General features: G+C 45.1%; 54 protein-coding genes, 4 tRNA genes and 1 other RNA gene (1 of these 59 running past the window's edge). 13 read left to right on the forward strand and 46 right to left on the reverse strand.

From position 1 onward, the window contains the following. From R7035_RS10545 to pncC, 10 genes are all read right to left on the reverse strand, one after another. A tRNA-Arg gene (locus R7035_RS10545) sits at positions 1 to 74 on the reverse strand. An 85-nt stretch (positions 75 to 159) separates the two neighbouring features. Next, a tRNA-Ser gene (locus tag R7035_RS10550) sits at positions 160 to 251 on the reverse strand. Between the two features lie 29 nt (positions 252 to 280). After that, positions 281 to 357: transfer RNA gene (locus R7035_RS10555), tRNA-Arg, on the reverse strand. 31 nt (positions 358 to 388) lie between these two features. Beyond that, positions 389 to 480: transfer RNA gene (locus tag R7035_RS10560), tRNA-Ser, on the reverse strand. 334 nt (positions 481 to 814) lie between these two features. After that, entirely contained in the window at positions 815 to 1,012 is a 198-nt protein-coding gene (gene csrA / locus R7035_RS10565; protein WP_004415691.1) for a carbon storage regulator CsrA, read from the reverse strand. 92 nt (positions 1,013 to 1,104) lie between these two features. After that, on the reverse strand, positions 1,105 to 2,292 hold the full coding sequence (locus R7035_RS10570) for an aspartate kinase (RefSeq protein WP_318146122.1): 1,188 nt from the start codon (positions 2,290 to 2,292) through the stop codon (positions 1,105 to 1,107). A 212-nt stretch (positions 2,293 to 2,504) separates the two neighbouring features. Next, positions 2,505 to 5,087 (reverse strand): alanine--tRNA ligase, encoded by a 2,583-nt coding sequence (gene alaS / locus R7035_RS10575; protein WP_318146123.1) that lies wholly within the window; start codon positions 5,085 to 5,087, stop codon positions 2,505 to 2,507. 142 nt (positions 5,088 to 5,229) lie between these two features. Beyond that, positions 5,230 to 5,697: a recombination regulator RecX gene (gene recX / locus R7035_RS10580; RefSeq protein WP_318146124.1), complete on the reverse strand. Its 468-nt coding sequence runs from the start codon at positions 5,695 to 5,697 to the stop codon at positions 5,230 to 5,232. Between the two features lie 127 nt (positions 5,698 to 5,824). Beyond that, the gene (recA, locus tag R7035_RS10585) at positions 5,825 to 6,868 is read right to left on the reverse strand and encodes a recombinase RecA (RefSeq protein WP_005380874.1); all 1,044 of its coding nucleotides are present in this window, start codon (positions 6,866 to 6,868) and stop codon (positions 5,825 to 5,827) included. A 200-nt stretch (positions 6,869 to 7,068) separates the two neighbouring features. Continuing rightward, positions 7,069 to 7,551, reverse strand: a complete 483-nt coding sequence (gene pncC / locus R7035_RS10590) for a nicotinamide-nucleotide amidase (RefSeq protein WP_017633544.1) — start codon at positions 7,549 to 7,551, stop codon at positions 7,069 to 7,071. An 84-nt stretch (positions 7,552 to 7,635) separates the two neighbouring features. Between pncC and mutS the strand changes: the two genes are divergently transcribed. Next, positions 7,636 to 10,197, forward strand: coding sequence for a DNA mismatch repair protein MutS (gene mutS, locus R7035_RS10595; protein ID WP_017633545.1), 2,562 nt, complete (start codon positions 7,636 to 7,638; stop codon positions 10,195 to 10,197). 82 nt (positions 10,198 to 10,279) lie between these two features. On the opposite strand, the gene rpoS is transcribed toward mutS, so the two are convergent. The 13 genes from rpoS to rlmD form a co-directional block, all read right to left on the reverse strand. Then, complete coding sequence (rpoS, locus tag R7035_RS10600) at positions 10,280 to 11,266, reverse strand: RNA polymerase sigma factor RpoS (protein WP_005380887.1); 987 nt, start codon at positions 11,264 to 11,266, stop codon at positions 10,280 to 10,282. A gap of 80 nt (positions 11,267 to 11,346) precedes the next feature. Then, positions 11,347 to 12,270 (reverse strand): peptidoglycan DD-metalloendopeptidase family protein, encoded by a 924-nt coding sequence (locus R7035_RS10605; protein ID WP_017633546.1) that lies wholly within the window; start codon positions 12,268 to 12,270, stop codon positions 11,347 to 11,349. Between the two features lie 13 nt (positions 12,271 to 12,283). Beyond that, a complete protein-coding gene (locus tag R7035_RS10610; protein WP_005380892.1) occupies positions 12,284 to 12,910 on the reverse strand; it encodes a protein-L-isoaspartate(D-aspartate) O-methyltransferase in 627 nt (208 codons plus the stop codon). Continuing rightward, entirely contained in the window at positions 12,910 to 13,686 is a 777-nt protein-coding gene (gene surE, locus R7035_RS10615) for a 5'/3'-nucleotidase SurE (RefSeq protein ID WP_005380894.1), read from the reverse strand. Before surE ends, R7035_RS10610 begins: the two co-directional genes overlap by 1 nt. Further along, positions 13,686 to 14,729, reverse strand: coding sequence for a tRNA pseudouridine(13) synthase TruD (gene truD / locus R7035_RS10620; protein WP_017821624.1), 1,044 nt, complete (start codon positions 14,727 to 14,729; stop codon positions 13,686 to 13,688). The genes surE and truD overlap by 1 nt, the downstream gene beginning before the upstream one ends. Before the next feature lie 45 nt (positions 14,730 to 14,774). Then, on the reverse strand, positions 14,775 to 15,251 hold the full coding sequence (ispF, locus tag R7035_RS10625) for a 2-C-methyl-D-erythritol 2,4-cyclodiphosphate synthase (protein ID WP_005380896.1): 477 nt from the start codon (positions 15,249 to 15,251) through the stop codon (positions 14,775 to 14,777). 14 nt (positions 15,252 to 15,265) lie between these two features. Then, a complete protein-coding gene (ispD, locus tag R7035_RS10630) occupies positions 15,266 to 15,973 on the reverse strand; it encodes a 2-C-methyl-D-erythritol 4-phosphate cytidylyltransferase (protein WP_318146125.1) in 708 nt (235 codons plus the stop codon). A 1-nt stretch (position 15,974) separates the two neighbouring features. Continuing rightward, on the reverse strand, positions 15,975 to 16,256 hold the full coding sequence (gene ftsB / locus R7035_RS10635; protein ID WP_005380907.1) for a cell division protein FtsB: 282 nt from the start codon (positions 16,254 to 16,256) through the stop codon (positions 15,975 to 15,977). Positions 16,257 to 16,657: 401 nt separating this feature from the next. After that, on the reverse strand, positions 16,658 to 17,959 hold the full coding sequence (gene eno, locus R7035_RS10640; protein WP_005383785.1) for a phosphopyruvate hydratase: 1,302 nt from the start codon (positions 17,957 to 17,959) through the stop codon (positions 16,658 to 16,660). 78 nt (positions 17,960 to 18,037) lie between these two features. Then, a complete protein-coding gene (locus R7035_RS10645) occupies positions 18,038 to 19,678 on the reverse strand; it encodes a CTP synthase (protein ID WP_021034029.1) in 1,641 nt (546 codons plus the stop codon). Positions 19,679 to 19,883: 205 nt separating this feature from the next. Further along, the gene (gene mazG, locus R7035_RS10650; RefSeq protein ID WP_318146126.1) at positions 19,884 to 20,687 is read right to left on the reverse strand and encodes a nucleoside triphosphate pyrophosphohydrolase; all 804 of its coding nucleotides are present in this window, start codon (positions 20,685 to 20,687) and stop codon (positions 19,884 to 19,886) included. Positions 20,688 to 21,036: 349 nt separating this feature from the next. Next, entirely contained in the window at positions 21,037 to 23,256 is a 2,220-nt protein-coding gene (gene relA, locus R7035_RS10655) for a GTP diphosphokinase (RefSeq protein ID WP_262602803.1), read from the reverse strand. A gap of 123 nt (positions 23,257 to 23,379) precedes the next feature. Then, the gene (rlmD, locus tag R7035_RS10660) at positions 23,380 to 24,699 is read right to left on the reverse strand and encodes a 23S rRNA (uracil(1939)-C(5))-methyltransferase RlmD (protein WP_213961249.1); all 1,320 of its coding nucleotides are present in this window, start codon (positions 24,697 to 24,699) and stop codon (positions 23,380 to 23,382) included. Positions 24,700 to 24,891: 192 nt separating this feature from the next. Here rlmD and barA point away from each other — a divergent pair, with 192 nt between their 5' ends. Beyond that, positions 24,892 to 27,690, forward strand: a complete 2,799-nt coding sequence (barA, locus tag R7035_RS10665; protein ID WP_033907441.1) for a two-component sensor histidine kinase BarA — start codon at positions 24,892 to 24,894, stop codon at positions 27,688 to 27,690. Positions 27,691 to 27,759: 69 nt separating this feature from the next. On the opposite strand, the gene acpS is transcribed toward barA, so the two are convergent. The 11 genes from acpS to rpoE all read right to left on the reverse strand — a co-directional run bounded on the left by acpS (position 27,760) and on the right by rpoE (position 36,999). Continuing rightward, positions 27,760 to 28,140 (reverse strand): holo-ACP synthase, encoded by a 381-nt coding sequence (gene acpS / locus R7035_RS10670; protein ID WP_005380927.1) that lies wholly within the window; start codon positions 28,138 to 28,140, stop codon positions 27,760 to 27,762. Positions 28,141 to 28,150: 10 nt separating this feature from the next. After that, a complete protein-coding gene (gene pdxJ / locus R7035_RS10675; protein ID WP_005384579.1) occupies positions 28,151 to 28,885 on the reverse strand; it encodes a pyridoxine 5'-phosphate synthase in 735 nt (244 codons plus the stop codon). Beyond that, positions 28,882 to 29,613: a DNA repair protein RecO gene (gene recO / locus R7035_RS10680; protein ID WP_005384578.1), complete on the reverse strand. Its 732-nt coding sequence runs from the start codon at positions 29,611 to 29,613 to the stop codon at positions 28,882 to 28,884. Before recO ends, pdxJ begins: the two co-directional genes overlap by 4 nt. Positions 29,614 to 29,728: 115 nt before the next feature. After that, entirely contained in the window at positions 29,729 to 30,691 is a 963-nt protein-coding gene (gene era / locus R7035_RS10685; protein WP_005380931.1) for a GTPase Era, read from the reverse strand. Continuing rightward, on the reverse strand, positions 30,684 to 31,361 hold the full coding sequence (gene rnc / locus R7035_RS10690) for a ribonuclease III (RefSeq protein ID WP_005380932.1): 678 nt from the start codon (positions 31,359 to 31,361) through the stop codon (positions 30,684 to 30,686). The genes era and rnc overlap by 8 nt, the downstream gene beginning before the upstream one ends. Positions 31,362 to 31,382: 21 nt before the next feature. Next, positions 31,383 to 32,282 (reverse strand): signal peptidase I, encoded by a 900-nt coding sequence (gene lepB / locus R7035_RS10695; RefSeq protein WP_005380933.1) that lies wholly within the window; start codon positions 32,280 to 32,282, stop codon positions 31,383 to 31,385. A 104-nt stretch (positions 32,283 to 32,386) separates the two neighbouring features. Further along, the gene (gene lepA, locus R7035_RS10700; RefSeq protein ID WP_005380934.1) at positions 32,387 to 34,180 is read right to left on the reverse strand and encodes a translation elongation factor 4; all 1,794 of its coding nucleotides are present in this window, start codon (positions 34,178 to 34,180) and stop codon (positions 32,387 to 32,389) included. Positions 34,181 to 34,338: 158 nt separating this feature from the next. Continuing rightward, entirely contained in the window at positions 34,339 to 34,809 is a 471-nt protein-coding gene (locus R7035_RS10705; protein WP_005384575.1) for a SoxR reducing system RseC family protein, read from the reverse strand. 2 nt (positions 34,810 to 34,811) lie between these two features. Beyond that, complete coding sequence (rseB, locus tag R7035_RS10710) at positions 34,812 to 35,771, reverse strand: sigma-E factor regulatory protein RseB (protein ID WP_005380941.1); 960 nt, start codon at positions 35,769 to 35,771, stop codon at positions 34,812 to 34,814. Next, entirely contained in the window at positions 35,768 to 36,394 is a 627-nt protein-coding gene (locus R7035_RS10715) for a sigma-E factor negative regulatory protein (protein ID WP_256901312.1), read from the reverse strand. The genes rseB and R7035_RS10715 overlap by 4 nt, the downstream gene beginning before the upstream one ends. Before the next feature lie 26 nt (positions 36,395 to 36,420). Next, positions 36,421 to 36,999 carry an RNA polymerase sigma factor RpoE gene (gene rpoE, locus R7035_RS10720; RefSeq protein ID WP_005380946.1) on the reverse strand — a complete coding sequence of 193 codons (579 nt, stop codon included), beginning with the start codon at positions 36,997 to 36,999 and terminating at the stop codon, positions 36,421 to 36,423. A gap of 554 nt (positions 37,000 to 37,553) precedes the next feature. Between rpoE and nadB the strand changes: the two genes are divergently transcribed. Further along, positions 37,554 to 39,167, forward strand: a complete 1,614-nt coding sequence (gene nadB / locus R7035_RS10725; RefSeq protein WP_005380947.1) for an L-aspartate oxidase — start codon at positions 37,554 to 37,556, stop codon at positions 39,165 to 39,167. A gap of 22 nt (positions 39,168 to 39,189) precedes the next feature. On the opposite strand, the gene R7035_RS10730 is transcribed toward nadB, so the two are convergent. Next, the gene (locus tag R7035_RS10730) at positions 39,190 to 39,651 is read right to left on the reverse strand and encodes a protein YgfX (RefSeq protein WP_232284629.1); all 462 of its coding nucleotides are present in this window, start codon (positions 39,649 to 39,651) and stop codon (positions 39,190 to 39,192) included. Continuing rightward, a complete protein-coding gene (locus R7035_RS10735; RefSeq protein ID WP_005380951.1) occupies positions 39,620 to 39,880 on the reverse strand; it encodes a succinate dehydrogenase assembly factor 2 in 261 nt (86 codons plus the stop codon). Before R7035_RS10735 ends, R7035_RS10730 begins: the two co-directional genes overlap by 32 nt. A 189-nt stretch (positions 39,881 to 40,069) precedes the next feature. On the opposite strand from R7035_RS10735, the gene ygfZ reads away from it, so the two are divergent. The 3 genes from ygfZ (at position 40,070) to R7035_RS10750 (ending at position 42,348) form a co-directional block, all read left to right on the forward strand. Next, complete coding sequence (ygfZ, locus tag R7035_RS10740) at positions 40,070 to 41,038, forward strand: tRNA-modifying protein YgfZ (protein ID WP_005380959.1); 969 nt, start codon at positions 40,070 to 40,072, stop codon at positions 41,036 to 41,038. Then, complete coding sequence (locus R7035_RS10745) at positions 41,031 to 41,504, forward strand: aminoacyl-tRNA deacylase (protein WP_005384562.1); 474 nt, start codon at positions 41,031 to 41,033, stop codon at positions 41,502 to 41,504. Before ygfZ ends, R7035_RS10745 begins: the two co-directional genes overlap by 8 nt. 637 nt (positions 41,505 to 42,141) lie before the next feature. Continuing rightward, on the forward strand, positions 42,142 to 42,348 hold the full coding sequence (locus tag R7035_RS10750) for a DUF1107 domain-containing protein (protein ID WP_005380970.1): 207 nt from the start codon (positions 42,142 to 42,144) through the stop codon (positions 42,346 to 42,348). Positions 42,349 to 42,413: 65 nt separating this feature from the next. Here the strand turns inward: R7035_RS10750 and R7035_RS10755 are convergent, their stop codons facing one another. The 3 genes from R7035_RS10755 to R7035_RS10765 are packed head-to-tail and all read right to left on the reverse strand — an operon-like array spanning position 42,414 to position 45,434. Next, entirely contained in the window at positions 42,414 to 43,622 is a 1,209-nt protein-coding gene (locus tag R7035_RS10755; RefSeq protein ID WP_033907445.1) for an FAD-dependent 2-octaprenylphenol hydroxylase, read from the reverse strand. Positions 43,623 to 43,653: 31 nt separating this feature from the next. Then, positions 43,654 to 44,832 (reverse strand): 2-octaprenyl-6-methoxyphenyl hydroxylase, encoded by a 1,179-nt coding sequence (ubiH, locus tag R7035_RS10760; protein WP_005380974.1) that lies wholly within the window; start codon positions 44,830 to 44,832, stop codon positions 43,654 to 43,656. A gap of 23 nt (positions 44,833 to 44,855) precedes the next feature. Then, entirely contained in the window at positions 44,856 to 45,434 is a 579-nt protein-coding gene (locus R7035_RS10765) for a YecA family protein (protein WP_005380976.1), read from the reverse strand. Positions 45,435 to 45,683: 249 nt separating this feature from the next. On the opposite strand from R7035_RS10765, the gene R7035_RS10770 reads away from it, so the two are divergent. From R7035_RS10770 to serA, 5 genes are all read left to right on the forward strand, one after another. After that, complete coding sequence (locus R7035_RS10770; RefSeq protein WP_005384553.1) at positions 45,684 to 45,992, forward strand: cell division protein ZapA; 309 nt, start codon at positions 45,684 to 45,686, stop codon at positions 45,990 to 45,992. A gap of 8 nt (positions 45,993 to 46,000) precedes the next feature. Beyond that, positions 46,001 to 46,185, forward strand: a non-coding RNA gene (ssrS, locus tag R7035_RS10775) — 6S RNA. Positions 46,186 to 46,190: 5 nt separating this feature from the next. After that, positions 46,191 to 46,790, forward strand: a complete 600-nt coding sequence (locus tag R7035_RS10780; RefSeq protein ID WP_005384552.1) for a 5-formyltetrahydrofolate cyclo-ligase — start codon at positions 46,191 to 46,193, stop codon at positions 46,788 to 46,790. Between the two features lie 53 nt (positions 46,791 to 46,843). Beyond that, entirely contained in the window at positions 46,844 to 47,500 is a 657-nt protein-coding gene (gene rpiA / locus R7035_RS10785; protein ID WP_005380982.1) for a ribose-5-phosphate isomerase RpiA, read from the forward strand. Between the two features lie 274 nt (positions 47,501 to 47,774). Next, on the forward strand, positions 47,775 to 49,007 hold the full coding sequence (serA, locus tag R7035_RS10790; RefSeq protein ID WP_005384551.1) for a phosphoglycerate dehydrogenase: 1,233 nt from the start codon (positions 47,775 to 47,777) through the stop codon (positions 49,005 to 49,007). 71 nt (positions 49,008 to 49,078) lie between these two features. Here serA and R7035_RS10795 read toward each other — a convergent pair whose 3' ends face one another. Both R7035_RS10795 and R7035_RS10800 read right to left on the reverse strand, forming a co-directional pair. Continuing rightward, complete coding sequence (locus R7035_RS10795; protein WP_005384550.1) at positions 49,079 to 49,771, reverse strand: oxidative stress defense protein; 693 nt, start codon at positions 49,769 to 49,771, stop codon at positions 49,079 to 49,081. A 208-nt stretch (positions 49,772 to 49,979) separates the two neighbouring features. After that, positions 49,980 to 50,876: a LysR family transcriptional regulator ArgP gene (locus R7035_RS10800; protein WP_132936935.1), complete on the reverse strand. Its 897-nt coding sequence runs from the start codon at positions 50,874 to 50,876 to the stop codon at positions 49,980 to 49,982. 147 nt (positions 50,877 to 51,023) lie between these two features. Between R7035_RS10800 and R7035_RS10805 the strand changes: the two genes are divergently transcribed. Together R7035_RS10805 and R7035_RS10810 are read left to right on the forward strand one after the other, a co-directional pair. Then, a complete protein-coding gene (locus R7035_RS10805; RefSeq protein ID WP_213907433.1) occupies positions 51,024 to 51,653 on the forward strand; it encodes a LysE/ArgO family amino acid transporter in 630 nt (209 codons plus the stop codon). Between the two features lie 26 nt (positions 51,654 to 51,679). After that, positions 51,680 to 52,162: a YbaK/EbsC family protein gene (locus tag R7035_RS10810; RefSeq protein WP_005380994.1), complete on the forward strand. Its 483-nt coding sequence runs from the start codon at positions 51,680 to 51,682 to the stop codon at positions 52,160 to 52,162. Between the two features lie 47 nt (positions 52,163 to 52,209). Here the strand turns inward: R7035_RS10810 and mscS are convergent, their stop codons facing one another. From mscS to R7035_RS10835, 5 genes are all read right to left on the reverse strand, one after another. Continuing rightward, complete coding sequence (gene mscS, locus R7035_RS10815) at positions 52,210 to 53,076, reverse strand: small-conductance mechanosensitive channel MscS (RefSeq protein WP_005384548.1); 867 nt, start codon at positions 53,074 to 53,076, stop codon at positions 52,210 to 52,212. A 426-nt stretch (positions 53,077 to 53,502) separates the two neighbouring features. Beyond that, a complete protein-coding gene (gene fbaA, locus R7035_RS10820; protein WP_005380996.1) occupies positions 53,503 to 54,579 on the reverse strand; it encodes a class II fructose-bisphosphate aldolase in 1,077 nt (358 codons plus the stop codon). A 154-nt stretch (positions 54,580 to 54,733) separates the two neighbouring features. Continuing rightward, positions 54,734 to 55,894, reverse strand: coding sequence for a phosphoglycerate kinase (locus R7035_RS10825; RefSeq protein ID WP_005384547.1), 1,161 nt, complete (start codon positions 55,892 to 55,894; stop codon positions 54,734 to 54,736). Between the two features lie 151 nt (positions 55,895 to 56,045). Next, positions 56,046 to 57,083: an erythrose-4-phosphate dehydrogenase gene (epd, locus tag R7035_RS10830; protein WP_005384545.1), complete on the reverse strand. Its 1,038-nt coding sequence runs from the start codon at positions 57,081 to 57,083 to the stop codon at positions 56,046 to 56,048. Between the two features lie 135 nt (positions 57,084 to 57,218). Continuing rightward, positions 57,219 to 57,671: the 3' portion of a ligand-gated channel protein gene (locus R7035_RS10835; protein WP_054575406.1), read on the reverse strand. Its footprint extends 1,506 nt past the window's final position; 453 of the gene's 1,959 nt are visible here — the last part of the coding sequence; its start codon lies beyond the right edge, outside the window; its stop codon occupies positions 57,219 to 57,221.

Consider the following 57,671-nt stretch of genomic DNA (forward strand, 5'->3'; position numbering starts at 1 on the left):
CGCGTCCTGGAGGATTCGAACCTCCGACCGCCTGGTTCGTAGCCAGGTACTCTATCCAGCTGAGCTAAGGACGCGCAGATCTTCTTGCTAAGAAGTTGTGAAGTAAATCACATTCATTTCTTACGAAACAAAAAAAAGGCCATCGGGCCAGTCAATGAATGGCGGTGAAGGAGGGATTCGAACCCTCGATACGGGATAAACCGTATACTCCCTTAGCAGGGGAGCGCCTTCAGCCTCTCGGCCACCTCACCGTTTTCATTGTTATATCTCAAAAGAGATATGGCGCGTCCTGGAGGATTCGAACCTCCGACCGCCTGGTTCGTAGCCAGGTACTCTATCCAGCTGAGCTAAGGACGCACTTTTTGTTGATAAATCAACGTTGCAAGAATGGCGGTGAAGGAGGGATTCGAACCCTCGATACGGGATAAACCGTATACTCCCTTAGCAGGGGAGCGCCTTCAGCCTCTCGGCCACCTCACCGTCTTGCGGAGGCACATATTACGTTTTACCGAAAATATGTCAAACACTTTCTTTGAAAAAATCTACTAAACTGGCTTAACCGTTGCTGATTTAATCAAAGTGACTATTAAACGAACTTTATCACTCTATTATGATGAAAAAAAGAGAGTCTTCTCTGAAAAAAAGACATTTATTTTCAAATAACTTTCTGAAGTTCGATTCAACATTATTGATGAATTCACAGCCATACTCAACACAATAGTTTCTGCAAATTTTCAAAAACAGTAAAAACTAAAAAGGCCAACCCTTCGGTTAGCCTTTTTCATTCAAACTAAGCTCTGTAAACAGGAGCGACTTAGTAGTTACCTGAAGCAACGTTGCCATTGCCTTTTTCAGCTTGAATGCGCATGTAGATTTCTTCACGGTGAACTGAAACCTCTTTCGGAGCGTTAACGCCGATACGCACTTGGTTACCTTTAACACCTAGTACAGTTACAGTCACTTCATCACCAATCATCAGTGTTTCGCCTACGCGGCGAGTCAAAATTAGCATTCTTTGCTCCTTGAGTAATCTCTAAATTTTCTTGCTACAAAGCTATTATCCAACAAAAGTTATATTTTCGTAAACTACCTTGTTAGCGAAAATCAGCCTAAAAAGGCATGTTTTTGTTGAATGTTTAATGCTTCACTAGACGTAATGTAAGCATCATGCAGAATATTTGCTGCTGTATCCACACATTCGGGTGCTAAAACTAGCATCATAGTGAGTGCATTCGTTGCGCTGAAATTGATCTCAATATCTCGCTTTGCCAACAAATCGCATGCGTGCTCTACCATTCCATTGGCCTCAAGCCCCACTGCGGTCAACAGGCTTACCACTTCACTATTACGGATTTTGTCGCTGAACACCAGATCGAACTTGGCACATGCATCTTGTTTTATCATGATACCTGCCCGTTCTGTTTCCTCGATCACATTCCAAATGTCGATACCCAACATCTGACATTGTTTTGTAGCACTAGATAAATGTTCTTTATCGACTTCGATTATGGCAAGGTCACGTTGAATGGCTATACCAGCGACGGCTTGATTGCCTAACTCCCCCTTTACCAGACTGCCTTCATTAACATCAAATGTCGAAATCACGCGCAGTGGCACATTATTCTTCCATGCAAATTGCACTGAAGGTAAATGTAATACTTTCGCGCCTCGGCTTGCCATCGCTTCCATGGAAGGAAAATCGATAACCGCCAATTTTCGCGCGTTTTTCACTACACGTGGGTCACAAGTATAAATACCATCAACGTCGGTAAAGATTTGACACTCATCCGCGCGCAATGCGCCTGCCAGTGCCACTGCGCTCGTATCTGAGCCACCTCGACCTAATGTGGTGATATCCCCGTTCTCATTCACACCTTGAAAGCCTGCAACAATCACGATTTGGTCTTGCTCAAGCAATCCCAGAATTGTCTTAGTATCAATGTGTTTAATCGTTGCGTCATTGTGTTGATTATCCGTCACAATATTCGCCTGTGCTCCGGTAAGCGAGCGTGCAGCATGACCCAATTTATTGAGTGTCATTGCTAACAGTGCCATTGACACTTGCTCACCAGCAGAGAGCAAAACATCAAGTTCTCGAGCTGTAGGTACGCTATCTATCTGTTTAGCGAGGTCCATCAGTCTGTTTGTTTCGCCTGACATTGCAGACACGACAACAACAACTTGATTGCCATCATTTTTCGCCTTAATGATGTGTTCAGCAACTTGGTGGATTCTTTCAATTGAACCCACTGAGGTTCCGCCAAACTTTTGCACGATAAGGGGCTTTTTCACCAGTCTTCACCTTCCCAAGACCGAAGTCTCTTTAGAACTGCTTACATCGTCAGTATTTCCTTTTAGAAAAATTATATAAGCAGTAGTTACAACAAAAACCAAATAGCCTAAATGACTCGGTTAACTTTTGGTCAATTAAACCACTTGGCTGCTAAAAAAAATTACGCTCAATCAAAGAAACTTGATTGAGCGTAATTTTAGTAGTTAAAAGCTTATAAGCGCTCTTCTAACCAAGGCTGAACTGTTTTAATTGCCTCTGGTAGTGCGGCTACATCAGTACCACCAGCTTGAGCCATGTCAGGACGACCACCGCCCTTACCACCGACTTGCTCAGCAATCATCTTAACTAGATCACCAGCTTTTACTTTACCAGTTAGATCTTTAGTCACACCAGCAATCAGACCAACCTTGTCACCTGTTACGTTGGCAAGCAGTACGACACCAGACCCCATTTGGTTCTTGATGTCATCAACCATAGTACGTAGGTTCTTGCTGTCAGCGCCTTCAAGAGCTGCGACTAGAACTTTTGTACCATTGACTTCAACCGCTTTGCCCATGATGTTAGCGCTTTCTGCTGCCGCCATCTTATCTTTTAGCTTCTGCACTTCTTTCTCTAGCGCTTTTGCTTTCTGTGCAGATTCTGCCAGTTTCTCTTCATACTTCGCGTTTTGAGCTTCAATCGCGTCTAATGCAGCCTCGCCTGTTACCGCCTCAATACGTCGAATACCTGCAGCAATGCCGCTTTCTGAAGTGATTTTGAATAGGCCAATATCACCTGTGCTTGATGCGTGAATACCACCGCAAAGCTCTGTCGAGAAGTCACCCATAGACAGTACGCGTACTTCGTCATCGTACTTCTCGCCAAATAGTGCCATTGCGCCTTTCTTCTTAGCTGACTCAATGTCCATCACGTTGGTTTCAATCGTGTGGTTGTGACGAATTTGCGCGTTAACTAGACGCTCAACTTCTTTCAGTTCTGCTGCAGTTACGGCTTCTAGATGCGAGAAGTCGAAACGTAGGTTGTCTGCCTTCACCAATGAGCCTTTCTGCGTTACGTGCTCACCTAAAACTTGGCGTAGTGCTGCGTGTAGCAAGTGCGTTGCTGAGTGGTTTAGAGAGATAGCTGCGCGACGCTCTGCGTCAACGATAGTTGCTACTTCATCACCTTTCGCTAGAACGCCTTCTGCCATTACACCGTGGTGCGCGATTGCGTTACCTAGTTTTTGAGTGTCCTCAACGTGGAATACACCAGACTCAGTACGGATTTCACCAGCGTCACCACACTGACCGCCTGACTCTGCGTAGAATGGCGTTTCACCAAGTACGATGATTGCTTTGTCGCCCGCAGATAGTGAATCTACTTCGTTGCCTTCAACGAACATCGCAGCTACAGAGCTAGAGCCTTTAGTACCTGTGTAACCACAGAATTCTGTTTGCGTATCAACTTTGATTGCTGCGTTATAGTCAGTACCGAAGTTACCCGCTTCACGCGCACGTTGACGCTGCTCTTCCATCGCTTTCTCGAAACCTTCTTCGTCGATTGCGAATTCACGCTCACGTGCTACGTCGTTAGTTAAGTCAGCTGGGAAACCGTAAGTATCGTAAAGTTTAAATACGGTTTCGCCGTCCAGTACTTTACCGTCTAGGTTATCTAGTGCTTCGTTTAGAATAGCCATACCGCGCTCAAGTGTACGACCAAAGTTTTCTTCTTCGATACGCAGTACTTTTTCAACCACAGCTTGTTGACGCTTCAGCTCTTCACCAGCCGTACCCATGATGTCTGCCAGTACGCCAACCAACTTGTGGAAGAATGCACCTTGTGCGCCCAGCTTGTTACCGTGACGAACTGCGCGACGGATGATACGGCGTAATACGTAACCACGACCTTCGTTTGAAGGCATAACGCCATCCACGATCAGGAATGAACATGAACGGATGTGGTCAGCGATAACGCGTAGTGATTGGTTTGATAGGTCTTCGTAACCGATCACTTCTGCTGCTGCTTTGATAAGAGCTTGGAACACATCGATTTCGTAGTTTGAGTGAACGCCCTGCATTATTGCAGAGATACGCTCGATACCCATACCAGTATCTACCGATGGTTTTGGTAGCGGTTCCATAGTGCCGTCTGCGTGACGGTTGAACTGCATGAATACGTTGTTCCAGATCTCGATGAAACGGTCGCCATCTTCTTCAGGCGTGCCAGGACGGCCACCCCAGATGTGCTCACCGTGATCGTAGAAGATTTCAGTACATGGACCACAAGGGCCAGTGTCGCCCATTTGCCAGAAGTTATCAGACTCATACGGCTTGCCGCCTTCTTTATCACCAATGCGAACAATACGATCAGCGGGCACGCCAACTTTCTTGTTCCAGATGTCAAACGCTTCGTCATCGGTTTCGTAAACAGTTACCAATAAACGATCCGCTGGCAGTTTAAGAACTTCGGTTAGGAATTCCCAAGCAAAGGAGATCGCATCTTCTTTGAAGTAATCGCCAAAGCTGAAGTTGCCTAACATTTCAAAGAATGTGTGGTGACGAGCAGTGAAGCCAACATTTTCTAGGTCGTTATGTTTACCACCTGCACGTACGCAACGCTGAGCCGTAGTCGCTCGAGTGTAGGCTCGTTTTTCTAAGCCTAAGAAACAATCTTTAAATTGGTTCATACCTGCGTTTGTGAACAGCAGGGTTGGGTCGTTATGTGGAACTAACGATGAACTTTCTACGATTTGGTGTCCTTTGCTCTCAAAGAACTTGAGGAACGCGTTACGAACCTCATCAGTGCTCATGTACATGCAGCTCTTCCTGAAAATAGTCGAGTTAGAATTTTGCCGTATTGTAGATCATGCAAACAGCTGAGACTAGTTTTCTTGAGGAAAAGAGGGAGTAGGAGAAAAAATTTGAAGCAAAACAAAAATCAGTGCGAACGACTGACCGTTAATCTTCGTCCTCAAAGCTCAGCGCGTAGCTGATTTGGTCAAAACTGTAGCCACGATATTGCAGAAAACGAACTTGTTTTGCGTACTCTTTTTGGTCTTTGGCTTTAATACCTTTGAATTTCTTTTCTGCCGCCTGTTTAGCCAGTTCAAACCAATCTTGCGGCTCTTCAGCCATAGCTTGCTCAATCACCGATTCCGCAACACGCTTCTGGTTTAACTCTTGAAGAATTCGACGCTCTCCATGTCCTTTGTATACATGCTGTCTAATTTGACTCTTCGCGTAACGTAAATCATCTAAATAGTTATGGTCTAGGCAAAAATTAATTGCGATGTCGATGTCTGATTCTTCATAGCCCTTCATCGATAATTTTTGGTAAAGCTCATACTGACCATGATCGCGACGGCTAAGCAATTGGATAGCTGCCTCTTTGCTCGATAATGTTGGCGCCTGGCGTTTTTGGTACATGATGATCCTAAAAGTATTTTTGCTGTACAGGCTCTCAATGGCCTTTGTGATAATTCGATTTTTGATTTCAATAGATACAACAAAGCCCCGCATTGCAGGGCTTTGTCATTTATTAATCTATGAGAGATTAAAACTCTTCAGCTTGCTCTGGCGCTTCACCAGCTTCAGGCGCTTCCGCAAGTGCTGGCGCTAGCAACATTTCACGCAGTTTTGTATCGATAGTTTTAGCCACTTCAGGATGCTCACGCAGGTAGTTACACGCATTCGCTTTACCTTGACCAATCTTATCGCCATTGTAGCTATACCAAGCACCGGCTTTTTCAACTAACTTGTGCTTCACACCTAGATCGACAAGTTCACCTTCGCGGTTAAAGCCTTGGCCGTACATGATTTGTGTGTTTGCTTCTTTAAATGGTGCTGCAATCTTATTCTTAACAACTTTGATGCGCGTTTCGTTACCTACGACTTCGTCACCTTCTTTGATTGCGCCAGTACGACGGATATCTAGACGAACAGAAGCGTAGAACTTAAGTGCGTTACCACCTGTTGTTGTTTCTGGGTTACCAAACATCACACCAATCTTCATACGGATTTGGTTGATGAAGATACACATACAGTTAGACTGCTTTAGGTTACCCGTTAGCTTACGCATTGCTTGAGAAAGCATACGTGCTTGTAGACCCATGTGGCTATCGCCCATTTCGCCTTCGATTTCTGCTTTCGGTGTTAGCGCTGCAACAGAGTCGACAACCATAACATCGATAGCACCAGAACGTGCAAGTGCGTCACAGATCTCTAGCGCTTGCTCACCTGTGTCTGGCTGAGAAACTAGCAATGCATCGATATCTACGCCAAGTTTCTTCGCGTATACAGGATCTAGAGCGTGCTCTGCATCGATAAACGCACAAGTTTTGCCTTCACGTTGCGCAGCAGCAATAAGCTCAAGGGTTAATGTTGTTTTACCTGAAGATTCTGGGCCGTAGATTTCTACGATACGACCCATTGGTAGACCACCAGCACCCAAAGCGATATCAAGAGAAAGAGAACCCGTTGAGATGGTTTCTACGTCCATTGCGCGGTTATCACCAAGGCGCATGATAGAGCCTTTACCGAATTGCTTTTCAATTTGACCTAGCGCAGCGGCGAGCGCTTTCTGTTTGTTCTCGTCCATTACTTTCTCCGATTTATTCATCTTCTTTGGGCGACGAATAGTAATTCATTTTTCTTAAGCAGAAGAACTGCTCAGCAATGAAAGTTATTATACTGTTGATTCATACAGTGTCCATACCTGTATGAAAAAAATTTGGCTGACCTAAAGTCATGATTTGCTCTAGCCCTTATCAATGCTGGGCTAAAACAAGTTAAGAAATTCTAGAGCAGATGTTGATACAATTGAGTCAACGCGTGCTCGACCGCTTTTTTGCGAACTTCTGCACGGTCACCAGTAAAATGCATGGTTTCTACTTGCTGCCAACTTTGGTTATCAGCAAAAGCAAAGCAGACCATACCGACTGGTTTCTCTTCACTGCCACCACCCGGCCCTGCAATACCACTGATGGACACACCGATGGTCGCATTGGAGTTTTTAATTGCACCCTGTACCATTTCAATCACAACTGGCTCACTCACTGCACCATGCGCTTCTAACGTTGAAGCTTGCACACCAAGCATCTCCATTTTCGCTTCATTACTGTAGGTGACAAACGCACGGTCAAGCCACGCTGAACTACCAGCAATGTCAGTAATGGCGGTTGCAACACCACCACCTGTGCATGATTCTGCGGTCGTTAAAAGATGCCCGTGTTTAGCCAATAATGCGCCTAAATCGGCACTCAATTTTGTTGTTTTTTCCATAGCCAAAATGCCCTTTGTCTCTTTTTACTTGATAGGGATTCACGTATCCTAAGCCGCTACGGAAATAAACAAAAGAACTTACCTGTGAAAGCTGAACAAAAACACACTCCGATGATGCAGCAATACCTCAAGCTAAAAGCTGAGAACCCAGAGATTTTGCTGTTCTACCGCATGGGCGATTTCTACGAACTCTTTTACGATGATGCCAAGCGAGCTTCTCAGCTTCTTGATATTTCATTGACCAAACGTGGTGCGTCTGCAGGTGAACCTATCCCAATGGCGGGTGTGCCATTTCACGCCGTAGAGGGCTACCTGGCAAAACTTGTTCAGCTTGGTGAGTCTGTGGCGATCTGTGAACAGATTGGCGATCCGGCCACCAGCAAGGGCCCAGTAGAACGTAAAGTTGTGCGTATCGTGACACCAGGTACAGTGACGGATGAGGCGCTGCTTTCTGAGCGTGTCGATAACTTAATCGCAGCAATTTACCATCACAACGGTAAGTTCGGTTATGCGACGCTGGATGTCACCTCTGGTCGCTTCCAACTGACAGAACCAGAAACTGAAGAAGCGATGACAGCCGAGCTTCAACGTACCGCACCACGTGAGCTACTGTTCCCAGAAGATTTTGAACCTGTACATTTAATGGCGAGCCGCAATGGTAACCGTCGTCGCCCAGTCTGGGAGTTTGAGCTTGATACGGCTAAGCAACAACTCAATCAACAATTTGGCACAAAAGATCTGGTTGGTTTTGGTGTAGAACATGCGTCCTTAGGGTTATGTGCTGCTGGTTGTTTGATCCAGTACGTAAAAGATACTCAACGTACGGCTTTACCTCATATTCGCTCTTTAACGTTTGATCATCAGGATCAATCCGTCATCCTTGATGCTGCTACCCGACGTAATCTGGAAATTACTCAAAATCTAGCAGGCGGAACCGATAACACGCTCGCTGCAGTACTCGACCATTGTGCTACTCCGATGGGCAGCCGAATGCTGAAGCGTTGGTTGCATCAGCCTATGCGTTGCATTGAAACGTTAAACAATCGTCTTGATGCGATTGGTGAGATTAAAGAACAAGCTCTGTTTGCCGATCTTCAACCAACGTTAAAGCAAATTGGTGATATTGAACGTATCTTAGCGCGCCTTGCATTACGCTCTGCTCGCCCTCGCGATATGGCTAGACTTCGCAATGCCATGCAACAGCTACCAGAGCTAGAATCTGTCACCGCTTCTTTGACCCATCCGTACCTAACGAAATTGGCGAAGTATGCAGCTCCGATTGACGAAGTATGTGACCTGTTAGAGCGCGCGATTAAAGAAAATCCGCCGGTTGTTATTCGTGATGGTGGCGTCATCGCTGAAGGCTACAATGCGGAGCTCGATGAATGGCGAAAATTGGCAGATGGTGCAACAGAATATCTTGAGCAGCTTGAGCGAGATGAGCGTGAACGACACGGTATCGATACGCTTAAAGTAGGCTATAACAACGTTCATGGCTTCTTTATCCAAGTAAGCCGTGGCCAGAGCCATTTGGTTCCACCGCATTATGTACGTCGTCAAACACTCAAAAACGCTGAACGCTACATCATTCCAGAGCTTAAGGAACACGAAGACAAAGTACTTAACTCGAAATCTAAAGCGTTAGCACTTGAGAAACAGTTGTGGGAAGAACTGTTTGATCTATTGATGCCAAACCTTGAGAAGCTGCAAAACCTAGCTTCTGCTCTGTCTCAACTGGATGTATTACAAAACCTAGCAGAGCGTGCAGATTCGTTAGATTACTGCCGCCCAACGCTTGTGAAAGACGCAGGAATTCACATTCAAGCTGGTCGTCATCCAGTCGTAGAACAAGTAACAACAGAGCCGTTCATCGCGAACCCAATTGAGCTTAACCCAGCCCGTAAGATGTTGATCATCACCGGTCCAAACATGGGTGGTAAATCAACCTACATGCGTCAAACTGCGCTGATTGCATTGATGGCACATATCGGCTCTTATGTACCGGCAGAATCCGCACAGATTGGTTCTTTAGATCGTATATTTACTCGTATTGGTGCGTCAGATGATCTTGCATCTGGCCGCTCGACCTTCATGGTAGAAATGACCGAAACAGCCAATATTCTTCACAACGCAACTAAGAATAGTTTGGTGCTAATGGATGAAATCGGACGTGGTACTAGTACTTACGACGGTCTGTCTTTAGCTTGGGCAAGTGCGGAATGGCTCGCAACACAAATTGGTGCGATGACCCTATTTGCAACTCACTACTTCGAATTAACAGAGTTACCGAACCAACTGCCAAGCTTAGCGAACGTTCACTTGGATGCAGTAGAACATGGAGACAGCATTGCCTTTATGCACGCAGTTCAAGAAGGTGCGGCAAGTAAGTCTTACGGCTTGGCTGTTGCGGGCTTAGCTGGCGTACCAAAAACGGTCATCAAAAATGCGCGTAACAAGCTATCTCAGCTAGAGCAACTGGGGCAAAACAGTGACACACCGCGTCCAAGTGCAGTAGATGTGGCCAACCAGTTGAGCCTGATTCCAGAGCCTAGCGAGGTCGAACAAGCTCTGTCAGGTATTGATCCTGACGACTTAACGCCACGCCAAGCTCTTGAAGAGCTGTATCGCTTGAAGAAGATGCTGTAAACAGACTCACACCGACGAGCAAAAAAGAAAAAAGGCTATGGGGAACCATAGCCTTTTGTGTATTTAGTGAAATACGGATTACTTAATCGTCTTCTACGTTAAACAAGTTTTCCATATTCAAACCTTGTTTGATTAGGACTTCACGAAGACGACGTAAACCTTCCACTTGTATTTGACGTACTCGCTCACGTGTCAGACCAATCTCTCGACCAACTTCTTCCAGCGTCGAAGGCTCATAGCCTAGTAGGCCGAAGCGTCGTGCAAGCACTTCTTTCTGTTTCGGATTCAACTCTTCTAACCAATGAATCAACGATGATTTGATGTCGTCATCTTGAGTCGAAACTTCTGGATCAGAGTTGTTTGCATCAGGAATAATATCCAGCAGCGCTTTCTCACCGTCACCACCGATTGGCGTGTCGACAGAGCTAATACGCTCATTAAGGCGTAACATTTTGCTTACGTCTTCGACTGGAATATCTAATTGAGCAGCAATTTCTTCTGCGGTCGGTTCGTGATCGAGCTTTTGAGAAAGTTCACGCGCAGTACGCAGATAAATGTTCAGCTCTTTCACTACATGGATAGGTAGACGGATCGTGCGAGTTTGGTTCATCAACGCTCGCTCTATCGTTTGTCGGATCCACCACGTTGCGTAAGTAGAGAAACGGAAACCACGTTCTGGGTCGAATTTTTCGACCGCTCGGATCAAGCCGAGGTTACCTTCTTCAATCAGATCAAGTAGTGCTAGACCACGGTTACTGTATCGACGAGAAATCTTAACAACCAAACGTAGGTTACTTTCGATCATACGTTTGCGTGCCGCTTCGTCGCCACGTAGGGCGCGTCTTGCGTAAAGCACTTCTTCTTCGGCAGTAAGTAAAGGTGAGAAGCCAATTTCGCCCAAATACAACTGAGTTGCATCTAAGCTTTTACTGCTCGCGTCAAATTCTTCACGCGCAGTCGCTTTGCTTTCTGTGGATGATGATCTTTCGAGTTCGTTATCAATGGTCTTCACTGACGCATTGTCAAATGCAAACTCTTCAACTTTGGTTACTGTGTTGCTGATACTCATAACGCCTCCCCCTGGCGAGTTAGCAAGACATGACAACTCAATATGTCGCTAAATGATGTCGCAAGTTGTTTTTCAAAGTTTTAAGGCAAATAGCGTTTTGGATTCACTGATTTACCTTGATAGCGAATTTCAAAGTGTAGTTTGACCGACTTTGCACCTGAACTACCCATGGTGGCGATTTTTTGTCCGCTTTTTACGCTTTGTCCTTCTGTGACCAGCAGTTTGTCATTATGTGCGTATGCGCTTAAATAATTGTCGTTATGCTTTACTATAATTAAGTTGCCATAACCTCGTAGCGCATTGCCTGAATAAACGACTGTGCCGGCTGCGGTTGAAACGATAGGTTGACCACGCTGTCCTGCGATGTCGATACCTTTATTTCCCTGTTCTCCCGCCGAAAAGTTCTTGATTACTCTCCCTTTTGTTGGCCACAACCACTTTGAGACTTTATCACTCTTTGCTGTGGTAGTTGGCGCTTTTTGCTTCACTTTTTGGTTATCTTTTGAACCAACATACTCCTTTGTTTTCGATTGTTCAACCTTCTTTGGAGGCTGTTTTTGTACGACTTTAGGCTTAGTCTCTGTAGGTTTTTGACTAGAGTTTTTACTCGAAGGTTTAGGTTTAGAGGCTGTTGATGTTTTCGTCACTGGAGCTGGGGGTGTCGTAACAACAGGAGCCACAACGGGTTCAACTTTTTGACCATATTTAGGGGCGACATATTTCGGAGCCCAAAGTTTTAGCCTCTGTCCTGGGTAGATAGTGTAAGGCTGAGTTAACTCATTGTAACGAACAAGATCATTTACATCTTTATCTGTGACATAAGCTATGAAGTAAAGTGTATCGCCTTTTTTTACCTCATAATAACTCCCTCTGTAACTCCCTCTTTCAAGGCTTGAATAGTCTTTTTTTAGGCTAGAGACAGGTGCAGGGGAATGCGCTGCACAACCAACTAGTCCTGCAGCAAACACAAAGCTAATACCAATATGACGTAGTAACTTATTCACCTATCCCTAACCCTTAAGCTAAATCACCCGCAACCAGAGGTACGAACCGAACCATTTCTACAACGGTAGAGAGATATTCGTCTCCCTTACGCTCTATTTTTAATAACTGTTGTTCCGTATCTCCAACAGGAATGACCATTTTGCCGCCATCTCTTAATTGTGAGAGAAGAGCTTGGGGAATCACTTCAGCGGCAGCGGTAACAATAATAGCATCGAAAGGACCTCTCGCTTCCCAGCCCTGCCACCCATCAGCATGCTTAGTTGAAACATTGTAAATATCCAATTGCTTCAGGCGACGCTTTGCTTCCCATTGCAACGATTTAATTCGCTCAACGGAGTATACATGATCAACAATTTGCGCCAGTACCGCGGTTTGATAACCCGATCCCGTTCCGATTTCCAGAACACGACTCGCCGGCTCTAGCTCAAGCAACTCGGTCATACGCGCAACGATATAAGGCTGAGAAATAGTTTGTCCCTGACCAATTGGTAACGCATTGTTATCATAGGCTTGGTGCATCATCGCTTGAGAAACAAAGCTTTCTCGTGGCAAGCGTTGGATAGCATCCAGAACTCTTTGGTCTTTGATGCCACTGGAGATAAGAAACGCTATCAACCTGTCAGCATGTGGGTTACTCATTACTTCTCTTCCTTTAACCAACTATCCATAGCACGCAGCGACTCGTGAGCGGTGAGATCAACTTGCAGAGGCGTCATTGAAACTCGGCCATGCTCAATTGCATAAAAGTCCGTGCCCTCTCCTGCATCTTGCTCCTTTCCTGGTGGCCCTAACCAATAAATGTCATGGCCTCTCGGATCTTTCTGCTTGATCATATTCTCTGCGTGATGACGTGCACCTAAACGCGTAACTTCAATTTCACCTAAATTCTCTGATGGTAAGTCAGGCACGTTTACGTTCAGTAGACGATTCGTTGGAATCGGCGACGCTAAATGCTGTTGTACAATTTGACGTGCAATTTTAGCGGCGGATTCGAAATGTCGCTTACCCACTAGAGAAAAAGCCACCGACTGAACGCCAAGGAAATGACCTTCCATGGCTGCTGCTACTGTTCCAGAATAAAGAACATCATCACCCAAATTAGCGCCATGGTTGATTCCTGACAGAACAAGATCAGGCAAATCATCTTTCATTAGCTCATTCAGCGCGAAATGCACACAATCCGTGGGCGTGCCTTGCACTGAGTAGATATTTGGGGCAATTTCAGTCACGCGTAATGGTTGTTCTAATGTGAGTGAATTCGAAGCACCTGAACGATTTCGATCAGGTGCGACAATGGTCACTTCAGCGATATCTCTCAACTCATCAGCGAGGGCATGAATCCCTTGAGCATGAACACCATCATCATTGCTGATTAAGACTCTTAAGGGCTTCGGGTTTCGTGAATCCTGTTCCATTAGTATTCTCTTTCTACTTCAACCTCATTAACTAACTCACGAACAATAGAGGTCGCAAAAGATCCCGCATCCAGTGAGAAAGTCAGCGTAATGTTGTTACCTTCAACCGTCCAAGCTAAATCTTTTGGCTTCAGCGCAATATCGCGACGATCGTGGCGCATGCGATTACCACGAATCAACGCCATGAGGTCAGGCTCTTCGTCTAAAAACGGTTGCTCTAATGCCAGAGCCTCGGCTTGAGTAGGCAGTGCATTATCGCCAGCAAGCGCAGCGGTAATTGCCGCTTCACCTTGTGCAAATTGCACTTGCAAATCAGTGATGTTGTTTGCATCAATCAACTGAGTGCCTGAATTCGTCTGTGCAATGTCACCATCAATGAACTTATCAAACACACAATTCTCTAGACGAGCTGAAACGATGCGGTTGAAAATCCACGAACGAGCCGCTGATAAATACATGCTTCGCTTGTTTTGATTGCGGGTACGAACGTTTTCGCGTCCCCATCGACGTGCTTCTTCAAGGTTGTTGCCATCGTTACCAAAACGCTGACTACCAAAGTAGTTTGGCACGCCAACTTGTTTCACTTTTTCAAGACGTTGCTCTACATCCGCTATATCTGTCACTTCAGACAAAGTAACCACGAACTCGTTCCCTACTAGGTCACCAGGACGCAGTTTTTTATTGTGACGATCTGTTGCAAGGATTTCGATACTTGGGTATTGAGCCAAAAACGCTGAAAAATCTGGCGTTTCACCTTTTGGTAAATGGACACTTAACCACTGTTCCGTCACCGCATGACGGTCTTTAAGACCCGCCCAGCTAACGTCTTTCGACTTAACACCACAGGCTTTTGCTAACTCGTTAGCAACGAAGCTGGTGTTCTCGCCCGTTTTACGGATACGAACCATTAAGTGCTCGCCTTCGCCCGTAAAGGCAAAACCTAAATCTTCGCGAACCTGAAAATGCTCTGGCTGCGCTTTAATTTTTGCCGATGCAACTGGCTTACCCGTTAGGTAAGCCAATGAAGATAAAATGTCTGACATGATGTGTTTCCGCTGATATCACAGCTTAGAGGAGCAAATTGCTAGTTATTGCTTAAACAGAAGTACAACGGCTTCCGTTGCAATGCCTTCTTTGCGTCCAGTAAAACCGAGACGTTCTGTCGTCGTCGCTTTTACGTTAATGTTACTAATGTCGGTTTCTAGGTCTTCGGCTATCGCCGCACACATTGCGTCAATGTGTGGTGCCATTTTAGGCGCTTGTGCCATGATGGTTACATCAGCATTGCCAAGACGGTAGCCTTGCTCTTTAACTCGACGGTAAACGTCTTTCAGTAATTCACGACTGTTTGCGCCTTTCCATTTATCATCCGTATCTGGGAAATGACGACCAATATCGCCGGCAGCAATCGCGCCCAGCAGAGCATCCGTTAACGCATGCAACGCTACATCGCCATCTGAGTGTGCAATCAAACCTTGCTCATAAGGGATTGCTACACCACCAATAATGACTGGGCCTTCACCACCGAATTTATGTACATCGAAACCATGACCAATTCGAATCATTTTCTATCCTTTCTTTATTCGCCGCGCTCACGGCTTAGATAAAACTCGGCTAACGCAAGGTCTTCTGGCTGAGTGATTTTTATATTGTTCGCATTCCCTTGAACTAAGGCTGGCTTCTCGCCTAACCACTCCAAAGCCGAGGCTTCATCAGTAATAGTTACACCCTGTTCTAATGCGTCAACCAGTGCTTGAGTAAGCTGCTGAGTTTTAAACATTTGTGGAGTCAGTGCATGCCACAATGCTTCTCTATCTACCGTATGATCGATATCTTGTACTGCGTTTGCTCGCTTCATTGTATCTCTCACAGGAGATGCGAGAATGCCACCCGTTGAGTGAGCGCAGCAAACATCAATCAAACGGTCAATGTCGGATGTTAATACACATGGCCTTGCAGCATCGTGGACTAACACCCACTCGCTTTCCAGATGCTCATTGACATAGTTTAGCCCTGATAACACAGAGTCTGCTCTTTCTTTACCACCAGCTACACGAATCACATCTGGGTGCTTAGCAATGGACAATTCTGGGTAATATGGGTCGCCGTCAGTAATGGCAACGACAACCTTAGAAATATTTGGGTGGGAAAGCAGTTTCTCTACGGTATGTTCCAGTACCGCTTTACCTTCGATCAATAAATATTGCTTAGGGCGATCTGCCTTCATTCTGCTACCCACACCAGCAGCAGGCACAATTGCGATATGCGATGAGTTCATATCCAACATTTTAATGGTTTTCCTCACCTATAATGCGGTAAAAAGTCTCGCCATCTTTAACTAAACCGAGCTCATGACGCGCACGTTCTTCAATCGCATCAAGACCTTGCCTTAAGTCATCAATCTCAGCGAACATTTCATTGTTGCGAGCTTGTAGCTTGCTGTTCACTTGTTGCTGAACTTCAATTTCATCTTTTACTGTGTAGTAGTCAGACACTCCGTTTTTACCAAACCATAGAGTGTATTGAAGCAAGCCAAACAGTAGCGTAAGGGCTATAACAAAGATTCGCATATCGCTGCTAACATTCTGTACCGGAAGGAATTAGATAAGGTGACATATATAGCATAAATGCGAGGTTGCCTCTAGGGGAGAAAGGGAGACTCACACGCTCCTTACAAGAAATAAGCAGCAAAATGAAACAAGCTCATGGGAAGCGAACCTTACCCATGACCAAAGTAAGACCCCAAAATACAAATCTATAAATACAAAAAAACGCCGTAGCGAGGGTTTCAAAAAGCTATTTAGCGAAACTTTACTCAATAAGAATTAAGCTTGACCTTTAACTTCTTTAAGACCGCTTCCTTGAAACATGGAGGAGCGCGCTCACTTAGCGCTTCCGTCATATAAAAAACGCCCCGCAAGTGCGAGGCGTTTTCAAAAGCTTTAAGTTAAGCGGTTAATTCAATTAAGAATTAAGCTTGACCTTTAACTTCTTTAAGACCGTTGAAAGGAGCGCGCTCACCTAGAGCTTCCTCGATACGGATTAGCTGGTTGTACTTAGCAACACGGTCAGAACGGCTCATAGAACCAGTTTTGATTTGACCTGCAGCTGTACCTACCGCTAGGTCAGCGATAGTTGCATCTTCAGTTTCGCCAGAACGGTGAGAGATTACTGCTGTGTAACCTGCGTCTTTAGCCATCTTGATTGCAGCTAGAGTCTCAGTTAGAGAACCGATTTGGTTGAACTTGATAAGGATAGAGTTAGCTACGCCTTTCTCGATACCTTCAGCAAGGATCTTAGTGTTAGTAACGAATAGATCGTCACCTACTAGTTGAAGCTTGTCACCTAGTAGTTCAGTTTGGTGCTTGAAGCCATCCCAGTCAGACTCGTCTAGACCGTCTTCGATAGAAACGATTGGGAATTGGTTAGCTAGCTCAGCTAGGTAGTGGTTGAACTCTTCAGAAGTGAAAGTTTTACCTTCGCCTTTCATGTTGTAGATGCCAGCTTCTTTGTCGAAGAACTCAGATGCAGCACAGTCCATAGCTAGAGTTACGTCTTTACCTAGTTCGTAACCAGCAGCTGCAACAGCTTCTGCGATAACTTCTAGAGCTTCAGCGTTAGATTTAAGGTTAGGAGCGAAACCACCTTCATCACCAACTGCAGTGCTGTAGCCTTTAGACTTAAGAACTTTAGCTAGGTTGTGGAATACTTCTGCACCGATACGTAGACCTTCTTTAAGAGTCTTAGCGCCAACTGGTTGGATCATGAACTCTTGGATGTCAACGTTGTTGTCTGCGTGCTCACCACCGTTGATGATGTTCATCATTGGTAGAGGCATAGAGAACTGACCTGCAGTGCCGTTTAGCTCAGCGATGTGCTCGTATAGAGGCATGCCTTTCGCAGCAGCAGCAGCTTTAGCGTTTGCTAGAGAAACAGCTAGGATAGCGTTAGCACCGAATTTAGATTTGTTTTCAGTGCCGTCTAGTTCGATCATTACTGCGTCGATTGCAGCTTGGTCTTTAGCGTCTTTGCCAACTAGAGCTTCAGCGATTGGGCCGTTTACAGCTTCAACTGCTTTAAGAACACCTTTACCTAGGAAACGTGCTTTGTCACCGTCACGTAGCTCAAGAGCTTCGCGAGAACCAGTAGATGCGCCAGATGGAGCTGCCGCCATACCTACGAAACCGCCTTCTAGGTGTACTTCAGCTTCTACAGTTGGGTTACCACGTGAGTCGATGATTTCACGACCTAGAACTTTAACGATCTTAGACATTAATGTTTCCTCTCGTTTCAAATATAAATGTCAATCTTAAAGGGCAGCAGCACAACCTTCGCCGCCGCCCGTATCCTTTTACTTCTCGAATTCGCCGCGTGCGTTTTGGCCCGCAGCCTTAACAAAACCTGCAAACAATGGATGTCCATCGCGAGGAGTCGAGGTGAATTCTGGGTGGAACTGAGCCGCTACAAACCATGGGTGAGCTGGGTTCTCAATCATTTCCACTAACTTCTTGTCCGCAGATAGACCTGATACTTTTAGGCCTGCTTTTTCGATTTGCGGACGAAGCACGTTATTCACTTCGTAACGGTGACGGTGACGTTCATGGATCGTCGCGCTACCGTACAGTTCACGAGCTTTAGTCCCTTTCTCTAGGTGACACAGCTGTGAACCAAGACGCATCGTACCGCCTAGGTCAGACTTTTCAGTACGCTCTTCTACGCTACCTGATTCGTCTACCCACTCTGTGATCAAACCTACCACAGGGTACTTAGTCTCTTTGTTAAATTCTGTTGAATGTGCACCTTCCATACCCGCAACGTTACGCGCGTATTCGATTAGTGCAACTTGCATACCCAAACAAATACCTAGGTAAGGCACGTTATTTTCACGTGCATATTGAGCCGCACGGATCTTGCCTTCAATACCACGATCGCCGAAGCCACCTGGTACTAGGATTGCGTCCAAACCTTCTAGAAGTTCAACGCCTTTTGTTTCGATATCTTGTGAGTCTACATACTTAATTGTGACGCTTAGGCGGTTTTTCAAGCCAGCGTGTTTAAGCGCTTCGTTCACAGATTTGTATGCATCTGGTAATTCAATGTATTTACCAACCATACCGATGGTTACTTCACCAGTAGGATTTGCTTCTTCGTAGATAACCTGTTCCCATTCAGAAAGGTCTGCTTCAGGAGCAGTAATACCAAAGCGAGCACACACAAGGTCATCTAGCCCTTGAGATTTAATCAACTGAGGGATCTTGTAGATAGAGTCTACATCCTTCATTGAAATTACTGCTTTTTCTGGAACATTACAGAACAGTGCGATTTTTTTACGCTCATTCGCAGGAATAACGCGATCGCTACGGCAAACTAGGATGTCTGGCTGAATACCGATAGATAGAAGTTCTTTTACAGAGTGTTGCGTCGGCTTAGTTTTCACTTCGCCCGCTGCCGCTAGGTAAGGAACAAGTGTTAGGTGCATGAACATTGCGCGCTCACGGCCTAGCTCAACAGCTAGCTGACGAATCGCTTCCATAAATGGTAGTGATTCGATATCACCAACAGTACCGCCAACTTCAACGATAGCCACATCATGGCCTTCAGAACCTGCAATAACGCGATCTTTGATTGCGTTAGTGATATGAGGGATAACTTGAATAGTTGCGCCTAGGTAGTCACCACGACGTTCTTTACGAAGTACGTCGGCATAAACACGACCTGCAGTGAAGTTGTTACGCTTGGTCATCTTGGTACGGATGAAACGCTCGTAGTGACCAAGGTCAAGGTCAGTCTCTGCGCCATCTTCTGTAACGAACACTTCACCGTGCTGAGTAGGGCTCATTGTGCCCGGGTCAACGTTGATGTAAGGGTCAAGCTTCATCATAGTCACTTTAAGACCACGAGCTTCTAGAATAGCCGCAAGAGATGCTGCTGCAATACCTTTACCTAGAGAGGATACAACCCCGCCAGTAACAAAAATGTAATTTGTCGTCATGTTTAACCTGAAATTGGTTGAATGAGGGAAATGGAGTGCTTCTGGACGGGAGATAAATATACCAGAAGCTCCTTACCGCCACAACGTGAAATCTATCACACCGTAATTTTTTATTTTTTGCTTCAAATCAAAGTGAGCAAAGACAAACCAAAGTCCGTTTTCGTGTAACCAAACAAGCTGACCTTATATTATGTATTCTGCCAGTTTACCTCTGCCTCGATTCTTCTTGTTTTACTTCATCCCAAAAATGGTCAAGTTCTGATAAAGAACAATCTGTAAGTACTTTGCCTGACTGCTGGACCTTGCCTTCAACTTGTTTCAAACGTCGCGCAAACTTTACGTTTGCTTTTCCTAGTGCGACTTCTGGGTTTTTATCAAGGTGGCGAGCCAAATTGACAGTCGCAAATAGCAAATCACCGAGCTCCAACTCAACTTTCTCTTCATCGGGCTGAACTTGCAGTGCCTCTTCCATGACTTCGTCAATTTCTTCTCGTACTTTATCGACAACCGGGCCAAGTGAATCCCAATCAAACCCAAATTTTGCACATTTTTTCTGAATTTTTGTAGCACGAGAAAGTGCCGGCAAAGAGTTTGGTATTGAGTCTAGGATACTTTCTTCCGCTTTGCCTACTAGGGCTTTTTCTTTTGCTTTTTCCGCTTCCCAGTTCGCGTTAATTTCCTCGTCAGATTCAAACTCAACATCTGAAAAAACATGCGGGTGGCGACGAGTCAGTTTTTCGTTCACGGTTTCGACGACATCCGAAAAGTCGAACAGCTCTTGCTCTTTCGCTAGCTGACTGTAAAAAATCACCTGAAACAACAAATCCCCTAGCTCTTCTTTTAGATTGGGCCAATCTCGATTTTGAATCGCGTCCACCACCTCGTAGGTTTCTTCTATTGTATGCGGAACGATGGTGTCAAAGGTTTGTTTTAAGTCCCAAGGGCAACCGTTTTCTGGGTCACGCAACTTCGCCATGATTTGTTCTAATTGTTCAATTGGATGACTCATTTTTTGTTCCTTTAAACCTTTCTATTAAAGAAAAAGGTGAGCAGCCAAAACCACTCACCTTCTACATTATATTTTCTCAGCAGCTTTCACTAAGTAATTGTTACTTTGACAAGGCAACAAGTTTTCGCGACTCCTGAGCATAGCCTACTATGTGATGCCCCTGAGCCGGCACGTCGGAATAAGTGCAGCTAACGCAGATAAAAAGCCAAATATGACGCAAGTGTAACTCTGTAAATAGTTGAAGTTGTAGCTAGGCGACAAACAAACGAGACTCCTGAGCATGGTTCACCATGTGATGGAGCGAGTGCGTGCAGTCAACAACGCTACAACGATAACTATGACGAGAGTTTTAGCCGAGGCGTTTCACCGTCATGACATCCTTGATCTGTTCCACACGCTTCGAAACCCGCGAAAGCACCTCAATATTGGTGACTTCTAGGTCAAAGTCCATGATGGCAAGTTGACGTCTGTAGTCGACTCGGTTCTTCATACTGGTCACTTTGATCTTTTCGTTGGCGAACAGTGTCGTAATGTCTTTGAGTAGACCACCTCGCTCCATCGCTTCAACACGCACGGTGAGGATGTATGACCCCACAAAGCCGCTGCCCCAGACTGTATCGATGATGCGCTCTGGCGCATGATGGCGCAGTTCTTCTAACTGTTCACAGTCACTACGGTGTACTGAAATCCCACGACCTTGCGTTATGTAACCAGAGATATCGTCACCTGGAATTGGCTGACAGCAACGTGCTAGATGTGTCATTAGGTTATCGACGCCTTCTACTACAACTGCGTCTTTTTTCGGTCGGCTTTGCGCGGGTGATTTATGCTCAGCTTCTTGCAGTTTTTCCAGTGCTTGCTGGTCTTCTTCCTCTGCCGTTGGCTTGTTAACTAACGCGTTGATATGGTTAATGATTTGATTGATGCGCAAATCACCGCTACCTACCCCAACATACAATTCATCTGGTGTTTTGACGTTAAACCGCTTGAGGGCGTAATGCTCTGCATCTTTTAACGTTGCGCCAATTTTGGCTAACTCATGCTCAAGGATTTCACGACCTGCTTCGAGGTTCTTCTCACGGCTTTGTTTTCGGAACCAGGCGTTAATTTTGGCACGCGCACGACCAGAATGAACGAAGCCTAATGATGGGTTTAACCAGTCACGTGATGGGTTAGGTTCTTTCTGAGTGATAATCTCGACTTGGTCACCCATATGTAATTTATGCGTGAACGGCACAATACGACCTCCGACTTTGGCACCGATACAACGGTGTCCCACTTCGGAGTGAATGTGATAGGCAAAATCTAGCGGCGTTGCCCCCATTGGCAAATCGACAACATCACCACGTGGTGTAAAGGCATAAACACGGTCATCAAAGACTTGGCTACGCAGCTCATCGAGCATTTCGCCAGAGTCAGACATTTCTTCTTGCCAATCCAGTAGCTTACGCAGCCACGTGATTTTCTCATCATAACCGCTTCGGCTGCTTGCCCCTTCTTTATATTTCCAGTGCGCTGCAACCCCCAGTTCCGACTCTTCATGCATTTGCTTGGTACGAATCTGGATCTCGATGGTTTTGCCTTCTGGCCCTAGAATTACTGTATGGATCGATTGATAACCGTTTGGTTTAGGGTTAGCAACGTAGTCATCAAACTCGCTCGGTAGGTGCTTGTATTTGGTGTGAACTACGCCTAAAGCCGCGTAACAATCTTGCAGTTTTTCTGCGATGATACGCACTGCTCGCACATCAAACAGCTCATCAAAGGCCAAACTCTTTTTCTGCATTTTTCGCCAAATGCTGTAGATGTGCTTAGGTCGACCACTCACTTCGGCATTGATGCCCGACACTTCCATTTCGTGCGTGAGGTCTTCAACAAAGTCTTTGATGTACTGTTCACGAACAATGCGTCGCTCAGAAAGCTGTTTGGCAATTTGTTTGTAAGTTTCCGGTTGTTGGTAGCGGAAAGCGTAATCTTCAATTTCCCATTTCAGCTGACCGATGCCTAATCGGTTTGCTAGCGGCGCATAGATGTTGGCACACTCTTTTGCCGCCGCACGTCGAACTTCATCTGGCGCTTTTTTAACTTCAATAAGATTACAAATTCGTTCCGCGAGCTTGATAACTACGCAGCGGAAGTCATCCACCATGGCAAGCAGCATACGGCGTACGTTATCTACCTGAGATGACGCTGCACTGCCTTCCATGTTGACGTTGAGTTGGCCAATAGCAGCCATTTCTTCAACGCCGTCGATTAATTTTATGATTTCTTTGCTGTATTTCTCTTCCAGAATTTCTCTGTTAAAAGCACCACTTGAAACCAAAGGAAACAGTTGAGCAGCCACTAAAGTGGCTTGATCCATAGACAAGGTGATTAAAATTTCGATCATTTCTCGTCCACGCCACAACAACAGCTCCGCTTGCTCGTTATCAGCTAATACCGTCTGGCAATCTCGATATACTTCGATTAAGCGTGAGGCTGTGTTTTTCTCTTGTCCTAGGCTAGCCACCCAGTTTTCGAGTTCAAACTGTTCATCTTGGTTTAAATGCGCGCTTCTTACCGCAACCATCTCATCATCCTAATTATTATATTCGTGTGGTTTGACTAACACCGTCCAGGTTAGTTCTTTTTACCGCGCGTACACGCTGGCTTTATGACCACCCACCACAAATAAGGGGTCAAAGTCCTAAAGTTAGGACTTTTCAAACAATGCCATCGATTCTAGATGACTGGTATGAGGGAACATGTCCAGCATACCTAATTTCGTTAATTTATAGCCTTGCTCTATCAAGCTTTGACTATCCCTAGCAAGGGTAGCAGGATTACAAGAAACATAAACTACACGCTGTGCGCCAAGCTCAGAAACTTGATCGATGATCCCACTCGCTCCCGCGCGTGCCGGGTCTAATAATACTTTATCAAACCGCTCTGCGGCCCAGGCTTGGCCTTCAAAATCTTGCTCAAGGTTAGCGTGATAAAATTGCGCGTTATTGATTTGGTTCAAAGATGCATTGTTTGTGGCTTTTTCTACCATCTCTGCAACACCCTCTACTCCAACCACGTACTTAGCTAATTTCGCAACTGGTAAACTAAAGTTGCCTAAACCACAGAACAAATCTAACACTCGGTCACTCTTTTGTGGGTCTAACCACTCAACCGCTTGTTTGACCATTTGTTGGTTTACACCTTGGTTTACTTGAATAAAGTTATTTGGTGCAAAAGGGATTTTCACTCCAACTTCTTGATAAAAAGGCATATCGCCTTCGATAAGGTCTAATTGTTCTGTCGATGGCATTAAGTACAACGATGCGCCATGACGTTTTGCCAACTCCGTTAGAGATTGAGTTTCACTCGTTGTCAGAGCGCTCAAGTGGCGCAGCGTAATACACGGTCCATTATCACCAAGTACCAGCTCTACATGACCCAATTGTTCAGGCTTTTTGAACGCTTTTAGGGCTGAGTAAATCTCTGGCAGCAAAACATTCAGTTCCGGTGCTAGCACTGGGCAATCGGTCACTTGCGCAATTTGCTTACTCTGCTTTTTACGGAAACCAAAATGTAGCTGACGTGTTTTTTTATCAACAAACAAGCTCACTCTCGCACGGCGACGGTAGGCCTGCGAATCTCCCAATAACGGGGCATCTAGTTCAATGTCACTGCCTGAAAATTTTCGCATTAGCTGACGCAACGTTTGCTGTTTGTACGTCAATTGTTGGTCATAATCTAGATGCTGCAAATCACAGCCACCGCACTCATGATAATGTGGGCAAAATGGCTCCACACGAGCTTCACTCGGCTTAAGGATTTTAATCAACTTACCGCGAGCGAACTTGCTCTTTTCTTCCACCAATTGAGTGACCACCTCCTCACCCGGCAGTGCTCCATCAATAAACAATGGCTTCTTTTTGAGGTAAGCAATGCCTGCGCCGTGGTGATCTAAACGCTCTACTTGCACTGCTTGGTGCCGAGTATTGAGTTGGGTTTTCTTTTTCGGTTGAAAGATGCGTGCCATGCTCTATGCCTGATTTATGTGTAATTGCTCTTCGGCTTCACTATTCTTGATTGCAGCCGTTGTGTGATTCGAGTGACTTGATTATGCTTACCGTTTATTCGGTGACGTCACTTCTTTGCTCAAGGCTTTATCGTGCGCTTGAGAAATAATGCGTTATTTTCCCATATCCAGACTCCGATGTAATTAGATAACATGACCAGATATGGCTTACGAGCACGTGTAATTACACTAACTCTCGCTCCCACTCTCATTATTGGTTTATTACTGAGCGGCTTTTTCTCATTTAACCGCTACCAAGACCTTGAGAAACAAGTTATCACCACTGGTAACAGCATTATTGAGCCGCTGGCGATTGCCAGTGAAACTCATCTACTATCAGAAAGCCGAGAGGCGGTACGTCGCTTGATAAGCTACGCGCACCGTAAAAACTCCAAACTGGTTCGTAGTATCGCGGTATTTGATGAACATCATGAGCTCTTTGTAACCTCTAACTTTCATCCTAATTTTGAAGCCTTGATGTTTCCCAAAGATAAACCGATCCCGCAACTGGGTAATTCGGAAATCTACGAAAACTCACTGATATTGCGTGTCCCCATTTTGTCAGAAGGTCACTACTTAGCGGAGTTGTCGAACGAGAGCCAAGGCACAAAAGCGATTGGTTACATCGCCGTCGAGTTAGATCTCTCCTCCTTGAGGCTGCAACAGTATCAAGAAGTCTTCTCTGCGTTTTTAGTTCTGGTTCTCGGTCTTGGCTTAGCAAGTGTGTTTGCTTCACGTCTAATGCACGATGTGACCCAACCTATCACCCACATGAAGAATGTCGTTGACCGCATTCGCCGCGGTCATCTGGATGTGCGTATCGAAGGCAAAATGCACGGGGAGTTAGACCAGCTAAAAAATGGCATCAACGCCATGGCGGTATCGTTATCAGAATATCACGTGGAGATGCAGCACAGTATAGACCAAGCCACGTCCGACTTACGTGAAACGCTTGAGCAGCTAGAAATTCAGAACGTTGAGCTGGATATCGCGAAGAAACGCGCGCAAGAAGCGGCCAGGGTTAAGTCAGAGTTCTTGGCAAACATGTCGCACGAGCTGCGTACTCCGCTCAATGGGGTGATTGGCTTTACTCGTCAAATGCTTAAAACGCAGCTTTCTAACAGCCAAACGGATTACCTACAGACGATTGAGAAATCGGCGAACAACTTGCTGAATATCATCAATGACATTCTCGACTTCTCGAAACTTGAAGCGGGTAAGTTGGCGCTGGAAAACATTCCTTTTGATTTCCGAGAAAGTTTAGAAGAGGTAATTAACCTACAAGCCACAAGTGCACATGAGAAAGGGTTAGAAATCACCCTAAAAGTGGACCCTAAAATTCCACCAGGTTTAGTTGGGGATCCACTACGTATCCAGCAAATTTTGACGAACTTAGTCGGTAACTCAATCAAGTTTACCGAGCGAGGCAACATTGATGTTAGCGTAGAAATGCGCTCTCAATCAGGAGACTCCGTCGAACTGCAATTCATGGTGCGTGATACCGGTATTGGTATCTCTGAGCGTCAGCAAGCGCAGTTGTTCCAAGCCTTTAGCCAAGCGGATGCCAGTATTTCACGTCGTTACGGTGGTACTGGCCTTGGTCTGGTCATCACTCAGAAACTGGTGAGCCAGATGGGCGGCGAAATCAGTTTAACCAGCCGTCTACACCAAGGTTCAACCTTCTGGTTTACGGTGCGCTTGCACTCAACCGAGATGCCAATGAGCGAACTGATTGAAGTGGAACTTCTGACTGGGAAGCAGTTACTACTGATTGAACCAAACATGCAAGCCGCATCCGTAACCCAACAGATTCTAAGTCAGGAGGGTATTTTAGTAACCTACCGCTCTTCGCTACCAAACAACGAAGAACAATATGATTATGTATTGTTGAATTTAGCGGCCAACCAGACTCACGATGCGGAAGTTATTACACCTTGGATAGAACAAGCGAAACGCATGGCTCCGAGTGTTCTCCTAGGGACACCGAGTACCGAATTGGCGCTTGCGGACCAAATAATGACAGAGCATCACGTCCAGTGCCTGACGAAGCCATTGTCTCGCCGTAAGTTGCTACAAAGCCTGATTAGCGAACATGTAGAATCGCCACCGGTATTAAGCGCTCCAATTACGCCAAGCGAAGGGGACCGTTTACCTCTCACTGTACTAGCAGTGGATGACAACCCTGCAAACTTGAAGCTGATCTCTGCACTGCTCCGCGAACGAGTAGAAACCGTCACCGCCTGTAGCAATGGCCAGCAAGCGGTGAACCTGGCGACAGAGAAAAAGTACGATTTAATCTTCATGGATATTCAAATGCCACAAATGGATGGGGTGACCGCTTGTAAGCACATTAAAGAGTTGGAGCTAAATAAAGACACGCCAGTAATTGCGGTAACGGCGCATGCCATGGCAGGGGAACGAGACCGCTTGCTCTCGGCAGGAATGGATGACTACTTGACCAAACCTATTGAAGAGCATGTGCTACAACAAGTTTTGGTTCACTGGAACCCAAATGCTTGTACAGAGAGCATTGGCAAAGTCGCCCCTTCATACGTTGATGAACCTGAAGGAAGCGCACCACAATCCGTTTCTTCGCCTCAGCAGGATGTGATTATTGATTGGCAAGCAGCCTTGAAACAGAGCGCGAATAAAGAGGATCTCGCCAAAGATATGCTGCGCATGTTGATTGAGTTCATCCCTGAAGTAGAAGCAGTTGTTGACCAAGCTCTGGAGCAAGAAGATATCTCTCGTGACGACCTAATTCATGTCATCCATAAGCTGCACGGCAGTAGTTCATATTGTGGCGTTCCAAGGCTGAAATCACTCTGTGCGACGCTTGAGCAAGCACTGCGCTCAGGGATCAGTCTTGAGGAAGTTGAGCCTGAAATGTTCGAGCTGCAAGATGAAATGATTAAAGTAACAACAACCGCAAAGTTATACCTTGAACAGTGATCTATTGAAGAGAAACAAAAGCCAGAGCAAATGCTCTGGCTTTTTAGTATTTTGTTTAAGACTTACAAGCTAGGATTCAAAAATGACCGTCGCCACAGCGTAATGACGCTCATCGGAAATGGACAGGTGAATGTGGTTAACGCCCATCGCATCCGCTATTTGCTTGGCTGTGCCCGTCAATGCGAGCACTGGTTTTCCAAGCTCATCGTTCGAGATGGAAAAGTCGTGAAACGTGACCCCTTTTGCGATCCCTGTACCCAATGCTTTTGAGGCCGCTTCTTTAACAGCAAAGCGCTTAGCAAGATAACGCCCTTGCAGCTTAAGCTGTGAGAATTTGGCCATTTCTTCTTCTGAAAGAATCCGCTGAGCAAAAGGTTCACCACTACGAGCTAACGCTTTTTCAATACGCTCAATTTCTGCAATGTCGGTCCCTAACCCTATAATCGCCATCTAGATAGCCCTATGACTGGCGAGCCTCAATCATCAGTGCTTTCATGTCAGCAACCGCTTTATTTAAACCATCAAATACTGCGCGACCAATGATTGAGTGACCAATGTTGAGTTCGTAAATTTCTGGTAATGCAGCAATTGGTGCGACATTGTGATAAGTCAGGCCATGCCCGGCATTAACAATAATACCTAGGTCATGTGCATAACTCGCACCAGCAGCAATCTTCTTCAGTTCAGCTTGTTGCTCGTCTTCTGTCGTCGCATCTGCATAATGGCCAGTATGTAGCTCAATAAACGGAGCGCCACACTTTTTCGCAGCTTCAATCTGTTGACGGTCAGCATCAATAAAGAGCGAAACTTTGATGCCTGCATCTGTCAGCTTTTTCGTCGCAGCTTTAATTTTTTCAAGCTGCCCTACTACATCTAAGCCACCTTCCGTCGTCAGTTCTTCACGCTTTTCAGGCACTAAACACACAAACTCTGGTTTAGTTTGCAGCGCAATCTCAACCATTTCGTCCGTCACTGCCATCTCTAGATTCATACGCGTTTGAATGGTTTCACGCAGAATACGTACATCACGATCCAAAATATGGCGACGGTCTTCACGTAAGTGGATAGTGATACCGTCCGCGCCTGCACGCTCAGCAATTTCAGCAGCGTGAACAGGATCTGGGTATTTTGTACCACGTGCATTACGTAGAGTGGCAATATGGTCGATATTGACGCCTAAATAAATTGAGCTCATTTTCCGTTACTCCGTGCTCTGGGGGTCTGAATGAAAAATTCACGACTTTTTAAAGGTTTGCCGCCAAGATACGGCTTTAAGGCTATACGTGTAAAGCGTTTTGCCGCTTTTAGCTGCTCTTTAGTGACGAACCGCCGCTCACTGATAGCAATCAGTTCATTCCCTAAAAACGTGAGGTTATCGCGCCTAACCGAAGCAATAAACCCTTTCTGTTCCCGGTAACGATAGGTCATTTCTGGGTCGACGGGCTCGCCGGTACCTGCACAATGCAAAAAATCCACGCCATACCCCATAGCAGACAGCAAGGCTAACTCAAAACGACGCAGTGCAGGCTCAGGGTTCTCGTTGTGCGCCAACTCGGTTAACGCATGCAAATAATCATGAAATAGTGCTGGCATCGGCACTTCAGCCATCAAAATACGGCCAATCAGTTCATTGACGTACATGGCTGAGTAGAGATTAATGCCCGTTAACGGCAAACCTAGACTTATCGGCTCGGCTTGACGCAAAGTTTTCATCGAGCCTTTCCCCGACCATTTAAGTAATAGCGGGGTAAAAGGTTGCAATGCGCCTTTTAAGTTCGAACGCTTACTGCGCGCGCCTTTGGCCATTAAAGTCATTCGGCCATATTCCTCACTAAATACATCAAGGATTAAGCTCGATTCACTGTAAGGGCGTCGGTGCAATACAAAACAGCGCTGTAAACCTTCGGAAGACAGATTACTCATCTAAGTCATTGTGCCTAAAAAGTGTGAAATAAAAAATAAGGAGCCGAGCGGCTCCTTATTTTAATCGATACTGATTTTTCATCGATGTTGGAGCGAAGCACCTTCGCAGCCAAGATTATAAATCGTCTATATAACCCAACGAACGCAACGCTCGTTCGTCGTCTGCCCAGCCAGATTTCACTTTTACCCAGGTTTCTAGGTAAACTTTACGACCGAACAATTCTTCCATATCCAAACGCGCTTCGCGACCAATGGTTTTAATCTTCTCGCCGCCTTTGCCAATCACCATTTTCTTCTGACCATTACGCTCAACAAGAATCAAGGCATTGATGTGGAAACCGTCGGTTTCGGGGTTGTAATCAAAACGTTCAATTTCAACCGTTACTGAGTATGGCAGCTCTTCACCAGTAAAGCGCATCAGCTTTTCACGCACAATCTCAGACGCCATAAAACGCTGAGAACGGTCAGTCACGTATTCTTCTGGGAAGTGATGCGTTGCTTTAGGTAAGTGATTACGCACGTGCTTACGCAGTACGTCAATGTTCTTACCTTGCTTGGCAGAGATTGGCACAACATCCACGAAGTCCATTTTCTTCGACATCTCCGCCATGTGTAGCATCACGTCGTTACGATCTTGTACGTTGTCGACTTTGTTTACACAAAGCACAACTGGGAAGTTCGATTTTTGAAGTTTGGTCAGCACCATCTCATCGTCTTTAGTCCAATGCGTACCATCGACTAAGAAGAACACAAGGTTTACATCACTCAATGACGAGTTAGCTGCACGGTTCATCAAACGGTTGATCGCACGCTTTTCTTCAATGTGAAGTCCAGGCGTGTCGACGTAAATCGCTTGGTAATCGCCGTCCGTATCCACACCCATAATACGGTGGCGTGTCGTTTGCGGCTTACGAGAGGTGATCGAAATCTTCTGACCCAAAATCTTGTTCAAAAGTGTCGACTTACCTACGTTTGGACGACCAACAATAGCAATAAAGCCACAGTGTTGGTTTTCTGGCGAGCTTGGCTCACCTTGTGATGCGAAAAACGCATCGATATCGAATTCGTTATCAGCCATTTGTTAATTGCTCAAGTGCTGTTTCAGCAGCCGCTTGTTCTGCCTTGCGGCGGCTGGTGCCTTTACCGATTACAGGCTTATCCACACCTGCTACTTCGCACTCAACCGTGAACTCTTGGTTGTGCGCTTCACCTTTAATATTAGTCACTGTGTAGACAGGCAGCGGTTTTCTTCTGCCTTGTAGGAACTCTTGTAGGCGAGTTTTCGGATCTTTCTGTGAAACGCCTGGTTTAATGGCTTCAAGGCGTGACTGATACCAACTCAGTACAATGCCTCGCACAACTTCAAGATCACTGTCTAGGTAAATTGCGCCAATAATGGCTTCAACCGCATCGGCTAAAATAGAGTCTCGGCGAAAACCGCCACTCTTCAATTCACCTGGACCTAATTTTAAATAATCTCCTAGATCGAATTCACGACCCAGTTCCGCCAATGTATGTCCGCGAACCAAAGTAGCACGCATGCGGCTCATGTCACCTTCGTTCACTTTTGGGAAACGATGGTACAGATCATCAGCGATGACAAAACTTAAAATTGAATCGCCCAGAAACTCAAGACGTTCATTGTGCTTACTGTTGGCGCTGCGGTGCGTCAGCGCCAAATTGATAAGCCCGGCATCTTGAAACTGGTAGCCGAGCTTTCTCTCTAGTTTATCAATTGGAGAATTCATACTCTCTCGATATTTGAATGGTTAGTGAATGCCACCGATGCGGTTAAAACGCACACCAGTTGGAATCCATGAAGGTAGAACACTATCTGCGCCACGATCAAACTCGAAGCTGATCCAGATCGCGACAGCTTTACCGACTAAGTTTGCTTCTGGAACAAAGCCCCAGTAACGGCTGTCAGCACTGTTGTCACGGTTATCACCCATCACAAAATACTGACCTTGTGGTACAACCCACTCTGTCGTGCCGCTGCGTGGGAAATATTGCTCCACGCGGTTACGCACAAGAGGGTTAACCAAAATATTGTGCTCAACGTTACCCAATTTTTCATCCAGTTGGATCATTGGAATACCGTTCGAGCTAAACTGACTTTCTTCAACATTGCTCAGTTTAACTGGCTTACATGCCGATTCGCCTTGGCTTTGCACGCAAAGCTGCTTATCACTTGAATAACGCACGATATCACCAGGTAAACCAACTACACGCTTAATGTAGTCCACACTTGGTTGTGGTGGGTATTTGAAGACCACGATATCACCACGCTCAGGCTTACCAGTTTCCACTAGCTGAGTACGCCATACTGGGTCTTTTAGACCGTACGCGTACTTCTCAACTAAAATGAAATCGCCAACCAGCAAGGTAGGCATCATTGAGCCTGATGGGATTTGAAATGGTTCGTAGATAAAAGAACGTAATACTAAAACGAACGCGATCACAGGGAAAATAGAGACGCTATTTTCAACCCACCAAGGCTGACGCTCAACTTTTTGCAAGGTCACTGCATCCAAACCATTAGACGTCTGAGCTTGAATCTCAGCCAGTTTTTCCTGACGCTTTTTCGCGAAAACCAGCTTTTCCAATAGCCAAACCACGCCAGTTACCAAAGTCGCAATAACCAACATCAGTGAGAATGTATTCGCCATTAAATTCCCTTATCTAAAAATACGAAAGTGAAAGAGCCGAAACCCTTTCACTTATTTTAATATCTAACGTCTTAAGACCGACAAGTGTGAGACAAAGTTCAACTTTAGTCTTTACCTACGTGAAGGATGGCTAGGAACGCTTCTTGAGGCAGCTCAACGTTACCGATCTGCTTCATGCGTTTCTTACCTTCTTTCTGTTTCTTCAGAAGTTTCTTCTTACGACTTACGTCACCGCCGTAACATTTCGCAATAACGTTCTTACGCAACTGTTTTACCGTTGAACGAGCGATAATGTGGTTACCAATTGCCGCTTGGATTGCGATATCAAACATTTGGCGAGGGATGAATTCTTTCATCTTCTCTACCAACTGACGACCGCGAGTCTGAGACTGATCTTTGTGTGTGATCATCGCCAATGCATCAACAGTGTCACCGTTAAGAAGAACGTCTACACGTACCATGTTCGAAGCTTCAAAACGCTGGAAGTTGTAATCCAAAGATGCGTAACCGCGTGATGTTGATTTCAGACGATCGAAGAAATCCAGTACCACTTCAGCCATTGGAATATCGTAAGTCACAGCGACTTGGTTACCGTGGTAAACCATATCAACTTGACTGCCTCGCTTTTCAACACACAGTGTGATTACGTTACCTAGGTACTCTGAAGGCACAAGGATGTTACAACGCGCAATCGGTTCACGAATTTCTTCAATGTCATTGATCGCTGGTAGTTTTGCTGGGCTATCAACATACAGCAGATCGCCATCCGTCTTCTCAACTTCGTAAACTACCGTTGGTGCTGTGGTAATAAGATCCAAGTCGTATTCACGCTCTAGACGCTCTTGGATGATTTCCATGTGCAACATGCCAAGGAAACCACAACGGAAACCAAAGCCAAGTGCCGCAGAGTTTTCTGGCTCGTAGAATAGCGATGCGTCGTTGAGGCTTAGTTTGCCTAGTGCGTCACGGAAGTTTTCGTAATCGTCGGAAGATACAGGGAACAGACCTGCGTAAACCTGAGGTTTAACTTTCTTAAAGCCAGGTAGCGGTTTATCACAACCATTCTTCGCTAGAGTCAGCGTATCACCAACAGGGGCACCAAGAATGTCTTTGATACCACAAACAACCCAACCTACTTCACCAGTACGAAGGGTATCGGTATCTACTTGTTTTGGCGTAAAGATACCAAGGCGGTCTACACCCCAAACTTGGCCCGTACTCATCACTTTGATCTTATCGTTCTTCTTCAGTTCGCCGTTTTTAATACGCACTAGAGAAACAACGCCAAGGTAGTTATCAAACCATGAGTCAATGATCAGCGCTTGTAGTGGCGCATCTGGATCACCTTCCGGAGCAGGGATCGCTGACACAATGTTCTCTAGAACGTCATCAACACCGATGCCTGTCTTCGCAGAACAGCGGGTTGCTTCCATTGCATCGATACCAACGATTTCTTCAATTTCTTCCGCTACACGCTCAGGATCGGCTGCTGGTAGGTCAATCTTGTTCAAGATTGGCACAACCTCTAGATCCATTTCGATCGCGGTGTAACAGTTAGCCAGTGTTTGAGCTTCAACACCTTGACCCGCATCCACAACCAATAGCGCACCTTCACAAGCCGCTAGAGAACGTGATACTTCATATGCAAAGTCAACGTGCCCCGGAGTATCGATGAAGTTCAGCTGATACGTCTCACCGTCTTTAGCGGTGTAGTTTAGCGTCACACTCTGAGATTTGATGGTGATGCCACGCTCACGTTCAAGATCCATAGAATCCAGAACCTGTGCGGCCATTTCACGATCGGTTAACCCGCCACAAACTTGGATTAGACGGTCTGATAGGGTCGACTTACCATGGTCGATGTGGGCGATAATCGAAAAGTTACGAATGTGCTTCATAGATTTAGGGTGACTAACTCTTTACAAATAGGGACAGTAAGAAACGCCATCTACTGACGGCATTTCAATCAAGTTGGCAGATTCTACCGAATTTCGTTAACGGGCGCACGTAATTTAAAGTACATACCCAAATAACCTTTAGTGGAGGGGGACAGCACTTACTGGATTGGCTCTCCAAGTACCCGAACGAGGGTAACTTGGCGCTTGGATTCATCTTCTAACGGACGAGAAACACGTTTTGCGATCCACATTCCACCAGCGGCAAACAATACCGATGCCAATATGATGATGCCTTCCCCGCCGGCTGTCAGCGGCGCTAATAGGAAGTGACCAAACATCGCACCGATAATCAAACCAAACAATGGCAGTAAATAAACCGCCATTGCTGATTTTATTAGGCTCGACTCAGGAAAACCAATCTCGACGACTTGACCTATTTTCACCGATTTATCCGTGCGCAGGTGCCAAGATAAACTCTTGTTACCAATGGCTTTAGTAACAACGCCCGTTCCACAGCTTTTCTGTGAAGAGCAACTACTGCAACTGGTCTGCTGTTCGCAACTTAAATCAATTTCGTATTGCTTGCCGCGACGATGCACGTCTGTCACGGTAGCCAACGCGGTCATCATTGTTATTTACTCTTTGTTACATTAAATGTGACAGATTGGGCTATACGCTGTGCTGTGGTCGGTGGAATGTCTCCTACAACAGAGATTTCATGTTGACCGCTCACAAAACTGTGTAGCGTTCTTCTGCCTTGGCGAACCAACTGCCCTTTTAACGAATGCTCATCTTTGTTTGCCACGTAAACAGAGAAGCTAAACAGACCATCAGAATACAGCTGGCTCTCCACCATTTGATTAGTAACGGCCATTCGATAGCGGTTGAGCTCGTTCGGCTCGAAACCCTCAGGGATCCAACCAACCTGCCAATTACTGGTCCCAATATCGCCTTTTGGCATGGTGAGAACAGCAGGTAATTGAACATCTTGCAGGCCACTCATTAACTCTGCGATTTTTGGATTTACCGTGTAAGAAATAGTGCGATATTGTTCAAGCATCTCACCATCGCGGTCCACAAGGTCGGCACGTAACGGCAATTTACTCTTCTCATCGATCCATAGTACGTATGAATAGCGCAGACCGTCTTTAGGAACAATACGCAGCACTTGTGTTGCCACACCAGCTTCACGAGCTCTACCCACTTTTACATAGTCGTAATACAAGTTTAGCTCATCGATATTGGTGTTGAGCATAGGCATAGTCGGAGCGACCATTTTACCTGACTCGATGGTGAACGGTTCTAAACCCGTTTCGATGTAACTTACTTCAGTTCCGCGACGAATCACTTCACGCACGGGGCCACTTAAGTAGACAAGGTGAGCATATTGATCGTCACCATGCGTGGCATGACGATACAGCAACGGCTCAATGCTGTTCTTTTTGATAAGGATATAAGAGAGTTCGTAACTTAAATTCTTACTCGCCTCGCTCATTTGATGCAATAAAGCCTCCGCTGGCTTATCACCAGCAAAGGCTTGAGAAGACATCATACTGAACAGAGCGCAAGCGCTGATCAGAAATTTTTTCATTCAATATCCGGATTCAGATTTGCATCTTGTTGAGATGCATCACTGTTAATTCGTAACTGCAATTCGTAGTCTCGCAGCATAGCATGAACACGCTTGCGCTGCTCTTGCATATTTGCCTCGCCTACAGAACGTTCTACAGACTCACGAGTCAAACTCACTGGTTCTGCGCTGCCAGCAAACGGAACCGTCTGCAATACAGGTAATTGATCTGTTTGCGGCAACATTGAATCGCTACCACCGTACTGCTGTACACCTAAAATAACAACAAGCGATACACATGCAGCAACAGCAACTTGACCAAACTGCGTCAACCAACCTGGCAACTGACGTTTTGCTTTTTGCGGTTCTGGTTGCGACTCTTTTGGCGTATCCGCAATTGAGATAACATTTGCACTGTGCGAATCAAACGCACGGTGTGCAGGTTCATCTTCTAACGCTAACGCCACGCTTTCAGCAATATTCCACTCAGGTTTTGCTGGCGCTTCACCTCGCATCACATCACCAATCAGGTGATAGTTCTGCCAAGCATCACGGCTCTCTTGGTCTTGCTCTAACTCTTGAATTAAAGCCTTATCGACCAATTCTCCATCCATGAGAGCTGAAAGTTTTTCTTTGTCAGCCATTATTTTCACCATAGTTATTACTTGTACTAGCGTTGCAAAAGAGGTCTGATTTTCTTTTCCACCGCCTCACGAGCACGGAAGATACGCGATCGTACCGTTCCTACCGGGCAATCCATCACTTCTGCAATTTCTTCATAACTCAAGCCATCGAGCTCTCGTAATGTCATTGCGGTTTTTAAATCTTCAGGTAAAGCTTCGATTGCACTGAACACCACCCGTTGCAATTCTTTGGACAACGTTAAGTTCTCAGGGTTCGATATTTCTTTAAGTGCACTACCTGTTTCGTAAAATTCAGCATCTTCAGCATCGACATCTGTCGCTGGAGGTCTACGCCCTTGAGCAACAATGTGATTTTTCGCAGTATTCACTGCAATGCGATACAGCCACGTATAAAACGCACTTTCCCCACGAAAGCTAGGGATAGCTCGGTAAGCTTTAATAAACGCTTCTTGTGCTACATCTGGTACATCGCCAGGATTACTAACGTATCTGGAAATAAGATTACATACCTTATTCTGGTACTTTGTTACCAACAGGTTGAATGCTTGCTTATCGCCATTCTGAACTCGCTCAATCAATACTTGATCGGTCAGCTGCTCGTTCATTCGAGCGGATACTCCTATTTGTTATGCCCCTACTCTTCTCAGATATGGGTACTAATTATGCAAAACGTAGTATTGACACCACTGCTTACTTGAGCACTATTGTGACCCTAACGTGAATGAGAAAGTTCCATGGTTTCTCAAGTTTTTTGTCATTGTTTTTTCACAATGTGATGTCTGTACCCAAATGACCACCGCTGCCTGACTTTAGTCTAAGTTTGACAAGCGAGCATCTTGGAGGGAAATGGGTATAATGAATGATCTCTGTCCCAGATTGTGCTGGGTCGGGCATGGAAAAGCAATGGCATTGACAAACTATTACTTTTCATTTGCATGGCTAATGGCTATCTGAACACCGCGTTACAAATTATAACTTAGGAAGCATGCTCATGCTCTGCATGAAAAAGAAGAGTGGCTCAGTCACCGCCGTAACACGGACGTCGATAGGTCTCCCAACTTAGCCCTTAGCGACAGATGTCGCGATAATGGAATGCACATGGTGTGCAAATAATACACAAGGTAACTTTGTTACCTTAGCTTGGGATTATAAAAGTTATATGAACACAAATCGTGAACATGAGTGTGATGTATTAGTGGTAGGGAGTGGCGCGGCAGGTTTGTCGTTGGCTTTGCGCGTTGCTAACCACTGTAAGGTGATGGTGCTGAGTAAAGGACCACGCAGCGAAGGGGCAACCTACTATGCTCAAGGCGGTATCGCTGCCGTATTTGATGAGTCAGACACCATTGATTCACACGTTGAAGACACGCAAATCGCCGGGGATGGTATTTGCGATGAGGAGACCGTAAGGTTCATTGCTGAGCATTCAAAAGAGTGTGTACAGTGGTTGATTGACGGTGGTGTCCCATTTGATCGTGAAGAAGATGACTCTGACGATGAACCTCGCTACCACTTAACTCGTGAAGGTGGTCATAGCCGTCGTCGTATTCTTCACGCGGCAGATGCGACAGGTATGGCGATGCAAACCTCCCTGCAAGATAACGCTCATAACCATCCAAACATTCATGTTCTCGAACGTCACAATGCTCTGGACTTAATCACCGAAGACAAAATTGGCGGTGATAAAAACAAAGTTATCGGTGCTTATATTTGGAACCGCAACGAAGAGCATGTCGAAACCGTGCGAGCCAAATTTGTGGTTCTCGCTACAGGTGGTGCTTCAAAGGTTTATCAATACACCTCTAACCCAGATGTGTCGTCTGGTGATGGTATTGCGATTGCTTGGCGTGCAGGGTGTCGTGTGGCGAATATGGAATTTAACCAGTTCCACCCTACGTGTTTATATCACCCAGAAGCACGTAACTTCTTGCTGACTGAAGCGTTGCGTGGCGAAGGTGCTTACCTGCGTCGTCCAGATGGCTCTCGCTTTATGCCGGATTTCGATGAACGTAAAGAGCTTGCTCCGCGTGACGTCGTGGCTCGTGCTATCGACTTCGAAATGAAGCGTTTAGGTGCCGACTGTATGTATCTCGACATCAGCCATAAGCCTGCTGACTTTATTACGAAACACTTCCCAACCATTTATTCACGTTTGATGGACTTGGGCATTGACATGACTAAAGAGCCAATCCCAATCGTACCTGCTGCACACTACACTTGTGGCGGTGTCATGGTGGATAGAAATGGCTGCACCGATCTGAAAAATTTGTATGCGATTGGTGAAGTTAGCTACACCGGGCTGCATGGTGCTAACCGCATGGCATCAAACTCACTTCTCGAATGCGTGGTTTATGCTTGGTCTGCGGCAAAAGATATTCTAAAACATCACACTAACGTTGAGCTACCTTCACAGGTGCCATGTTGGGATGAAAGCAAAGTAACCAATAGTGATGAAGAAGTGATCATTCAGCACAACTGGCACGAGCTTCGTCTGTTTATGTGGGACTACATGGGCATTGTGCGAACTGACAAGCGTTTAGAGCGCGCCTTACGCCGTATCCAACTGTTGCAACAAGAAACACACGAGTACTACAGCAATTTCCGAGTGTCGAACAACTTATTAGAACTGCGTAACCTTTTACAAGTAGCAGAGTTGATGGTTCGTTGTGCGATGCAGCGTAAAGAGAGTCGAGGTTTGCACTACACGCTTGACTATCCGAACCAACTGGAAAACAGCGGCCCAACGATTTTGGTTCCAGCTAAACAGCTTTAACTTTACCAAGTAAACTATTACATCAGCAGGGAGCATTAGCTCCCTGTTTCATTTCCCATTGGCGTAATACCAAAGATAGTTGACGATACTGCTCATCGTCACAGCTATCACGCCAAATCGTAACAACACGGCCAGATTGCAATTGGAATGTTATCTTGAATGGTGATGCCGATGTATCGACTCGCTGTAAATGACCCTTTTCGGACTCAATATCTTCCGAGCATTCGCCACACTCAAGGGCATCAAACCTAACCGAGCCATCGCAGTGCACATACCAATGCCCATGACTTGTAGGTTGAACAAGGCCTTGGCTTGAGAGAGCCTTAACAATCAGTAATAACAAATAAGTCGATAATACGAGCGGAATGCTAGAGAAGATAACAGCCCAAGTCATCAATAAGAAAAGTACAACATTGAGGACTCGGGCAGTCAGAGAGGGAGAAGCAGTAAAATTAACGAACTTTGCTGAGGTTATGGGCGACAATTTTATCAACCATTGCTGCATGACCTAAATTTTCGCTACGGCCATGCCCCATTACCCAAGTAAACAGATCAGGATCATCGCATTCAAGTAAAGAAACAAAGTCACGCTGCTCTTGTTCACTCAGAGTATCAAAGCACTCTTCAAAAAACGGCATAATTACTACGTCAAGCTCAAGCATGCCTCGACGACAAGCCCATTTAATACGCGCTTTTTCTTCCGGAGTGTACATTCACTATTCCTTCATAGATGTCTTGTTGTTAGTGCGGAGTGTAACAAGGGATGTGCTACGTCACTAGTGTGCGGGTCACAATACGATAGTGAAAGCAGACAAATGTTGATTCGTAAATCGCTCCCCTAGTATCTCAAGGTTATTTGGGTATAACATAGCGGAAAAATATCTTCAAAAGGCATTGTAATTATGGAATGGCAAACTCGTTTTTCAGCATTACCTCTCTCAACTCAAGACGCGCTTCCAGAGTTATCTATCTCACTGCTGGATAACTTCGGCATGATCACCATGATCGGTGATGATAAAAAATCATACTTACAAGGTCAGGTTACCTGCGATGTTGTTTCTTTAGAACAAGACCAATCAACACTGGGCGCACATTGTGATGCAAAAGGCAAAGTGTGGAGCGTGTTCCGCCTTTTCCATCATCATGATGGCTACGGCATGATCCAACCAAAATCGGCGATTGACGTAGAACTTAATGAAATAAAGAAATACGCCATTTTCTCTAAAGTAACGATTGAAGCTTCTGATGACGTTATCTTAGGTGTTGCTGGCGTCAAAGCCGACGAATTCATTTCAACAATGAGCAAGACAACTGGCAGCGTTCGCGCAGTTGACGGTGGCACAGCAGTGCAAGTTGCACAAGATCGCTGGTTACTGATATTAAGTGCGCCAGAAGCACAGCAAATCGTTGAAACTACCGACGCTGTCTTTACGACAAATGAGCTTTGGAATCGTTTCGATATTGAGGCAGGTTTACCATTTGTCTCTGCATCCGCGCAGAATGCTCACATTCCACAAGCACTCAACGTGCAAGCTTTAGGAGGCATAAGCTTCACAAAGGGCTGCTACACGGGACAAGAAACGGTAGCACGAGCGAAGTATCGCGGTACCAATAAACGTGCGATGTATATCGTAAAAGGTGCAACTTCTGCTCCATTCAGTGACGAACCAATTGAGCTCGAACGCAGCGTAGGTGAAAACTGGCGTTCAGTAGGTGCTTTATTAAATCACTACCAGTTCAGTGACAATCACGCGATTGGCCTGATCGTGCTGCCTAATAATCTCGATGAGGACACTCGTCTTCGTTTGGTTGCGCAACCAGAATGTGAATGGACAATCGAATCACTGCCTTACAGTCTTGATGATGAGTAATACAATCAATACTCCTTTGATGCAATTTCTCACAGACCAACACATTCCGTTTCGTCTGTTACCGCATCAAAGACCAGCAACCACCATTGAGGATGCCGCGCACCAACGCGGCATTCGCCCCTCTCAAATGGTGAAAGCAATCTTGCTACGAGACATGGGTAATCAATATGCACTCGCCTGTGCGCCAGGTGATCGTAGCGTTGATCCCAAAAAAGTGCGCTCGTTACTGAAATGTCGCCGGATGACTTGTGTTGATCAAGCCGATGTTGAGTCCATCACTGGTTACAAAATTGGTACTGTCACTCCTCTGCTACTAAAACGTCATATGCCAATCGTGTTCGACCCTAGCTTACTAGAAGAACAGGAAGTCACGATCAGCAGTGGCGATCGAATGGCTGGGCTGGCGCTTTCTATTCAAGATCTTATCCAATTGTGCCAGCCGACCGTAGCTGAGATCTGTCGTTAATCGTCTAAAAACAATGTAATGACACGTAGTGTTTCTATCACTGCGTGATCTCGCTCATATCTACAAAAATAGACATGAGAATTTTTAATCACATATAAAACATAAATAGTCACAAAGATAAAACTCGTATATGCTGAATTTGTTGGTTAAGTTTCAAACAAGCACTTAACCAATATAAAGTGAGTCAGCTAGCTGAGTGACAGCATTCATGCAGTTAGTTATCCACTTTTGTGTAATGCATCTGTGACTATTCGCCCGCTGAAGCGGGCTTTTTTTACGTGGAACTTTTTCTCTTTCATTTCCTCTAATCGTTAGAACGCAAAGTGTGTTACGCGAAGCACGACCTTAATAGAAACAACTAGCAAACAACCGTTTTCGTTCTATTCTTAATTCTGTAACAAAACTATTGCTTAATGCGTCACGTAAAAAGGAGTGTATTGGGTAAGGGTTCCTTTAGAGAGGTTATTTTTGGGGTAATCCTCACGCTATTTAAGAGATGACACTGTCAAATTGTCTAAGACAACACAATTCTCTGACGCAACACCCTACATCTGTATTTAATACTATTGCTGTCACAATAATTTTCGCGTCCAGAACGTAGAATACCTAGGCTAGGTTAGATAAAAGGAAAGTAAATATGAGACTGTTTAAGCGCTATACACCAAGTATGATTGCTAAACATATAAGTCGTCTTTTTAAAGGAAGAATTTATATTTACGGGGTCGGTAGATTCGAGTTTGATAACGGTAAGTTAATACTGCCGGAGAAAGCAGAGCAACGCCATTTCCGAGCGGTCAAAGAGATCAATCAAGAAATAATGAAACTCCGATGCGCATATGCTTAGCAAAATGTTGATAAAACAAAGGCTGGATTAACCAGCCTTTTGTGTATTTGAAGTTCGCTTTGCACTTACTGACGCGCCAGATCCGGCAAGTGTCCCTTTAAACCAAGCGCGCGCTTCATGATCTCATCTTTCGCTCCCGGCAGTTGCCCCGCTAAACTCAAGCCAATGCCACGAACAAGCTTTTTAGCAGGGTTCTCGCCAGAGAACAAATCTCGAAACCCTTGCATAGTAGCGATCATCTTTGCCGCTTCCGCTTTTCGCCAACGCTCGTAGCTTCTTAGGTTGCGTTTACTGCCGATATCTTGACCCTGCTTCCAAAGTGCTAATACTTCTTGAGCAAGACTGGCCGCATCTAATAAACCTAAATTCACACCCTGCCCCGCTAATGGGTGAATGGTATGGGCCGCATCACCAACCAGCGCGACTCGCTCGACAACAAAATCTCGCGCATAGCGCATTTTCAAAGGAAACGCAGCACGCTCTCCCACTACTTCACATAGACCAAGTCGAGCATCAAACTCACTCGTCAACGCTTTATTGAAATCATGTTCACTCATTGCCACTAACTGCTCTGCTCGATTTGGCTCCGTGGACCAAACAATAGAGCACATATCTGGTTGCGACATTGGCAAAAATGCCAACGGTCCGTGAGGAGTAAATATCTGGCGCGCAATGCTGTTGTGTGGCATAGCAGTTTTGACATTCGCGACCAAAGCATGATGACCATAGTCCCAATGCGTTAATGGAATATCCATTTGATGGCGAAGCCACGAATTCGCCCCATCGGCTCCGACCACTAATTTAGCGGTCATGGCTTGGCCATTATCGAGCGTCAGCCAGCTTTCTTGCTCACCGACCGCGAGAGTCGCGCAACGTGCAGGCATAAACATCGTGACGTTATCGAGCTTTTGGACTTGTTCAAGCAGTGCAAGTTGAATCACACGATTCTCAACAATATGCCCTAAATCAGGTTGTGCCATACTTTGTGCATTAAATTCAATGCTGGCAAAGCTATCTTGTTCCCATACTTCCATGCCATGGTAAGGCGAAGCTCGGCGCTGTTCTATGCCCTGCCAAGCACCAAGTTTACGCAAAATCGTCTCACTAGAGCGGCTCAGCGCAGACACACGAACATCGGGTAATTCTTTCAACGAATCATCTGGCACTTTACCTTCAATAACGGCGACACGCAGATCACTGTCTTTGAACGCGGCAGCAAGTGCCAACCCAACCATCCCTCCGCCGATGATGGCGATATCTACACTTTGCATCATTGCTTTTTATTACCTAATTCAGTGCGGCCGTTCATCGTTTTACCAAGCCAAGTGTATGGCGTAGTAGCGGCTGCTTAAAAATAGAAAGGTTATCCATCGCTGCTAAGGCAGTATTTCGGCCAATTCGCATCGCGGGTAAATCATTTGAAAAAACATGTACTAAGGCACTGGTTAGCCAAATAGTTTCGCTTCGATCTGCTTCTCTACGTTGACTAAAGCGCATCAGGCCTTGATAAAGACCCACATCCTCACTTTGCTGCACAATTTCTTCTGCTAGTGAGACTACATCGCGAATACCGAGATTAAAGCCTTGTCCAGCTATCGGGTGCAGCGTTTGCGCCGCATTTCCAACAATCGCAAAGCGATGTGAAATATTTTGCTTTCGATGGCGAAGAAGCAATGGGTAACTTGCACGGCGCCCCACTTTTTTCATCGCGCCTAAACGCCAACCAAAATCGTTCTGTAAACGCTGGAGAAATGCTTGATCAGATAACTCAAGAACGGCTTGGGCTTCTTCAGGGTGCAAACACCAAACTAAGGACATTCGATTGTCACTCATTGGCAATAAAGCAACAGGGCCATTCTCAGTAAAACGTTCAAAGGCTCTACCTTGATGAGGTTCTTGAGTCACAATATTGGCAATGACAGCCACTTGTTCAAAATCTTGCTCAGAAAGTTCTAGACCAATTTTCTGACAACAGGTCGAAACAGCACCATCTGCAGCCACCAGCAGTTTTGCTTCAAGTTGCTCACCACTTTTCAACGTCACATGGGTACAGTTTTGCTCGCGCTCGATATCGGTAACGGAGTCAGGACAAAACAGCGTAATTGACTCGCTACTGTCTAATAATTCTTGATATACACGCCCAACATCGGCTAATTCTACAACATACCCTAGAGCTTCAACCCCAACCTCTTGCTTGGTAATCTCCGTCATCCCAGCATGAGAACGGTCAGAAACGTGGATATGTTCAATGGGTGTGACAAACGGTTCTACTGACGTCCAGAGCTGTAGTTGACGCAACAGATTGACAGTACCGTAAGACAATGCGATTGAGCGAGAGTCAAAACCAGGGTGCATATCTGATTGTGCTTTAAAAGGCTCAACGACGGCAATGCGGAGCTTTCCCTGAGACAAATGGTCAATCGCCAATGCTAACGTTGCACCAGCCATGGCACCACCAGCAATGACTACATCATATTGCTTCATACTAACCTCTGGACGGTCTACGATTAGTGAATAGTAGGTTTTTTGTCGCTGCTTTCAGGACGAACACCAAATTCAGCATGAATCGTTAGTACGCAAGCTTTGATGTGCTCAATCACTTGCTCTAGCAATTGCGCTTGTTCACCAAGATCGTCATCTTCATCAATGCCTAATTTGGCAATCTCTTCTAGATCAGCCAGTGCTTCTTTAGCGTCATCAGATGCTTTGTTAAGCGCAACGCCTGCTAGACCTAGCCCAGAAATAAAGTGGTTTACAAAGTCGGACACACTGTCGGCTAATGCAAATAAGCCTTCTTCGCCCGGCTCATCTGGCAATAGTAAAGACAGCTCCATTGATGTGCCAGTAAGCTCATTAACAGTAACGTTGAATATGCTCTGAGCAAAAGTGAGTGCTGTCGAGGGCCACCCCATCCCATCATTGGTGTAGTCAAAAAGAATCGGCTGCCAAGTTTGATCATTGATCGCCAATCCACCACTTAACATGCCAACAAATAAGCCATGTAACTCCGCCGGTGTCACAGCCAGGCTTGCCGATTGCAGTTCAGCAGCAATAGATTGGTATTCAGGAAGGGTGATTTCACTCATAACTTGGCTCATTCTTGCGTAATAATGTATTGGTATATCCTACCATCAAGGTTAGTGGTCTGAAACGGCTATCAAATTCAATTTTGGACAGCATTTGTTCAATTTGCCCAATTCCTGTGTGATCTCGTCATCATTTCTCTTTCTGTGATGGGAAATGCTTGAATCTTAATAGCGGTTTTCCTATAGTTTGCTCCTCGGTAGTTGTATGAAGCAACACCTTAGATAGCGCGAATATAGAGTTTATTCATCATGAGCAATCAAGCGATCGACGTTGAAATATTAGGCAAACTTACACGTGTGAATTGTCCGACAGGACAAGAAGAGTCTCTTGTTGCAGCGGCAAAAGATCTGGATCGCCGATTGAAAGAAATGAGCGAACGTACTAAGGTAACCAATGAAATCCAACTGCTGACCTTTGCTGCATTGAATATTTGCTATGAGTTGCACACCAAGTCATACGAATCCAATGGTCAACAGCAAGAAATTACTGAGCGAATGGAAAAGCTCACCGCGTCTTTAGAGAACGCACTAAGCAAAGTTACGCAAGGACAGCAGTAAATACAAAATTTACCCTGGGGTGTGCGTCAGCAGGATTTAAGTCCCTGAGCCGATAAGCAATACCTAAGGGTTAGTATTTGGTAACTATTGAGCAAGCTCGGCATGCACCGAGAAGCCTACGGTTGTCATTGCTGATCCGCCTTGAACCAGCTGGTTCAAGGGCCACAATCCTCAACGGCACCCTGGGGTATTCTCTCTATGTCAGACCTCTCTCGACAAGACTTCCGCAAACTGATTCGTGAAAAGCGCAACGCTCTGTGCAGTGATACGCAATACCAAGCGGGAATCGACCTTATTACTCAATTTTCCCAACTTCCTGAAATCGATCAGGCGCAACATATTGCCATCTACCTTTCTGCAGACGGTGAGCTTGATACTAAACCGCTCATTGAATGGTTATGGCAACAGGGAAAATCGGTTTATCTGCCCGTCATCCATCCCTTTTCTAAAGGTCAGTTACTGTTTCTTCAGTATATAAGTGATGAACAGCTCGTCTACAACAAGTACGGCATCTTAGAGCCCAAGCTCGATATCAGACACCTCAAACCCGTTCGCCAGCTTGATTTAATCTGCACGCCTTTAGTTGGGTTCGACAGTATCGGACACCGCTTAGGCATGGGCGGAGGGTACTACGATCGTACTCTGTCACGTTGGTTTATAACTGGAGAGGGTGCTAAACCTGTCGGTATCGCTCATGACTGCCAACATGTAGAACGCTTACCAATTGAAAGCTGGGATATTCCATTACCTAAGATCGTGACCCCAAGCCAAATATGGCAATGGGAAAGTGACAAGTAAGCCGCTATAATCACGCCCGCAAACGTTAACGAACATCTATTCAGGAGATTGGCATGACTCAAGATGAAATGAAAAAAGCGGCTGGTTGGGCAGCACTAAAATATGTTGAGAAAGGCAGCATTGTCGGTGTTGGTACTGGCTCTACCGTGAATCACTTCATCGATGCACTAGGCACTATCAAAGATGATATTAAAGGTGCAGTGTCTAGCTCTGTCGCTTCAACTGAGCGCCTTAAAGAGCTTGGTATTGAAGTATACGAGTGTAACGATGTAATGAAGCTGGATGTGTATGTTGATGGCGCAGATGAGATCAACCCAGCACGTGAAATGATCAAAGGCGGCGGCGCGGCTCTGACTCGTGAGAAAATTGTCGCAGCAATCTCTGATAAGTTCGTATGTATCGTTGACGGCACTAAAGCAGTTGACGTACTTGGCCAGTTCCCATTGCCTGTTGAAGTAATCCCAATGGCACGCTCTTACGTGGCTCGTGAATTGGTAAAACTAGGTGGTGATCCAGCTTACCGTGAAGGCGTTGTGACTGACAACGGCAACGTGATTCTGGATGTGCACAATATGCAAATTACCAACCCGAAAGAAATGGAAGACAAAATAAACGGCATCGCTGGTGTGGTGACTGTGGGTCTTTTCGCTCATCGTGGTGCTGACGTAGTGATCACTGGCACACCAGAAGGTGCAAAAATTGAAGAATAAATAACAGCCCAAAATGAACCTATCTGGTTCACTTTTCTGTTATTTCATTACATACGGTGCTGCAAGGCACCGTTTTTTATTCCTTTCTATAAGAAAATTATCTCTTATTCCGTAATTTTCTTACCCAAAGCAATTTTTTTTTGTTACTTTATTGAACAGAAGACGCACAGGGAAACGTTTGTCTTCCTACAAAACTGTTAATTATCCCCTTTTTAATAGTTTTGCCCAATGTGCGCCACATTAGCCCACCTTTCCATTTTAAGGACGAGAAAAAATGGCCAAAGTTTCACTGGAAAAAGAAAAGATTAAGATCCTCTTGTTAGAGGGACTCCACCCTTCTTCAGTTGAAGTTCTTCAAGCAGCTGGTTATACCAACATTGAATACCATAAAGGTTCCCTTCCGGAAGAAGAACTAATTGAAGCGGTAAAAGACGTGCACTTCATTGGTATCCGCTCCCGTACGAACCTATCCGAAGAGGTAATCAATGCGGCGAACAAGCTGGTTGCAATTGGCTGTTTTTGTATTGGTACTAACCAAGTAAACCTAGATGCAGCAGCAAAACGCGGTATTCCTGTCTTTAATGCACCATTCTCTAACACTCGAAGCGTGGCAGAGCTTGTACTTGGGCAAATCCTTTTACTAGTGCGTGGTATTCCTGAAAAGAATGCACTTGCACATCGCGGTATTTGGAAGAAAAGTGCAGACAACTCTTACGAAGCTCGTGGTAAGTGCCTTGGCATTATCGGATACGGTCACATTGGTACGCAGCTTGGTATTATTGCCGAAAACTTAGGTATGCGCGTTTACTACTACGATATTGAGAACAAACTGTCCCTTGGTAATGCGACGCAAGTACATACCATGAGTGAACTATTGAACAAATGTGATGTGATTTCTTTGCACGTTCCCGAAACACCGGAAACGAAAAACATGATGGGTGAAGCTGAATTTGCTCGAATGAAACCAGGTTCCATCTTTATCAACGCGGCACGTGGCACCGTTGTGGATATTCCTGCACTTTGCCATAGCTTAGAAGCTGGTCACCTTGCCGGCGCTGCAATTGATGTATTCCCAACTGAACCAAAAACGAATGCTGACCCGTTCGAGTCTCCTTTACAAAAATTCGATAACGTCATCCTCACTCCACACGTTGGTGGTTCAACGCAAGAAGCGCAAGAGAATATCGGCTTAGAAGTGGCGGGTAAACTGGCTAAGTACTCTGATAATGGCTCGACACTTTCAAGCGTAAACTTCCCTGAAGTGTCATTACCAGAACACAGTGGTGAGTGTTCTCGTCTGCTTCATATCCACAAGAACCGTCCTGGTATCCTAACTCAGATCAACACCATCTTTGCTGAAGAAGGCATTAACATTGCCGCGCAGTACCTACAAACAGCCGCTGAAATAGGCTACGTAGTGATCGACGTTGAAACTGAACGCTCAGAAGAAGCTCTAACAAAGCTCAAAAACATTGAAGGCACAATCCGTGCTCGTATCCTGCACTAAACAGTGAAACAGAAACGACAAAGGCAGGGGTTATGACTCCCTGCCTTTTGCTTTTTACTGTTTGCTAAGCCTTACTTTAGCTTATAAATGACATCGACTTGATCGCGAATGATCATAGTTGAATCTTGGTAGCTATTCGCTCCTTCTTTACTATCCATCGCCATTGAACGCATTAACACAGGCTGAACGTGCATCTGTCTGTAATTGATCTGCCATACATCGCCCAACTTTTTCTCAAAACCAGTCGCTAATGACCCTGCTTTTTCTCTTGCGTCCTTAATCGCAGCCATTCGTGCCTTTTGCTGATACTCGGCTTGGTTGCTTACCTTAAGTTGAATATTATCAACCTGATTAATTCCCGCTTCTAACGCCATATCTAGGTATTGGTTAAGGTTTTTCAGATCCGTCACCGTGACATCAATACTGCGAGATGCTCGATACCCAACAAGTTCTGCTTTCCCTGATTTAGGGTAATGGTACTGAGGAGCAAGGTATAAATTCGAGCTAGTAATATTGTCTTTTGACAAGCCGGCATCCGATAAGCTTTTTAGAAACTCTTCAACGGTTTTATCTACGGACAATTTCGCTTGTTCGGCCGTCATTGTCGTATCGACTACTTTTACAGAAAACGTAGCCATATCAGGTGTGGCCGTCACTTCGCCATACCCCGTTGTCGTAACATGAGCAAACTCTGGCGTATTCGCCAAAACTGAAGCACTGGTAAGGCTGAGTGCTGAAGCCAGCAAAAATGAATACAATTTCATTCAATAAATCCATCCATACAAAATTAAGTACTTAATCTCAGATTCCAACATCACTATCATGGCTGAGAAAGCGTGTGGTTTCATAATAGAAACTTCCGCCGATTATCCAAGCACCCATAGTGACTTCTAACACAACTTTGACTATGTAACATTGGCGTAATTTTTAAACAAAACACACTTAAGTTAACGATATGCAGCTCTGACAAACTTATTGAGGTAGATGCTCCTGCGCATACCCGACTATCGCGTGTGAGATTTCTTGTAATACCCCAGTTTCTAACTGCCAGTGGTGCCAATAAATCCGATGGGACATTAAAAAACCTGGAGTCACATCAACCAACACACCTCTGTCTAATTCGTCGGTAATTTGCAAGCGGGGGATCAAGCAATAAGCAACACCAGCTAACGCCACTTTTAGAAACGCTTCAGAACTACTGATGTTGTGATGAATAACGCTGTCAGGATTGACGTTAAAATGCTCGGTAAGAAATGTTTTATGTAGATCATCATATTGGTCATATGAAACGGCCGGTGCTTTTGCCAATGTCTGATTATTTACGCCTTTAGAAAAATAACGCTGATAGAACTCTGGGCTCGCGACACAAACATAATCGATGCGACCTAAATAGTCTGCTCTGCATCCGGGGATTGGCTGGGACTCCAAGCTGATCGCTCCTGTCACTTCGCCACTTTTGAGTTTTTCAATAGAGCGGTATTCACCATAGATAGTCAGTTTTAGTTCAACTTGACGCTGCTTCATAACATTTTTCAGCGCTGGCAGTAGCCATGTTGCAAGGCTATCTGCATTAGTCGCTAAAGAGAGTTGCACAGGTCGCGTACTGGTATCATTTTTTAGTTCGGGGAGAATTTCATGCTCTAGCAAGCGTACTCGCCGATAAAGACCCAACAATTTTTTACCAATTGGCGTTGGCTTAGGTGGCTGGCTTCGAATTAAAACAGGCTGCGCGAGAAACTTCTCTAACTGCTTGATACGTTGAGAAATGGCGGATTGAGAAACAAATAAATGCTCGGCAGCACGCTCAAAGCTACCCTGATAAACTATAGCGTCTAATGCCTCAATCCATTTGTAATCTAACCCTCGCATACCTTTCCTCTCACTCTTGATCAAACGCCTCCCGTTAAATTAGTCTATCTAATGTAAGATTAAAATCATTAATTATACTTATTTAGATAAACGCTTTATCTTTCCCTTTTCTGTAAATGTATTTGTTATTTTGAAGTGAGGTGAAGTGTGAGCTTGTGGGTTCTATTGCAAGGTTTTGGTTTAGGAGCATCAATGATCATTCCGATCGGCGCGCAAAATGCGTATGTTTTGAATCAAGGCATAAAGCGTAACCACCACCTAACAACCGCCACTATTTGTAGCGTGCTAGATATGATTTTCATCTCTCTAGGTATTTTTGGTGGTGGTGCAATTCTGTCTAAAAATGAAATCTTACTGACGTCGGTGACACTTGGTGGTATTGCTTTCTTGAGCTTCTATGGACTGCTCTCACTAAAAAGTGCTTTTAAGCCAGAGAGTGAATCGGAATCAAAAGGGGAGATCGTAGCTCGAGGTCGTCGAACGGTTATTCTAGGTGCGTTAGCCGTTACTGTGCTTAATCCGCACTTATATTTAGATACAGTCGTTATTCTAGGTTCGATCGGTGGACAATTTGAAGGCCATGATCGCATTGCTTTTGCACTAGGTACGATTATGGCTTCCTTTGTTTGGTTCTACACTTTATCGATAGGAGCCGCCAAACTAGGTCCAACACTCTCTAAACCAAAAGTGAAAAAAACCATCGACATTGCAATCGCAATGATGATGTTCACAATAGCGTATATCTTAGCGAGTGAGCTTATTGATAAGTATTGGTAATCATAAGGTAGTAAGGCAGCAAAGACATGGAGTCACTAAAACGTATTTATAACAACAATAGAGAGCGATTCAACGCGCTCTCTATTCCTTTTCGGGAATGGCAGCACGAAGCCATCTTAGACTTTGAGACAGATATACGTATTGCGAGAGAGCTTGGTTGGACGGGTACGCATACCAAAAGCCTCTTTTTAACACTCAAAGGACAAGGTTACGCGGTTTATCTGACAGATAAGGACTCGCGCCTCGATGCCAAGCAGATTAAAGCGATTACAGGTAAACGTCCCTCTATTTGTAATGACGATGAAATGGTCGAAGTGTTAGGTTGCGTACCCGGCGCGGTTTGCCCAATAGGCTTACCGGAATACATCACTATCATTGTTGATACCAATCTCTATCAACATCAAGAGTTGCTCTATACGCCTGGCTTACCTGAGTTCACATTTGGATTTGCAGGTAAACATCTAAAACGCCTCTTACTTGCTGGTCATCACACCCTTTACGAAATATAAAAAAGCGAGGCCTATTGGCCTCGCTTTTGAATATCGACTGCTTTTGATTAAGCGTCGACTTTGTTCAGGTGAACATCCATTTGTGGGAATGGAATCTCGATACCATTTTCATCCAATGCTTCTTTAATACCTTGCATTGCATCAAAGTATACGCCCCAGTAATCTGCAGTTTTCACCCATGGACGAACCACAAAGTTAACTGAAGAGTCTGCTAACGTAAGTACACCAATTGTGATATCTGGGTCTTTCAAGATACGTGGATCTTTCTCTAGCGTCTCACGAATCACTTTCTTGGTTAGTTTAAGGTCTGCTTTGTATGAAACACCAATCACTAGGTCGACACGTCGTGTCGCATGGCGAGAGTAGTTAGTAATGGCACCGCCGATAACTGAAGAGTTAGGCACAACAACCATTTTGTTGTCTGGTGTTTTTAGAACTGTTTGGAAGATTTGAATTGCTTCAACACTACCCGCTACACCACCGATTTCTACGTAGTCGCCTGATTTGAATGGACGGAACGCAACAATAAGTACGCCTGCTGCAAAGTTTGATAGTGAACCTTGTAGTGCAAGACCAACAGCAAGACCTGCCGCACCAATCACAGCAACAACAGAAGCGGTTTGAACTCCTAATCGACCAAGAGCCGCGATTAGCACGATTACAAATAGCAAGTAACGAACAAGACCGTGAATAAATTCAACGACGGCCTTATCCATGTTTTTCTTTTCTAGTACTTTAGAAACACTACCAGCGACTGCCTTAACGATAAGATTACCGATAAACAGAATAAGCACCGCAGAGATAATGTTCACACCGTACTGAACCAGTAGATCTGAATTGTTTGTCAGCCAAGTTTCAGCCTGAGTTAGACCATCCGTTAAAGTGGTATCGATACCCACCGATTCACCTGCCATAATTCTTATCCTCAAAAATAAAGAGATATAAATCCAATTGCCGTTAATTTATGAACCTTGTTTTTTAAAGGCTCTTTTCTAAAACAACATCCCTATTGCTCCACTGAACAGTGTCAGATTTTTGGCACAATATCCCAACTCTGACTTTTTTCAAAGTCAGAGTTTCGCAAAGATATGCAAAACAAGACTTTATCAGAGCTTTCTGACACTGACTTGTTACAGGTTACGCAATGCACTCTGATTTCGCCACTCTTAAGACTGATATTCCCATGTTTTCTTTAAAAAAAACGTTAAAGGTGAGATATCTCACTAGCAAATACAACCTAACGCATAAAAATATCGGGAGAAAGCAGAGGGGAAGAAAATGATAGATATAAAAAAAACCCGCTCTTTGAGCGGGTTTTTAAGTAACTTAATCAGTAACGATTATAGTACGTCAACTGCGTTAAGGTCAGCAAATGCTTGCTCTAGACGAGTAACCATTGAAGCTTGGCCTGCACGTAGCCATACGCGTGGATCGTAGTACTTCTTGTTTGGTGCATCTTCACCAGTTGGGTTACCGATCTGACCTTGTAGGTAATCGTGGTTTTCAGCTTCGAACTTACGGATACCATCCCAAGTAGCCCACTGTGTATCAGTATCGATGTTCATTTTGATTACACCGTAGCCGATAGATTCACGGATTTCTTCTAGAGAAGAACCTGAACCACCGTGGAATACGAAGTTTAGAGAGTTCGCTGGAAGACCGAATTTCTCAGAAACGTGCGCTTGAGAATCACGTAGGATAGTTGGAGTTAGTACAACGTTACCTGGCTTGTATACGCCGTGTACGTTACCGAAAGATGCTGCGATAGTGAAACGGTGGCTGATTGCGCTTAGTTTCTCGTATGCGTATGCAACGTCTTCTGGAGAAGTGTATAGCTCAGACGCATCCATATCAGAGTTGTCAACGCCGTCTTCTTCACCACCAGTACAACCTAGTTCGATTTCTAGAGTCATGTTCATTTTAGCCATGCGCTCTAGGTACTTAGCAGAAATTTCGATGTTCTCTTCTAGAGACTCTTCAGAAAGGTCGATCATGTGAGAAGAGAATAGTGGCTTACCAGTTTGCGCGAAGTACTCTTCACCAGCGTCTAGTAGACCGTCGATCCAAGGAAGTAGTTTCTTAGCTGCGTGGTCAGTGTGTAGGATTACTGGAACACCGTAAGCTTCAGCTACAGCGTGAACGTATTTCGCACCAGCAACAGCACCTAGGATTTGAGCTTCTTGACCTTCAAGTTTTAGACCTTTACCAGCAAAGAAAGCAGCGCCACCGTTAGAGAACTGAACGATAACTGGAGCTTTAACTTTTGCAGCTGCTTCAAGTACTGCGTTTACAGAGTCAGTACCCACACAGTTTACTGCTGGAAGTGCAAAGCTGTTTTCTTTTGCAACTTCAAATACTTTCTGAACGTCATCGCCAGAGATAACACCTGGTTTTACGAAGTCGAAGATCTTAGACATGGATGTAATCCTATTTATCTGTCGTTTTTAAACAAAACTTGTTAAGTTGAAAATCTTGCAAACGTTTGCTCACAACTGAGGCTATTCTAGCAGAGTTCCTCACACGTTGCAGCAAACAAGAAAGCGGGAGAATCACTCCCCCGCTTTGCTTTAATTACTTAGCGCGTGCTTCTAGCATTTCTACTGCTGGAAGAACTTTACCTTCTACGAACTCAAGGAAAGCGCCGCCGCCAGTAGAGATGTAAGATACATCCGCTTTGATACCGAACTTGTCGATAGCCGCTAGCGTGTCACCACCACCTGCAACAGAGAAACCTTCAGAAGCTGCGATAGCTTCAGAGATACCTTTAGTACCAGCTTCGAAGTTCTTGAATTCGAATACGCCTACTGGACCATTCCATAGGATAGTCTTAGCGTTTTTAAGGATTTCAGCTAGTTCAGCAGTTGAATCTGGACCAAGGTCGAAGATCATGTCGTCGTCTTGTACTTCAGAAACGTGCTTGATTTCAGCTTCTGCGTTCTCGTCAAATGCTTTCGCACATGCAACGTCAGTTGCTACTGGAATTGCACACTCGTCCATTAGCTTCTTAGCTGTTTCAACTAGGTCTGCTTCGTATAGAGACTTACCAACGTTGTGGCCAGCAGCTGCGATGAATGTGTTAGCAATACCACCACCAACAACGAGTTGGTCAGCGATTTTAGATAGAGACTCAAGAACAGTTAGCTTAGTAGAAACTTTTGAACCACCTACGATAGCAACCATTGGACGAGCTGGCTTGTCCATTGCTTTGCCTAGCGCTTCTAGTTCGTTTGCTAGTAGAGGACCAGCACATGCTACGTCTGCGTGCATGCCAACGCCGTGAGTAGATGCTTGAGCACGGTGAGCCGTACCGAATGCGTCCATTACGAATACGTCACATAGTGCTGCGTATTTCTTAGATAGCTCTTCGTCGTTTTTCTTTTCGCCTTTGTTGAAGCGAACGTTTTCAAGAACAACAAGTTCACCCGCATTTAGCTCTAGGCCATCTAGGTAGTCTTTTGCTAGCTTCACTTCGCAATCTAGTGCGTCGTTTAGGTAATTAACAACTGGTTGTAGAGAGAACTCTTCAGCGTATTCACCTTCAGTTGGGCGACCTAGGTGAGACGTAACCATTACTTTAGCGCCTGCTTCTAGGCAGTGCTTAATAGTTGGAAGAGATGCGATGATACGTGCATCCGAAGTTACTTTACCGTCTTTTACTGGCACGTTTAGGTCAGCACGGATAAATACACGTTTACCTGCAAGATCCAGGTCAGTCATCTTGATTACAGACATGATGTGTCCTCTCAAATATTTAATAATTAAAGTTTTTGAAAACTCGGCAACCCTGCCAAGCCTGTTAATTCTTCAAACTGGTTATAGATATGGAGATATTATGGATTTATTTCAAGGCTAGAAATAAAAATTCTCCATCACTTCTTCGTCATTACTGTTCCACTTGCGAAGAAGCTTGCATTGCTAAGGCAGTATCCAGCATCCGGTTAGCAAAGCCCCATTCGTTGTCGCACCAAACGAGCATTTTTACGAGTTGCCCGTTACTCACTCTAGTCTGGCTTCCATCCACAATCGCACTATGGGGGTCGTGGTTAAAGTCGATGGAAACGAGTGGCGATTCAGTATAGTCAACAATGTTACGTAATGTACACTGAGATGCGTTAACAATGGTTTGATTTACGTCATTAACTTTCACATTTGTACTAATTGTGACACTTAAATCCATTGCAGTGACGTTAACCGTTGGAACACGAACAGAAATTGCTTCGAATTTGTTGGAAAATTTCGGGAAGATTCTTTCAATCCCCTTATGCAACTTAGTGTCCACCGGAATAATAGATTGGCTTGCAGCGCGCGTACGGCGTAAGTCGTTATGATACGCATCAATTACTTGTTGATCGTTCATGGACGAATGAATTGTGGTAATGGTGCCAGACTCTATGCCGAAGGCTTCGTCTAATACTTTAATGATGGGAACGATACAGTTGGTGGTGCAAGAGCCATTGGAGACAACACGGTGCTCGTCTTTCAGAGTTTCGTGGTTCACGCCATAGATAATCGTATTATCTAGGTCGTTTGCGCCCGGGTGCGAAAACAGTACTTTCTTCGCGCCTGCTTCTATATGCGCTTGCCCATCCGCTTGTGAACCAAATACGCCAGTGCAATCCAAGACAATATCAACTTCTAAATCACGCCAAGGAAGTAATTCGATTTCGGAGAGGTGGAGAATGCGAATGGAATCATATTCACCGCTGTCATGATGAACATGCAAATGTTCTTGGTCATGGGAAATTTTTTTACCAAAGCGACCATGACTGGTGTCATATTGCAGTAGGTGTGCCATCGCCTCTGGCTGTGCTAGTTCGTTAACCGCCACAACCTTGATCTGCTGGTGTTTTCCACTTTCATACACCGCTCGCAGAACATTACGACCTATACGTCCAAATCCATTGATCGCAACCTTTAGCATTTATCCTTCGCCCTACCAAAAATTTCGTGTCACAGATACTACCTGATCAGGCTGACAAACGCACCTGTTGAATCAAAGTAAAGCAGGATTAAAAAAGGTCGAGACTATGCTCGACCTTATTACAACGATAGATAATTAAAATGCGACGTCTAAACCTAACCAGTAGCGACGACCATCTTCAATATATCCGTATTCTTCGTAACTGATTTCCTCGTCTAGCAAGTTATAGATAGCGCCTTTAATACGAGTATTGTCGGTTAACTGGTATGTCACACCGGCATCCACAAAGGTATAAGCTGGCTCTACGATACTGTTTCTTGATGGGCCAGTAACCGGATCCATTTCTTTACCTCGGTACGTGACTTTCGCCCAGCTCTCTAGATCTGTTGTCGTTTGCCAAGTCACATCCACATTAAACAGATGCTTTGGTAACTGCTGCAGCGGCATGCCTTTGTATTCACCTGTTTTTTGCTCTGAGTCGGTAAATGTGTAGCTCGAGCTAAGGTAAATGGTTTCCGTTAACGGCGATGCTAAGGTCGCTTCAATACCTTGTGTGACGGCTTCATCCACGTTAATACGGTACGTTGG

Source organism: Vibrio sp. 1731, from assembly GCF_033339955.1.
In the GTDB taxonomy this organism is placed as follows: domain Bacteria; phylum Pseudomonadota; class Gammaproteobacteria; order Enterobacterales; family Vibrionaceae; genus Vibrio; species Vibrio alginolyticus.

What these genes read in the sequence shown, in the direction of transcription:
- rpoE (WP_005380946.1), bottom strand. Translation starts at nt 36,999, where the DNA reads ATGAACGAGCAGCTGACCGATCAAGTATTGATTGAGCGAGTTCAGAAT.
- R7035_RS10800 (WP_132936935.1), bottom strand. Translation starts at nt 50,876, where the DNA reads ATGCGAGGGTTAGATTACAAATGGATTGAGGCATTAGACGCTATAGTT.
- rpoS (WP_005380887.1), bottom strand. Translation starts at nt 11,266, where the DNA reads ATGAGTATCAGCAACACAGTAACCAAAGTTGAAGAGTTTGCATTTGAC.
- barA (WP_033907441.1), top strand. Translation starts at nt 24,892, where the DNA reads ATGACCAGATATGGCTTACGAGCACGTGTAATTACACTAACTCTCGCT.
- rseB (WP_005380941.1), bottom strand. Translation starts at nt 35,771, where the DNA reads ATGAAAAAATTTCTGATCAGCGCTTGCGCTCTGTTCAGTATGATGTCT.
- epd (WP_005384545.1), bottom strand. Translation starts at nt 57,083, where the DNA reads ATGCTAAAGGTTGCGATCAATGGATTTGGACGTATAGGTCGTAATGTT.
- R7035_RS10755 (WP_033907445.1), bottom strand. Translation starts at nt 43,622, where the DNA reads ATGATGCAAAGTGTAGATATCGCCATCATCGGCGGAGGGATGGTTGGG.
- fbaA (WP_005380996.1), bottom strand. Translation starts at nt 54,579, where the DNA reads ATGTCTAAGATCTTCGACTTCGTAAAACCAGGTGTTATCTCTGGCGAT.
- recA (WP_005380874.1), bottom strand. Translation starts at nt 6,868, where the DNA reads ATGGACGAGAACAAACAGAAAGCGCTCGCCGCTGCGCTAGGTCAAATT.
- R7035_RS10825 (WP_005384547.1), bottom strand. Translation starts at nt 55,894, where the DNA reads ATGTCTGTAATCAAGATGACTGACCTGGATCTTGCAGGTAAACGTGTA.
- R7035_RS10745 (WP_005384562.1), top strand. Translation starts at nt 41,031, where the DNA reads ATGAGTAATACAATCAATACTCCTTTGATGCAATTTCTCACAGACCAA.
- recX (WP_318146124.1), bottom strand. Translation starts at nt 5,697, where the DNA reads ATGTACCAAAAACGCCAGGCGCCAACATTATCGAGCAAAGAGGCAGCT.
- R7035_RS10765 (WP_005380976.1), bottom strand. Translation starts at nt 45,434, where the DNA reads ATGAGTGAAATCACCCTTCCTGAATACCAATCTATTGCTGCTGAACTG.
- lepB (WP_005380933.1), bottom strand. Translation starts at nt 32,282, where the DNA reads ATGGCGAATACATTCTCACTGATGTTGGTTATTGCGACTTTGGTAACT.
- rlmD (WP_213961249.1), bottom strand. Translation starts at nt 24,699, where the DNA reads ATGGCACGCATCTTTCAACCGAAAAAGAAAACCCAACTCAATACTCGG.
- era (WP_005380931.1), bottom strand. Translation starts at nt 30,691, where the DNA reads ATGGCTGATAACGAATTCGATATCGATGCGTTTTTCGCATCACAAGGT.
- ftsB (WP_005380907.1), bottom strand. Translation starts at nt 16,256, where the DNA reads ATGCGAATCTTTGTTATAGCCCTTACGCTACTGTTTGGCTTGCTTCAA.
- lepA (WP_005380934.1), bottom strand. Translation starts at nt 34,180, where the DNA reads ATGAAGCACATTCGTAACTTTTCGATTATCGCCCACATCGACCATGGT.
- ygfZ (WP_005380959.1), top strand. Translation starts at nt 40,070, where the DNA reads ATGGAATGGCAAACTCGTTTTTCAGCATTACCTCTCTCAACTCAAGAC.
- R7035_RS10735 (WP_005380951.1), bottom strand. Translation starts at nt 39,880, where the DNA reads ATGTACACTCCGGAAGAAAAAGCGCGTATTAAATGGGCTTGTCGTCGA.
- serA (WP_005384551.1), top strand. Translation starts at nt 47,775, where the DNA reads ATGGCCAAAGTTTCACTGGAAAAAGAAAAGATTAAGATCCTCTTGTTA.
- ispD (WP_318146125.1), bottom strand. Translation starts at nt 15,973, where the DNA reads ATGTTGGATATGAACTCATCGCATATCGCAATTGTGCCTGCTGCTGGT.
- R7035_RS10705 (WP_005384575.1), bottom strand. Translation starts at nt 34,809, where the DNA reads ATGATGACCGCGTTGGCTACCGTGACAGACGTGCATCGTCGCGGCAAG.
- truD (WP_017821624.1), bottom strand. Translation starts at nt 14,729, where the DNA reads ATGTCAGACATTTTATCTTCATTGGCTTACCTAACGGGTAAGCCAGTT.
- rnc (WP_005380932.1), bottom strand. Translation starts at nt 31,361, where the DNA reads ATGAATTCTCCAATTGATAAACTAGAGAGAAAGCTCGGCTACCAGTTT.
- R7035_RS10645 (WP_021034029.1), bottom strand. Translation starts at nt 19,678, where the DNA reads ATGACGACAAATTACATTTTTGTTACTGGCGGGGTTGTATCCTCTCTA.
- R7035_RS10795 (WP_005384550.1), bottom strand. Translation starts at nt 49,771, where the DNA reads ATGAAATTGTATTCATTTTTGCTGGCTTCAGCACTCAGCCTTACCAGT.
- R7035_RS10810 (WP_005380994.1), top strand. Translation starts at nt 51,680, where the DNA reads ATGGAGTCACTAAAACGTATTTATAACAACAATAGAGAGCGATTCAAC.
- alaS (WP_318146123.1), bottom strand. Translation starts at nt 5,087, where the DNA reads ATGTACATGAGCACTGATGAGGTTCGTAACGCGTTCCTCAAGTTCTTT.
- acpS (WP_005380927.1), bottom strand. Translation starts at nt 28,140, where the DNA reads ATGGCGATTATAGGGTTAGGGACCGACATTGCAGAAATTGAGCGTATT.
- pncC (WP_017633544.1), bottom strand. Translation starts at nt 7,551, where the DNA reads ATGGAAAAAACAACAAAATTGAGTGCCGATTTAGGCGCATTATTGGCT.
- mscS (WP_005384548.1), bottom strand. Translation starts at nt 53,076, where the DNA reads ATGGCAGGTGAATCGGTGGGTATCGATACCACTTTAACGGATGGTCTA.
- R7035_RS10610 (WP_005380892.1), bottom strand. Translation starts at nt 12,910, where the DNA reads ATGAGTAACCCACATGCTGACAGGTTGATAGCGTTTCTTATCTCCAGT.
- R7035_RS10715 (WP_256901312.1), bottom strand. Translation starts at nt 36,394, where the DNA reads ATGGCTGACAAAGAAAAACTTTCAGCTCTCATGGATGGAGAATTGGTC.
- mazG (WP_318146126.1), bottom strand. Translation starts at nt 20,687, where the DNA reads ATGAGTCATCCAATTGAACAATTAGAACAAATCATGGCGAAGTTGCGT.
- R7035_RS10750 (WP_005380970.1), top strand. Translation starts at nt 42,142, where the DNA reads ATGAGACTGTTTAAGCGCTATACACCAAGTATGATTGCTAAACATATA.
- R7035_RS10770 (WP_005384553.1), top strand. Translation starts at nt 45,684, where the DNA reads ATGAGCAATCAAGCGATCGACGTTGAAATATTAGGCAAACTTACACGT.
- surE (WP_005380894.1), bottom strand. Translation starts at nt 13,686, where the DNA reads ATGGAACAGGATTCACGAAACCCGAAGCCCTTAAGAGTCTTAATCAGC.
- recO (WP_005384578.1), bottom strand. Translation starts at nt 29,613, where the DNA reads ATGAGTAATCTGTCTTCCGAAGGTTTACAGCGCTGTTTTGTATTGCAC.
- ispF (WP_005380896.1), bottom strand. Translation starts at nt 15,251, where the DNA reads ATGATTCGAATTGGTCATGGTTTCGATGTACATAAATTCGGTGGTGAA.
- pdxJ (WP_005384579.1), bottom strand. Translation starts at nt 28,885, where the DNA reads ATGAGCTCAATTTATTTAGGCGTCAATATCGACCATATTGCCACTCTA.
- ubiH (WP_005380974.1), bottom strand. Translation starts at nt 44,832, where the DNA reads ATGAAGCAATATGATGTAGTCATTGCTGGTGGTGCCATGGCTGGTGCA.
- relA (WP_262602803.1), bottom strand. Translation starts at nt 23,256, where the DNA reads ATGGTTGCGGTAAGAAGCGCGCATTTAAACCAAGATGAACAGTTTGAA.
- rpiA (WP_005380982.1), top strand. Translation starts at nt 46,844, where the DNA reads ATGACTCAAGATGAAATGAAAAAAGCGGCTGGTTGGGCAGCACTAAAA.
- R7035_RS10780 (WP_005384552.1), top strand. Translation starts at nt 46,191, where the DNA reads ATGTCAGACCTCTCTCGACAAGACTTCCGCAAACTGATTCGTGAAAAG.
- nadB (WP_005380947.1), top strand. Translation starts at nt 37,554, where the DNA reads ATGAACACAAATCGTGAACATGAGTGTGATGTATTAGTGGTAGGGAGT.
- eno (WP_005383785.1), bottom strand. Translation starts at nt 17,959, where the DNA reads ATGTCTAAGATCGTTAAAGTTCTAGGTCGTGAAATCATCGACTCACGT.
- csrA (WP_004415691.1), bottom strand. Translation starts at nt 1,012, where the DNA reads ATGCTAATTTTGACTCGCCGCGTAGGCGAAACACTGATGATTGGTGAT.